We start from the raw sequence: 57,671 nt of genomic DNA, 5'->3' as shown, positions 1-57,671 counted from the left end.
CAATGATCACGATCGTATTGCCGTGATCGCGCAGCTTGTAGATGACTTTGAGTAGCAGCTCGATATCGTGGAAGTGCAGGCCAGTGGTCGGCTCATCCAGGATGTAGAGCGTGCGGCCTGTGTCGCGCTTCGATAGCTCCAGCGACAGCTTCACACGCTGCGCCTCGCCGCCCGACAGCGTGGTCGCCGATTGACCCAGGCGGATGTAGCCCAGGCCCACATCCAGCAGCGTTTGCAACTTGCGGCGCACCACCGGCACCGGCGCAAAGAACTCGTGCGCCTGCTCCACCGTCATCTCCAGCACTTCGGTGATGTTCTTGCCCTTGTAGAGCACTTCCAGCGTTTCACGGTTATAGCGCTTGCCGTGGCAGACGTCGCATGGCACGTACACGTCGGGCAGGAAGTGCATCTCGACCTTCAGCACGCCGTCGCCCTGGCATGCCTCGCAGCGGCCGCCCTTGACGTTGAACGAGAAGCGGCCAGGGTCATACCCGCGCTCCTTGGCCGACGGCACGCCGGCAAACAGCTCGCGGATCGGCGTGAACAGGCCCGTGTAGGTGGCCGGGTTCGAGCGCGGCGTGCGGCCAATCGGCGACTGGTCGACGTTGATGACCTTGTCGAAATGCTCCAGCCCATCGATGCGATCGTGCGCTGCGGGCTCCGGCGTCGAGCCGTACAGATGGCGTGCCACCGCGTGGTAAAGCGTGTCGTTGATCAGCGTCGACTTGCCCGAACCCGACACGCCCGTGATGCACGTCAGCAGCCCCACCGGAATGTCCGCCGACACATTCTTCAAGTTGTTGCCGCTGGCGTTGATGATGCGCAGCCAGCGCTCTTCATCGGGCGCCGTGCGCTGCTTGGGCACCTCGATGCGGCGCTTGCCCGACAAGTAGTCGCCCGTCAGCGACGCCGGCGATTGCTCGACTTGCTGGGGCGTGCCCTCCGCGATGATCTGCCCACCGTGCACCCCGGCACCGGGGCCGATGTCGACCACGTAGTCGGACGCGCGGATCATGTCTTCATCGTGCTCCACCACCAGCACCGAGTTGCCGAGATCGCGCAGGTGCTTGAGCGTGCCGATCAGCCGATCGTTGTCGCGCTGGTGCAGTCCGATGGACGGCTCGTCCAGCACGTACATCACGCCGGTCAGCCCCGAGCCGATCTGCGACGCCAGCCGGATGCGCTGCGCTTCGCCGCCCGAAAGCGTATCGGCACTGCGCTCCAGCGACAGGTAATCGAGCCCGACGTTGTTCAGGAAGTTCAGCCGCGCGGTGATCTCCTGGACGATCTTGTCGGCAATCTCGCGCTTGGCGCCGTGCATGTTCAGCGTCAGGAAATACGTGAGCGCATCGCGCAGCGGCCAGCCGTTGATCTCGTAAATGCCGCGTGCCTGGTCGGCCTCGCCAATCTTGACGAAGCGCGCTTCGCGGCGCAGGCGGGTGCCGTGGCACTCCGGGCACGGCTGGTTGTTCTGGTACTTGGCCAATTCCTCGCGCACGGCGATGGAGTCGGTCTCTTTGTAGCGCCGCTCCAGGTTGGGGATGATCCCCTCGAACGCGTGCTCGCGCACCGTGGTCTTGCCGCGCTCGTTGATGTACGTGAACGGAATCTGTTGCTTGCCCGAGCCGTGCAGCACGATCTGCTGGGTCTCGGGCGGCAGGTCTTCAAACGCGACGTCGATGTCGACGTCGTAGAACGCCGCCAGGCTCTGCAGCATCTGGAAGTAGAACTGGTTGCGGCGGTCCCAACCTTTGATCGCGCCAGACGCCAGCGACAGATTCGGAAAGGCCACCACGCGCTTCGGATCGAAGAACGTGATCTGGCCCAGGCCGTCGCAGTGTGGGCAAGCGCCCATCGGGTTGTTGAACGAGAACAGCCGCGGCTCCAGCTCCTGCAGCGAGTACGAGCAGATCGGGCAGGCGAACTTGGAGCTGAAGCCATGTTCCTTGCCCGTGTCCATTTCCAGCGCGATGGCGCGGCCGTCGGCCAGGCGCAGCGCGGTTTCGAACGACTCGGCCAAGCGCTGCTTGAGTTCCGGGTTCACTTTCACGCGGTCGACCACGACCTCGATCGAGTGCTTGTCGTTCTTCTTGAGCTTCGGCAGGTTGTCGACTTCGTAGACCTTGGCTTCAGCCTCGTGCGCGGTACCGCCGCCCGAGCGGATGCGAAAGCGCACGAAACCCTGCGCCTGCATCGCTTCAAACAGGTCGACGTGCTCGCCCTTGCGGTTGGCCACCACGGGCGCCAGGATCATCAGCTTGGTGTCGGCCGGCAGCGCCAGCACGGCATCCACCATCTGCGACACGTTTTGCGCTTCCAGCGGCTGACCGTGGTCTGGACAGTAGGGCGTGCCGGCGCGCGCATACAGCAGACGCAGGTAGTCGTGAATCTCGGTAACGGTGCCGACTGTGGAGCGTGGGTTGTGGCTAGTGGCCTTCTGCTCGATGGAAATGGCCGGTGACAGACCTTCGATCAGGTCAACGTCGGGTTTTTCCATCAGTTGCAGGAATTGCCGGGCATACGCCGACAGCGATTCCACATAGCGACGCTGCCCCTCCGCATACAGCGTGTCGAACGCGAGCGACGACTTGCCCGACCCCGAAAGCCCGGTGATCACGATCAACCGGTTACGCGGCAGATCGAGGTTGATGTTCTTCAGGTTGTGGGTACGGGCCCCACGAATCTTGATTTCGTCCATGTGCGGCTGAGTGCTGCTGAATGCGGCGTCGGAGTGCGGACCGCCTGCGGCAATCGGCGGGAGGGTGGAAAAGGGTAAGCCTGCTAATATACCGAACTTCGGTTTTGCTGGTATCTGCTCCCAGATGGGGCAATCCGTGAAACCGTTCAAGTGTCCTTGTCGCCGCTTTTTCTTTCTGGTTTTCGCGGCGGTTTCCGCACCATGTCCTCCGCCTCCCCATCCATGACTTCCGCTTCCGGCCGTATGAACGGTCTTGAGCTGCGCGCGGCCGCCTCGCTGGCCGGCATCTTTGCGCTGCGCATGTTGGGTTTGTTCATGATCATGCCGGTCTTCGCGGTGTTCGCGAAAACGCTGCCCGACGGCAACAATACCCAACTCGTCGCCTTCGCCATCGGCGTGTATGGCCTCACGCAGGCGTTGCTGTATATCCCCTACGGCTGGCTATCGGATCGCTTCGGACGCAAGCCCGTCATCGTCACGGGCCTGGTGATCTTTGCGGTGGGAAGCCTAGTGGCGGCGTTTTCGCACAGCGTCGCGGGCATCGCCGTGGGGCGGGCTATCCAGGGCGCGGGGGCGATCTCGTCGGCGGTGATCGCCTTCGTGGCCGACCTCACGCGCGAGGAGCATCGCACCAAGGCCATGGCCATGATCGGCGGCAGCATCGGCCTGTCGTTTGCCGTGGCCATCGTGAGTGCTCCGGTCATCTTCCGCTGGGTCGGCATGCCAGGCATGTTCACGGCGATTGGTGTGCTGGCCATCGTCGCCATCGGCGTGGTGCTGTGGGTTGTGCCCAACCCGCCGCGTCCGCCCGAGCATGTGAAGGCGCCGTTCCGCGAAGTCCTGCGCAACCCCGAACTGCTGCGCCTGAACTTTGGCGTGTTCGCCCTGCATGCCACGCAGACGGCGTTGTTCGTCGTGCTGCCGCACATGCTGGAAGCCGCCGGCCTGCCTGTCGATTCGCACTGGAAGATCTACCTGCCGGTGATGGGCGTGTCGTTCGTGCTGATGGTGCCGGCCATCATTGCCGCCGAGAAGCGCGGCAAGATGAAGATCGTGCTGCTGTCGGCTGTGGCGCTGGTGATGGTGGCGCAACTGGCGCTGGGCGAGATCAATCCGACGCTCGCCGCGCTGGCGATTGCGCTGCTGGTCTACTTCCTCGGTTTCAATGTGCTGGAGGCGTCGCAGCCGTCGCTGGTATCGAAGTACGCGCCGGGCGTGCGCAAGGGCGCGGCCATGGGCGTGTACAACACGACGCAGGCGCTGGGCCTGTTTACGGGCGGGGCTGGCGGCGGTTGGATTCTGCTGCACGCGGGGCAGCATGCGGTATTCCTAAGCTGCGCTGCGCTGGTTTTTGCCTGGCTTATAATTGCGAGCCCCATGCAAATGCCGGCGCTGCGCCGACACTAATCCGGGCAACACGGCGGCATCACTTCATTTTTACCTTCGGAAACTCATCATGGCGTCCGTCAACAAAGTCATCATCGTCGGCAATCTCGGCGCCGATCCTGAAACGCGTTACATGCCCAGCGGCGACGCTGTCACCAACATTCGCGTGGCAACCACCGACCGCTACAAGGACAAGGCCAGCGGCGAAATGAAGGAAGCCACCGAGTGGCACCGCATCGCCTTCTTCGGCCGCCTGGCTGAAATCGCCGGCGAATACCTGAAGAAAGGCTCGTCGGTCTACATCGAAGGTCGCCTCAAGACCCGCCAATGGGAAAAGGACGGCCAGAAGCAATACAGCACCGAAATCGTCGCAGAACAAATGCAGATGCTCGGCGGCCGCGGTGGTGAGGGCGCCGGCAGCGGTGGCGGTGGTGCTGGCTACTCGCGCGGCGGTGAAGGCGGCGGTGGCGGTGGCTACGGCGGTGGCCGCAGCCAAGGTCAAAGCCAAGGCCAAGGCCAAGGCGGCGGCTACTCGCGCGGCGGCGAAGGTGGCGGTGGCCAGGGCGGTGGCGCACGTCGTCAGCCAGCCCCGTCGAATGGCTTTGAGGATATGGACGACGATATTCCGTTCTGACCGTTCTAAGTCCGTCTCACCAGACAACAAAAACCCGGCAGTCCGCCAAGGATGCCGGGTTTTTTGCTGCCTTCAGCGCGCAGACATGCGGCCGTTCTAGTCACTCTCACACGGCTTCTTGAAGACGTGTTTCACGCCGCATTTGGTTGCATGCGCCGCATTCTTAACGCCATGGCCAACCGCTCGTGCTGCGTTGGCCGTCGCATGCCCGGCTTCCTTCGCCGCATGGCCGGTCTTGCGCGCCGCTTCCTTCGTGTCCTGCTTGATGTTCTCCTTGGTCTCGGACAAGTCGGCATGGGCCAGGGGGCTGAGCAGCGCCAGCAGCAGCGCAGGGATCAAAAGTAGACGACCTTTCACGGTGGGAATCCTCACAAACAGGTTCATGCAACGGACGCGTCGAGCACCACAGCGGCGCGGCCGGTCAACAGGATGCGTGCGCCACTGCGCACGGTGAATCGGTACAGCACGTTGTTGCCGTCGCCGCCAATGCGTTCGGCTTCGATGTCGAGCGGCGAGTCGATGGTGTCGAGGCGCGGGACGTGCGCTTCAACGCTGCGCACGCTGGCGAGAAAACCGGCGCGCGGCCGGGCTTGCGCAGCATCGCACAGGGCGCCATGCACGGCCATCGCCTGAGCGGCGTACTCGATGCCGCAGACAGCAGCCAACTGGCCGTGCGAGCGCAACGGGTTGGCAGCGTCACGATGGCTCGTGGCGCTGCAATGGATGTGCGCGTCGTCCCATGCGACGACCGCGTCCAGCAGGCACATCGCGCCGCTGTGCGGAATGCGCGCCGCGATCCAGTTGCGGTCGAGTGGCGGAGATGGCTGCACGCTTGACGTCATGGCGTGCCGAAGGTGATGTCGACCTGCAGGCGGGTCTCGGGCAGATAGTCGATCACGACGTTGGATGCGCGCCGTGCCGCCAACGCTTCCAGCAGCGGCAGCGCGCGGGCTGCGGCGTTGCCGCGCCACAGCGTTTCGAGCCCGGGTTGTGTCAACGCCGTGGACGCCGTGTCGGTCAGCGCGACGTCAATACGCGCGAGCGTGCGCGGGCCGGCTTCGGGTGCAAGGACCATCGCCACCGCAAACGTATCGGGCACGGGCCGCACCGCGTTCAACGGTTCCGGGTACTCGCCGTCATACGCGATCAGCAGGGTGGGTGTGGCGTCAATCACAACCTGACAGAGGCTGTCCAGCAGGCCGGCGGCAAAGCTGCCGTCGTACGCGCACAGCACATTGGACGGCGCCATCGCGTGCGTGGCGATGCTCCAGTAGCCCGCCGGGGCGTTGTGCACGGAGTTGTGGAAGCGCGTGGGCGAGAGCTTGCGATCGTCGCCCGCCAGGGTTTCGCAGATGGCGTGGCAGTTTTGGCCATCGCCGCCGGACGAACTGAAGACGGTGGCCAGCGTCGCGGCATCGCGTCCACTGGCTGCGACGGCCTCGTGACCGACTGCCAGCGCCAGCTTGACTACGGGCCCCGTGCGGCGGCGCTCGACCGATGGCAGGCCGGCCGGCGGCGGCAACTCGGTCGGTGCGTGCGCGTACGGCGTGCGACCGGCGAGCACGTCAGCGGTGTGCGGCCAATCCCGCAGACCCGGGCCCAACACGCCGATGCTGTCGATGAAGGCGCGCAGTCGGGTCATGACGAAAGCCTCACGTGGTCTGCGCGGCCGAAGACCAGGCTGCAATTCGTGCCGCCAAATCCGAAGGCGTTGCTGAGCGCGGTGCGAACAGGGGCGTGGTGGCTCGACGTCAGGTAGTTGACGGCCAAGGTCGGGTCCGGCTGCGTGGTGTTGATGCCGGCAGGCAGCAATTGATGGCGCAGCGCCAGCGCTGTGATCACCGCTTCCAATGCACCCGCCGCGCCCAGTGTGTGGCCGGTCGCACCCTTGGTCGAGCTGCACGCCGTGCCGTCGAACATCGCATGGATGGCGCGCGCCTCCGCGGCGTCATTGCTGGGCGTGCCGGTGCCGTGCAGATTGATGTAATCGATGTCTGTTGCTGCCAGCCCGCTTGTGGCCAGCGCTTGCGCCATGGCAGCGCGTGCGCCCAGCCCTTCCGGATGCGGCGAGGACATGTGATGCGCATCGCTCGATTCGCCAATGCCGAGCAGCAGGATTGCATCGTCGTCCAGCGCGCCCTTCGCCTCGGGGGCGCGCTCCAGCAGCGCAAAGGCTGCGGCCTCGCCGATGGAGATGCCGTCGCGCGCCGCATCATACGGCCGGCACGGTTGCCGCGACAGCAGCTCCAGCGAGTTGAACCCGTACAGCGCGGTCAGGCACAGCGAATCGACACCGCCCACGACCGCCGCATCGATCAGGCCCGCGGCCAGCATGCGCCGCGCCGAGGCAAACACCTTGGCCCCCGACGAACACGCCGACGAGATCACCATGGCCGGTCCGCCCAACCCAAAGTACGCCCGCACAAACGCGGCGGGCGAATAGATGTTGTGCGTCTGTGCGTAGTGAAAGTTTGCCGGCAGCGCCCCCGTTTGCGGGTCGCGCTGCTGGTAGGCACGTTCGGTTTCGAGAATGCCCGACGTGCTGGTGCCAATGAACACGCCGACGCGTCCAGCGCCATGGCGCGCCTTGGCGGTTTCGACAGCTTCGGCAAAGCCGTCCTGCGTGAGGCTGATCTGGGCGAGCCGGTTGTTGCGGCAGTCGAAATCGGCCAGGTCTGCACGCACGGGCGTGACATCAGTACCAAGCACTTCGCCGATCCACGTGTCGAGTTCGGCGCGTGGGAAGTGACACGGCGTGAGCCCGCCCCGTTGCCCGCGCAACGCGTCGAGCGTGGCGTCTAGGCCACGTCCGAGGCAGCTTGTGGCGGTGAAATGCGTGAGCAGGACGGGCTTCACTGGGGATGGTGTCGCGGCAATTGTTGGGTGAGATGACTCGGCAGACGGGGCGCCAATCGTTGACAAATTTTATCAAATGACCCGTTGCGGGCGGGTGGCCTGCGGGGGCTCCGGCGCAAGGGCCGCACGCAACGTCGTCCACTGCAATTGCGCGCGGGCGGCGGCTTCGAGCACCTTCGGCAATACGGCCAATATGATGGGCGTGCCGTGCGCATCGCGCGCCGCATGGCCATCGTGGAGCAGCAGGATGTCTTGTGGCGCCAGACCATGCAGCAGGCGCTGGGCGATAGCGTCGGCATTGCGCGAGCGGGTATCGAAGCCGCGGCGCGTCCAGCTCGCCAACTGCAGGCCAAGCTGACACAGCACCGGTTCGAGAAACGGATTGCGCAGTCCGGCCGGCGCTCGAAAGAACAGCGGGCGCATGCCGGTGATCTGCGCGAGCGTGTCCTGCGCGGCAGCAATCTCGCGCCGCAACGCGCCCGGCGCCTGCAGCGAGAACGTATGCCGATGGCGCTGGCTGTGGTTTTCCACCGCGTGCCCGCGCGCGACGATGGCCTCGACGCAGCGCGGGTGCCGCTGCGCCAATTCGCCGATGCAGAAGAAGGTGGCCTTGACACCGTACAGGTCAAGCACATCCAGCACGCGCGGTGTGACATCGGGGTCAGGGCCGTCGTCGATGGTCAACGCGATCTGCCGGCCGGCCGTGGCGGGCAGATGCGTCCAGTTCGGGCCGAGCCACGCGCTGCGCGGCCACAGTCCACCCGCCATCAGCACCAGATGCGAGGCGATGACGCTGCCGCCCGCCCATGGCCATGTCGATGGGGCGGTCGCAACGGCAACCGCCGCGCCGGCGTGAAGCGCGAGCGCGCCGCTGATCAGCGGTGTCGGCTTCCAGCGGCGGGCGTTGCCAGGCGGTGTGGTGATCGATGAGTTCATGCGGCTGGGTGCTGATCGTGATTGGCGCGTGGCGCGAGGATGGCGGCAAACACCAGCGCAAGCATGGCGCCCGGCCCGACGGTCAGCCCGAATGTTTCCAACATCGGCACCCGCGAGAATGCCAGCAGGCCGAAGCCGGCCACCGTCGCCAAATTCGCCACCAGCAGTGACACCAGCGTCTGCGGCGCAATGGCCTGCGTGCGTTGATTGAAGAACAGCGCGTAGTTCGATCCCACCGCCACGATCAGCAGCATGCCCACCAGATGCAGGATGGTCAGCGGCACGCGTGCCAGCGCAAAGCCGGCCGTCACCACCAGCACCGCCGCCACCAGGGGCGCCAACGCGCGGAGGGTCCGCTGCGGAGAGCGCAGCGCCACGAGCAGCAGCAACGCGATCGCCCCAAAACCGGCCAGCGACAGGCGAAGGTCTTCCCGCACGTAGTTCACATACAGCCGATCAGCCTCGGCCTTCATGTCGACGAAGAGCGCGCCGGGTACGCTCGCATGCTCGACGGCGGCGCGAATCGGGGCGGCATCCAGGCTGGGCGGATTGGATGTATTTGTGGCGGTGGCCGGCGCGCCTGACGGTGCGCGCAATGGCAGCATGGCGCTCCATTGGCCGGCGTGTTCCGTCAGCAGTGCCGCCACCGCCAATGCCATCGATGTGCCTTTCAGGTCTGCGCGCCGCAAGAGGGGCTGCGCGCGTGCTGCATCCACATCGGCGATGAACGGGGCGAAGAGATCAGGCTTCACGCGGATCGGCTGATCTTCAACGGCGCCGCGCATGCGTGCAGCCAGTGCATCAGGGGCGGGCAGGCTTGCCAGGCGAGCGCGCTGCGTGGCATCGCTCGGCAGATAGCGCGCGGGGTTCTCGAAGCCAGCGAGCACGCCGTTGTCCACCAGCGGTTGCAGTTGCGCGGCGACCTTCTCGGCGCCTTCAAGCGCGGCCTGTTCGGTTGCGGCCGGAACCACCACCAGATAGCGCACGTCGGGCGCCCCCACGTCTGCACGCAGGCTGGCGTCGAGTGCTTGGCTCTTCGCGGGTACGGGGCTCAGCGCAGCGAGTTCGCGGCTCCACAGGCCATCGCGATGCAGCACCAGCGCCGCACATGCACCGACGAGCACCACCGCCAACACCCAGCGCAGGCGCGGTGCAGCATGTGTGGCCTGTGCGAGCCACGTCCCCACGCGCGATACGTCCCGCGTCGCCACGTCTGCACCACGCAGATGCGGCAACACGTAGCGCGTGACAAGTGCCGCTGTCACCAACCCCACAATCGAATACAGCCCCAACTGCACGAGCCCCGGAAAGCCCGAGAACAGCATCGACGCAAAGCCGCATACCGAGGTCAGCACACCCAGGCGGATGGTCGGCCAGTACGTGTTGATCCATGCTCGCAGGCTGTCGTTGGGGGTGGCGCCACGCAGGCGGGCAGATTGCACGAAGAGGTAGATCGAATAGTCGACCGCCTCGCCGATGAGCGTGGTGCCGAACCCGAGCGTGAGCCCGTGCACGGCCCCAAACGTGAGGCTGACCGCTGCCACGCCGGCCGCCACGCCGGACAGCACCGGCAGCAACCCCAGCGCCACCGTGCGCGGCGAGCGGTACACCGTCAGCAGCAGCGCCACCACGAGCACGAGGCTGACGGTGGAAAGCCGCTCGACGTCGTGCTTGATGGTGTCGCGCGACTCGACGGAGAACACGCCCGGGCCGGTCAGCAGGATGCGCGCCGATGCGCCGTTCGGCACCGTGCGTGCAACCGCATCGAACGCGCGGTGCACGGTATCGATGGCACGCGCCTGAGCGTCGGTGTCAGAGCCGGCGGCCGTTGTCTGCACGACCAGCACGGCACGCTGGCCATCGCGCGACGCCCACACGCCATGCATGGACGACGGCAGCGCGGTGTTGTCGAACTGGCTGACGAGTGCCGCCACCTCGCCGGTCGGGTCGCGCGGCAGCATGTTCTTGGCAAACAGCCCGGCTGACGAACTGAGCAGGTCCAGGCTCTCGCCTAGCGCCGCGTGCAGACCTTCTGCGGAAAAGCGCTGCGGCGTGACAGCGGGGCTGAGCACGTAGCGGTGGTCGAAGACGAACTGCCGGTCGCGCGCTTCGCTCACGGGCTCGCCGTTGTTGACGGCGCTGAACTGCGGGTCGGCGCGCAGCGTGGCGGCGAGCTGCTTCGACAGCGTGGCGCGGGTGGCTGCGTCACTCCCCTCGATCCCGACGAGGATGAGCCGTGACACCAGCCCCTCGCGCAACTGGTCGACCAGCACGCGTTGCTCGGCACTCGGCGAGCGCGGAAGAAACGCCGACAGGTCCGCTGTAAAGCTTGTGCGCCCGATCACGATCGCGCACAGCAGCAGGCCGGTCAACCAAACCAGCAGAGCGGGCCGTCGCAGGGCGTGCAAGCGGTTCATGTGCGCGGCGTCCTTAGTTGCCCGGCACGCGTTGAAGGCGCATCAGCGAATGATCGCCATCGACCTGGCGGATGGCGACGCTGCGCAGCACATCGCGCGTGCCCTCCAGCGTGATGGTGCGAACCACCTGCTGCATGCGCGTGTCGATGGGCGAAAGGGTGAGCGTCCAGTCATCGCCGTGGCCAGCGATGGCGACCTTGTAAATCGCTTCGAGCGCGTAGCGGTTACCGGCCAGCGTGGCGCGGATGCTTTCGATGAAGGCGCCCAGCTCCGGGTATTGCGACAGCGGCATCGTGAACTTGCGCTGGTTGCGCTCCACGGTCAGCTTGTCGCCGTCAATCACGAGGTGTTCTGGCTTGGGAGCCAGCGTGTGCTTTTCCAGATGATCGGGCGCCACGAACACCAACTCGCCGGACGATTCGATCGGCTGTGCCGCAATCGACAGCGTCTTCGTTTCCGTGAATGTCGCGCGCCCCGACTTGTTGCGTGCAAGCGTGGACATCAGGCGGTCGAGCGTCCAGACGGTATCCGCGGCGTGGGCGGTCGCGGCCAACATGCTGGCTGCGAGCAGGGCCAGAAGGGCGCGTAGGAAGGGGCGCGTTGCAGTCATGGCGTTTGGGTGGTCTGGCGCTCGGCAGGGGTGTGATTCTGCGCGCCGGCCGCGTCGGCATCCTGCCAGAAGTCGAAGTAATTGAACCAGTTGTACGGCGCGGTGCGGCAGTAATGTTCGACGCGTTCCACATAGCGGCCGAGCGCGGCTTGCACGGCGGCGGCGCGATCTTCGCGGCGCACATCGGTGAAGTCCGCCAACGGATCGAAATGCACGGCGTAGCGATTGCCGCCCAGGTGCAGCCCCGTCATGAAGAGCACGGGGCGCTTCAGCATGGCGGCCATGTGCAGCGGCCCGAGCGGAAACGCTGCCGGGCTGCCGAGAAAATCCCTGCGCTGGATTGATGGCCCCGCATCGCGCAACAGCGTGCGATCGGCCAGCATGCCGACGAGCCGGTTGTCGTCCAGCGCCTCGCGCACGTGCAGCATTGCGTCTACGCGCCCCAGCGGAATGACCTCCGGCGCCGCCGCCGGGTTGATGGCGGCAACCGCGGCGTTGATGTTGCGGGCGTTCTCTTCATACATGGCGACGGCCACGCGCAGGTTGGGCACCGTACGGCCGAGCGCGCGCACCACCTCGAAGCTGCCCAGGTGCGCGCCCAGCAGGAATGCACCGCGCCCCTGCGCCAGCACGTCGTGTATGTGCTGCTGGCCCTGCAACTCGACGTCGAACAGATCGAAGCGCCCGCTGATCAGATAAATGCGGTCATGGATGGTCGTGCCGAAGGTGAACATGTGGCGGAACACGTCGCGCAGCGTGGCTGGCCGGCCGAGCGCGCGGCGCAGATAGTCACGCGAAGCACGCCGCGCCGCCGGAGAGGCCGCCACGAAGTACACCGCAATCAGCCACAGCAGAACCCGGCCGAACGGCCGCCCAAGCCGCAGCGAGAGCCACGTCATCACGCGCAGCAGCGCGAGGTTGCTGCGCTCCGGATGCTCGGCCCAGTCGGTGCGTTTCATGCAGCAACGCCCTCCGGCGCTGAAGCGGACAGCACGCCGCTGGCCACGTCGCGTTCGCCCGCGCGGATCGTGAAGCGGACGGCGTTGCTCGCCGTCGTCTCGAACGCGAGGTCGAGCAACTCCCCGGGTGCCGCAGGGCTGAGAAACTTGGCCGAGCTGATCTTGCAAGCATCAAGCGAGCGGCCCAGCGCCGCACCGATCGTGTGGAGCGCGTGGTCAAGCAGCACCACACCCGGCACGATCGGGTGGCCGGAAAAGTGCCCCGGCAGCGCCGGGTGATCAGCGGGAATGGTGAAGCGCATGTCGGGCTTGTGTGCGTTACGGTGCGAATGTTGTGCGACCAGCGCGGCCAGCACATCGCGCGCCAGTTTGCCGGTTTCGTTGCGCGGCAGCGCGTCTACCAGCAGCAGCGGGCGTGGCAGGAACGCTGCATCGATGCGCTCATGCAGGGCGCGCAGTACGTCCGCCGCGCTAAGGCTCGGCGCCACAACGAGTGCCACCAGGCGCGTGACTGCGGCGCTGCCGTGCGTATGCGGGGCGGCGGGCGCATCGTCCGGCATGTAGAACACGCCGTCTTCCACACCCGCAATCGCGTTGAGCTGATGATTCAGATACGCCAGCGAAGACCGCTTGCCGGCAATGTTGATCAGATCGGCCTTGCGGCCGTGCAGCAGAAAATGTGCCTCGTCTATCAGCTCAATCGCATCGCCCATCGGCACCGCGGTTTCGACGTGCCCGCCCTGGACCCACACCGTTGGGCCGTCGTCTTCCGGCGTGCCGGAGCGCGATTCCATGCGGACATCGGGGTACAGAAGCCACGCGGTTTCCTGTGCGGTACGGCGCGTCGCGACCTGGCCGGTTTCGGTGCTGCCGTAGATTTCCAGGAGCGGAGCGGACAGGCGCGTCTCGGCCGCCTGCGCCAGTGTTTGCGACAGCGGCGCAGTGGCCGACAGAACGAGCGATGCGCTTGGCAACGCGGGTTCCGATGCCAGCAGCGCCCGCAGATGCACCGGCGAGGTCACCAGCACGCGCGGCTGCGGCACGGCCAGCAACGCTTCGCGAATGTCCGCCGGATAGAACGGCAACTGGTTGCTGAAGGCCAGACCGCCCTGCAGCGCGAGCAGTACCGTCACCTCAAAGCCGTACATGTGCTGCGGTGGTACGGTGCCGACCAGCGTGAAGGCGCGCCCGCCGTCCAGGCCAAGGTGCGCGACTGCCGTGCGCATGCAGCGCACCAGTGCGCCCCACGTTTTGCGATGCGGCACCGGCGTGCCGGTTGATCCAGACGTGAACAACACCGCCATGACTTGCGACGCGTCGATCTGCGGCACGTCGATGAGCGTTGTGTCGGCTGTCAACGCATCGGGATAACGGAAGCCCGGCAGGTCGACGGGGCAGGCGGCCGCATCGTGCAGGCAGAACACATCGGGCGCAAACACCGAAAGCTGACGCACCATCTGCGGCGTCTGCATGGGCGGCAGCAGGCTGACTTTGCCGGCCACCAGCGTCGCACACAGCGCGACGGCAAAGCGGTAACGGTCTGAACAGGCGTTGAACACGTGATCGCCCGGCGGCAGCATCGTGGTCAGCGCCATCACATCGGCCAGGAACGCACGTACGGAGACGGGCGCGCCGTCACGCCAGGCCAGCGTGTGGTCGAGTGTTGGATGGGAGACCAGCGGGTAAGTCGGCATGAAGCAAATCGTGAGAGCGTGTGGGTTCAGCGGGAGCGCTCTGTGGCGACGGGTATGGAGTGCCCTGATTGTTCCGATTGTCGATATGCGCGTACCGCATCGAACAGGCTGGAGTGCGGCTCGCCGCGCAGCACGACGCGCCGGCAGAGGTATTCCGCCACGAACATCACGCCCACCAGCGGCAGCGACAGGTAGTTCGCAAACGTCGACCACGTTACGGTCGATGCCGTGGCAAACAGCAGGGTGGATACGATGGCGGTTGCCAGGAAAAACAGCGTCCATGCCAGCGTGACCTGCCGTGAATAACGCGCAATGCGCGGCGTGAGCGTGCCGTGCACCATGTGGGCAAAGCGCGTGCACAGCGGCTCTCGCCCCGCTACCAGCGTGCGGCCGAACACGTAGGCCATCATCAGGTTGAAGCTTGCATGTTCGAGGTACAGGCCCCAGTCAAAATTCGCGGCCAGCGGTGCGCGCGCCATCCACAGCACTCCACAGACGAGCAGCCACAGCGGCAGCAGCCATGCACGATGCGTGGAACGTGTGGCCGCGGCCAGCGCGACGGCCAACGGCGGCACCAGAGCCATCGCCAAGCCCATGCCATGCGCGCCCGGTGTTGCCGCTGCGTAATGCGCACCGATCTGATACGCCACGACCGCACCCACGCCGGCTGCGCCCCGCGCAAAGCTGGTCAGTCGCTGCATGGCAGGGCAGGGTGGGAGGAGCGGCACTGCATGGTTATCGTCGGTGAGGCGGGCAGTTTCATCGTAGGGCGGAGCACATTCTAGGGCCCCGAGCCTGTCTCGCCCGATCCGGCAGCGGCGTGTTTGTAACCGGATGTACGGCGCCCGGCCGGCGCTGCTACGGCGCCCATTGCCGCTTTGCGGCGCCACACAAGCCGTTGAATCGTTTGCGTCACTTTGGGTAGACGCCGAGACATGCGGTCTTTGTCACGGTTTCGCGCTATACGGGGTGTAACCCTTCGTCTAGAATCCGCGTAGCTTAAACGACCCCCTTCACAGGCTGGGCTGGACAAGGCAGGGGCTTCGGGCAAGGAGAACGTTGTTGGCTCTGGCCGCAATCCCCGCTGCACGCCGCCTGTGGTTGCAAGACCGATGAACGACCTGGAAAAAGAGCTCGCCGCGCTCATGATCGGCGAACTGAATCTCGAAGACATTCAACTCGATGCCCTGACCGCCGACACACCGCTGTATGGCGAAGGGTTCGGGCTCGATTCCATCGATATCCTCGAAGTTGCGCTGCTGATCTCCAAGAAATACGGCTTCGAGCTGCGCTCGGGCGATCCCGATAACCAGAAGATCTTCGCCTCGCTGGGCTCGCTCGCAGCCTACGTGGCAGAACACCGCACGCGATAGGCTCGCGCCAGCGCCCGCGCATTCCGCTTTCAACGTTTGGCCGGACCGACGCCATGCCGATGACCGGCGCTTCCACTTCGCACCTCGTTCTGATTCCAAGCTACAACCCTGGCCCCAAGGTTGACGACACCGTGCGCAGTGCGCGCGCGCAGTGGAACCCGGTCTGGGTGGTGGCCGACGGCAGCACCGACGGCAGCACCGAACGCCTGCAGGCCATGGCCGCGCAAGACCCGGGGCTGCGCGTGATCGTGCTGCCGCGCAATCGCGGCAAGGGCGTGGCTGTGCTGGCCGGGCTGGAAGCTGCTGCCGCGGCGGGCTTCACCTACGTGCTGACCATGGACGCCGATGGGCAGCATCCTGCCAACCTAATCCCCGAATTCATGGCGGCCTCGCAGGCTGCGCCCGACGCGATGATCCTCGGCCAGCCGGTGTTCGACGCAACGGCGCCGCAGATGCGCGTGCACGGTCGGCGCCTGTCCAATGGCTGCGCGGATATCGAAACGCTGTGGGCCGGTATTGGCGATACGTTGTTCGGTTTTCGCGTCTATCCGATTGCGCCGCTGGCCGAGATCATGCGCCGGCAGACTTGGATGCGCGGTTTCGATTTCGACCCGGAAGCGGCCGTGCGCCTGTGCTGGGCCGGTGTGCGTCCGATCCGGCTGGCGGCGCCGGTGCGCTACTTCCGCGCGCACGAGGGCGGCGTGTCGCATTTCCGGTATCTGCGCGACAACATCCTGCTGGTCGGGATGCATCTACGCCTGGCGGCTGAGGGCATGCTGCGCTTGCCCTCGATGATTGCGCGGCGGGTGCAGCGCGGCTGGTAGCTTGCGGCGGCAGGGTTCAGGCAGCTTCGGTGGCGGCCCTGGCCTGGTTCAGAAGGGTTTCTGCAGCGTGCCAGGCCTGTGACGCGGCGGACGGATCGCCCATCGTGCGCGCATCGGCCGTGGCACCCGATAGCAGCATCACGTACACGCCCGCAAGCTGCCGCGCCGTACCGGCGGGCACCACATCCCTGAGCAGCGTTTCCATCATTGCGAGCAGATCGTCGCGGTAGCGTACCGCCACGTCGGTCACCTTGGGGCAGGTGGCGCCAAACTCCGCAAGCGCGCGCTCGAACAGGCAGCCCGCAAATTCGGGAGTGCGGAACCACGTGCCGTACCACTCGAAGATGCCCTTGAGGCGGGCGGTGGCGTCGGGCAGGGGGCTGAGCTTCTCTGCAATGCTGCCCATGACGTAGGTATAGCGCTGCTCCAGCACTTCCTTGATCAGATCTTCCTTGCCGGTAAAGTGCCGGTACAGCGTCATGCGGGCGACGCCGGACTCGTCGATGATCCAATCGACGCCCACGGGGTGAAAGCCGTGCTTGGAAAACAGCTCACTGGCCTTGTCCACCACCTGTTGGCGCTTGCTTGCGCGCATTGCTACCTCTCCTCATTGCTGGGCCGCATCTTAGCATCGGCCCCTTGTTGCGACCTTGGGGGACTCGCCCTGAGCAAACTCAGTCGCACGGTGTCGTTGCCACGTCAGCTTTACGCTTTGATAACACAACGGCACACGCTTCAAGCTAAAGTAGACCGATCTATATCATGTGCCCGCAAATCCTGCGGGGGCGCGGAAGAGAAAGCGTTGTGCAGCCGATCTGGCGGCGCCGGTCTTGCGAACGGGATCGCAAAAACGACCGGCACCGACCTGGCTGTCAGCGGAGTTTCTCTCGATCAACAGCAACAATAAAAGAAAGGGTCAGGCGAATGCGGAATCGTTTGCTGATGTTGGGAGTCGTGTCACTGCTGGCAGCGTGTGCCCAGCCGCAGCCACCCAGCGATGTGGTGCGGGTATGTGACGACCGCGGCTGTGCCGATCGGCCGAAAGCCCAGGTGGCGTTTGACCAGGCGAATATCCCTGACGAAGATCCGCGCATTACCGCCCTCAAGGAAGTTGCCAAGCGAGAGCCCAAGGCCGCCTACGACCTGGGTCTGCGCTATTTCCGCGGCGACGGCGTCCGCCAGGACAGCTACCAGGCACTGAACTGGATGCGCGAGGCAGCCGAGCACGGCAACCTGCAGGCGCAAAAGGCGCTGGGCGCGTTCTACCTGTTCGGGCTGGAAGAGATGGGCTCCGACCCGCGCGAAGCCGAAAAATGGCTCTCGATTGCCGTGAGCCGTGGCGACAAGGAATCGAAGAAGCTGCTTGAGCAAGCACGCGCCGCCAAGAAATCCGATGAAGACGACTACAAGTGGCGCGCGCAATGGCGCACCACTTACTACGGCTATTGGTATTCGGGTTATCCGTACCTCGGCGTCTGGCGCCAGACGAGCTGGTACTGGTACTGAGAGAGGCGCCGCAGTCATCCGTTTCAAAGCGTTTCAAGGCAGTTCGGGGAGGGGGGAAACCTGTTGCACACCTCGCACGCCTGATCAAGGGGGGCTTATTGAGTCGCAGGACGCATAAGCCGAACATCGACTCAATGTGAGCCACACAACAATATGAAAACCAATCTTCTCAGCCGCACTGCCAGGGCCGCAGGCGTAGCACTGATCATCTCTTCCCTGGCTGCGTGCGCAGGCGGCGGCATGGTGACGCCGGGCGGCCAGAACGCCGGCGTGAGCGGTGCGGCGGCCGGCGGCTCCAGCGTGGGTGCAGACCCGACGCTCGAGCGCTGTGCCTCGCCGCTGGGCACCATCGCGATGGATGATGGCCGCAACGCAGACTGGTACGGCCAGTTCGGCAGCGCCACCAAGGTGACGACCATCGATCCGCTGCTGCGCATGGCTGTGCAGCAATCGAACTGCTTCGTGATCACGTCGATCGGCAACCAGAAGACCGACGCACGCCTGTCGCGCATCACCGATCTGCAGCGCAACTCCGGTGAATACCGTGCCGGCTCGAAGCAGCAGAAGGGTCAGCGCGTGGCGGCTGACTACTACATGGAGCCGCAGATCATCATCAACGACTCGCCGATCGGCGGTGTGGCGGGTGCCGTGGGCGGCCTGCTGGGCAACAGCGCCATCGCCGCGTTGGCCGGCAGCGTGAAGTCGAAGGCTTCGGTTGTGACGCTGACCCTGTTCGACGTGCGCTCGGCCGTGCAGATCGCAGCCGCCGAAGGCAGCTCAACCGCGACGAACTACGGTGCGGTGCTGGCCGGCTTTGGCGGTGGCGTGGGCGGCGGTCTGGCAGGTTTCTCCAGCACGCCGGAAGGCAAGGCCACGGTGGTCGCCTTTATCGACGCGTGGAACAAGATGGTTGTTGCACTGCGTAGCTACAAGGCGCAGGACGTCAAGGGCGGCCTGGGTCGTGGCGGTCAGCTCAAGGTCAACTGATCGGGCTGAACCGGACCAGCACTGAAAGGGCATTCAGCGCCCCGAGGTGCGAGAGCAAAAAAGCCTGCGGCGGTTGCGTCGCAGGCTTTTTGCTTTTGAGGCAGGCGGCGCTCAGCGCGCGTCTTTCGGCTTGTCGCCCTTGGGCCAGTCCTTGGCGCGCGCGGCATAGTCGGGGCGCGGCTGCTGGGTAAAGAAGGCGGCCACGTCCACTGCCTCTTGCGCGGTCAACGTGCCGCCCTGGCCCAGGGGCATGTTGTGCTTCACAAAGGCAGCGGCGGTGTACATGCGAGCCATGCCCGCACCCACGTTGAACGAATCCTTGCCCCACAACGGGGGCATCAGGTAACCACCTTGCGGGTTGGGCAGCCCCTGGCCTTCGGCGCCATGGCAGGCTGCGCAGCGCTGGGCGTAGACGGCCTTGCCGTTCTCGCGGTTAGGCGCGAGCGACGTGTCGATCTTTTCGAAACCGCGTCCTGTCACGTTGGTGCCCACGGGTACGCCGCTGGAGAGCCATTTCATGTAGGCGAGGATGGCGTTCATGTCTTCGCCATCGAAGGCGATGGGCTTGCCGTTCATCGACCGCTGGAAGCAATCATTCACGCGCTGTTGCAGCGAGATGACCGCACCGCTGCGCGATCGGTACTCCGGAAACGCAGTTGCGCCCGTCCCTCGGCTGCGACGCGCGAGACGCCTGACGTGGCTTGACGTTACGTCCTGAGAGACGGCGTTGTCGTATGGGCACACTCGCGTTCCCGCAGGGTGTGAACCGATTGTCTGGGCAGCGCTTCCTCGCTAAGCTGGGACTTTGCAGCGGAGGGTTGCGCGATGAGCTGGCAGAACTGGGTCGTCTCGAGGATGGTGCGCAACGAGGTCAAGAAGCCGACCGAGCGGGAGCCCTTCGATCCCATCGCCACGCGCCTGCATGCCGAGAAGCGCAAGATGCCTTCGCCGGTGGAACTGCCGCCGGATTGGCGCATCGTGCCGGCCAAGGGTATCAACGGCGACGGCCTCACCGGCGAATGGATCGAACCCGCTGATCCGGACCTGCATGACGACGCGCCCGTCGTCCTTTATCTGCATGGCGGCGGCTACTTCTTCTGCAGCCCGCGCACACATCGCCCGATCACCATTGGCCTCGCCACGCATGCGCGGGCGCGCGTGTGCGTCCCGGACTACCGGCTCGCACCCGAACATCCGTTTCCAGCGCCGGTGGAAGATGCGCTCTTCACGTATCGCACGCTGCTGGCGCAGGGCGTGGCGCCATCGCGCATTGTGGTGGCCGGCGATTCCGCGGGGGGCGGGCTGGCGTTGGCGCTGCTGGTGGCCCTGCGTGATGCGGCTGATCCGCTGCCGGCCGGCGCGGTGCTGTATTCGCCGTGGACGGACTTGGCAGCCACCGGCCAGAGCCTGATCGATAACGATGAATCCGACGTGATGTTTCGCGGCGCGTGGATGGCGCACGGTGCGGCGTTGTACCTGGGCGATTCGGGCGCGCCGACGGACCATCCGCTCGCCTCGCCGTTATATGCCGATTTCACGGGCCTGCCCCCGCTGCACTGCTATGTCAGCACCAGCGAGGTGCTACGCGACGATACCCTCCGAATGGCCGAGCGCGCGCGGGCGGCCGGGGTATCCGTTTCGGTAGAAATGGGGCGGCGGCTTCCGCACGTGTGGCCGATCTTCTATCCTTTCCTTCCAGAGGCGCGCGTAGCGCTCAAACGATCGGGCGAGCAGATCAGACGACTCGTTGCCGCCCAATATGAGAACCGAGAACCGGTGGCACTGACACCGGCATGACCCGACCTGTGGCGCCCATGCGTAGCCCGGTCGGGATGCGCAAACGGGGAGCCCAGCATGCGTCGGGTGGTGGTATTGGGGTTGGTGCTGGCTGTGGCGGCCGGCGCCTGGCATTGGAGTCGGCTGCATCGGCTGAGGCTGGCGAATGTGCGTTTTGCACCGATCGAAACCGTCGCCGCCGCGACCGGCGCTGCGGGCGGCCCCGCCTTCAATGCCAACAAATCGCACTGGCTCAAGGCGTGCGACCAGGCGCTTGGCCCGATGCGCGTGGAGGTGCGTGCCATCGAAACGCCGCTGTCTTTCTCCAACGACCGCTCAGTCAGTCAACTCACCGCCGAGGCACCGCCGTACGATCGCTCAGCCCGCGTGCTGGGCAAGACGTACGCGACGCTGCTGGCGCGCTTCGACGTCAACAGTCGCTACATGGCCATCGCCACGCAGCCGGCTACGACCTGCCTGCGGCCGTCCATCTCGGTGGAGCTGGTGCTGAATAACTTTCGGGTGACGGTGGCGCGCGAATTTGCGCCGGGCACTTGCGCGTACAACGCCATCCGCGAGCATGAGTTGCGGCATGTGGCTGTCAACCGTGCGGTGCTGCCGCATGCCGCCGAGGTGATCCGCAAGGAGATCGAGAGCGAATACGGCGGCCGGCTCTACTTTGGAGACCCAGACCGCATTGCCGCTGATTTGCAGGCAGCGCTCACGCGCCATTGGCTGCCGCGTGCGCAATCGCTGATCGAACTTGGGCTGCAGGCGCACGAGCAGATCGACACGCCGCGTGAGCAGGAGCGCATGAGTCGCGTGTGCAATGGCGAGGTGCAGGCCGTATTGCAACAACTCACGCGCAGCTAGCGCGCGAACACGTGCGAGTTCAGGCGGCCGGGCGGTGCGCGGCGCGTGCCTGCAGTTGCGTGATGGCCTCGTCGACGATGGCTTTGGGCGGCAGCGCGATGTCGACGATGACGGCGTCGGTCGGCTCTTCCAGCGCCTCAAACTGGCTGCGCAGCAGGTTCGGGTTGAAGAAGTGGTCTTTCCGTGCGGCGAGGCGGCCTTGCAGCAGATCGAAGTCGCCCTTCAGGTAGACGAATTCCGTGTTGCCGGCGGGGCCGCGCAGCACGTCGCGGTAGCGCTGCTTGAGAGCGGAGCAGGCCACCACCAGCGATTGCCCGCTGCTCGTTTTTTCGTCCATGTAGGCGCGGATGGATTCGAGCCAGGGTTTGCGGTCGTCGTCGTTCAGGGGGATGCCGGCGTGCATCTTGGCGCGGTTGGCCTCGGAGTGGAACTCGTCGCCATCACGGAAAGCGCAGCCCAGCCGCTCGGCAATCTTCTGGCCCACCGTGGATTTGCCGCAACCCGAAACACCCATCACTACTACGATCATCGTCATTCCCTACGTGCAAGAAAGCGCAAAACATCAGGGCGGCATGTTAGCGCGTTGAAGGCCGCGCCCGCCGATTTTTGCTGCTGCAGCGCAGCAATTGTTCCGCGTCATTGTTCGTCCGGCAACGGATTGCCAAATACGTCAAGCTGCGTCAAATTGCGGTGGAAGCATTGGTTACAAATCATTCAGAACAAGGCCCCAAAAAGGTCAACGTTGATTGGAGGAGACATCCATGGCTGGTGAGGTTTTCGACGCGCGACCGCGCAACGGTGCGTCGTATGTGGTGGGCGACACGGCGGTGCCGCTGGCACACGTGACGGTTTCGGCGTTGCTGGCGGAAACGGTGCGTCGCTGTCCTGACGACGAGGCTGTCGTGTTCCGCGAACAGAACGTGCGCTGGACGTGGCGCGCCTTTGCCGAACAGGTCGATGCGCTGGCCGCCGGCCTGCACGCGCTGGGACTGGAGCGGGGCGACCGCATCGGCATCTGGTCGCCCAACCGCGTCGAATGGGTGCTCACGCAGTTCGCGACGGCGCGCCTGGGCCTTATCCTCGTCAACATCAATCCGGCGTATCGGCTGTCGGAACTGGAATACGCGCTCAACAAGGTCGGTTGCAAGGCCATCGTGGCGGCCGAGGCCTTCAAGACCTCGCGCTATCTGGAAATGCTGCAGACGCTCGCGCCGGAACTGGCGACTGCGCAGCCCGGCGCGTTGAACGCCGCCAAGCTGCCGGCGCTGCGCTGGGTCATCCGCATGGGCGACGCCAATACGCCTGGCATGCTCAACTTTGCTGACGTCATTGCGCGTGGAAAAAGCGTACCCGTTGATGCGCTGGATGCCATCACGGCCACGCTGTCGCCCGACGACGCCATCAACATTCAGTTCACTAGCGGCACGACCGGAGCGCCCAAGGGGGCGACGCTCACGCATGTGAACGTCGTCAATAACGCGCGCTTCGTTGCCATGGCGATGAATCTGCAAGAGGGCGATCGGCTGTGCATTCCCGTGCCGCTGTATCACTGCTTCGGCATGGTCATGTCGGTGCTCACCTGCACGGCCACCGGAGCGTGCATGGTGTTCCCGGGCGAGGCGTTCGATCCGCTGGCCACGCTGCGCACGGTGGCGGAAGAACGCTGCACCCAACTGCACGGCGTGCCGACGATGTTCATCGCGCAGCTCGATCATCCGGACTTCAAGAGCTTTGACGTATCGACGCTGCGCGGCGGCATCATGGCCGGATCGCCGTGTCCCATCGAGGTGATGAAGCGCGTGGTGTCGGAGCTGAACCTGCGCGAAGTCACCATCGCCTACGGCATGACCGAGACGAGCCCCGTGTCCTTCCAGAGCGCCGTAACGGACCCGCTCGACAAGCGCGTGACCACCGTCGGCCGCATCCAGCCGCATTTGCAGGTCAAGCTGGTCGATGGCGCGGGAGAGGTGGTGCCTGTGGGCGAGAAGGGCGAGCTGTGCACCAAGGGCTATTCGGTCATGCTCGGCTACTGGGACGACGAGGCCAAGACCGCCGAATCGATCCACGACGGCTGGATGCGCACGGGCGATCTGGCAACGTTCGATGCCGAGGGCTACTGCAACATCGTCGGCCGCGTGAAGGACATGCTCATTCGCGGTGGCGAGAATGTCTACCCGCGCGAGATCGAAGAATTCCTCTTCCGGCATCCGAAGGTGCAGGCCGTCAACGTATTTGGCGTGCCCGACCCGAAGTACGGCGAAGAGGTCTGCGCGTGGATCGTCCTCAAGCCCGGCCAGCAGGCTACGGAAGATGAGATCCGTACGTTCTGCCAGGGCCAGATCGCGCACTACAAGATCCCGCGCTACATCCGCTTTGTCACCGAGATGCCGATGACGGTGACGGGCAAGGTGCAGAAGTTCGTCATGCGCGACCGCATGATCGAAGAACTCAAGTTGACGGTGGCCGCTACGGCCTGAACCTGAGCTTGCGGTTTCGCCGCTGAAATGCCAACCAGTTGCGCGCGGCTTTTCGTTGCCATGACGATGCTTGCCGCGCGCGGCTTTTTTTCGCCTGCCTGGGCAACGCCTGACGCAGAAATCGAGACACGTCTCCCGCATGCGTCTTGCCGATAGGGGGCACTCGCAATCGAGCAGCCACGCGCGGCTGCGTGCTGACGGTGCGTACGCCATCGAGGCATGCAAACCGCTGCGAGGTGCGCGGCGGGATGCTCACTCGCCGCGACCAACCGCTCACGCAATGTGAGCGACGATGCGCCGACGTATCACGCCTGAAACACCCAGCCAATCGCTCGTCTCAAACACCCACACCGAGCGTATGCGTGCGCGTGGTTTGCGTCTTGGCGCGAAAGCCGTTCATGCCGTGGCTGCCATGCGTGACACGACGGTGTATCGGCGCCGCAACCGAAAAGGCGCCAACGGGCCGCCAAAAGTTGCATGTGTCGACACAATTGCGCTTCACGGCTCGCGCCCATGTACGCGCATGCGAGTGAAACTTTTGCGTTTTCAAACGCTTAGAACACCCGTGTGAGGCGGGCCCGGAAGTTGGCACTGATTATGCAAACGAGCCGCCCCGGGGTGGGTCATGTTTTTTCCCACAGGCAGAGCGCGCCGGCCTTACTGGCTGCGTTTCCAGCCGTCCCTCTCACCTTTATGGAGTGCGTTATGAAGAAGACCTTACTGGCCACCGCGATCGCCATGGGATTGGGGGTCTCTGGCGTTGCATTGGCCGACATCGGGAATACGGCGTCCGGCGCGGGTGACAAGACCCAAACCAACACGTCGACTATCACCAGAACCAACACCAGCACAGACACGACGACGAACACCGCAACGACCACAACCACGACGGCAACCGATAACTCGAATCAGCACAACAACCAAAGCCAGGGCAGCAACCGCGACAACAGCGGCTGGGCCAACGCTGACGGCTATGGCACCGCCGCCGCCAACAACGGCGGTATGGCAACGGCAACATTCACCAACTCCTTCAACACAAGCAAGGCAATTGCAGTCTCGAAGCTGGACGGCACCGTCACCAACATCAGCGTGTCGGGCATCGGCAACGTCGCCACCAACAATGGCGGCTCGGCCAATGGCGGCGCGGGCGGGCGTGGCGGATACGGCTACGGCGGCGCTGGCGCTGGCGGCAACGGTGGCGCTGGCGGCGCAGGTGGCAGTGGTGGCGCGGGCGGCAGCTCGGGCAGCGTCACGCATGGCAGCGCGACCAACGGCGGCGCAGTGGCCGGCAACGGTGGCAATGGCGGAGACGCCGGCGGCAGTGCGGGCAGCGGCGGTAACGGCGGCAGCTCCGGCACGCTCTCGGCCAGCCTGGGCGCGGGCCTTGGCGGCGCAGCGGGCAGCACGAGCGCAGCCGGCGGCGGTGGCGGCGGGGCAGGCGGCACGTCCAGCGCTAGCGGTGGCGATGCGAACCGCCATCACGGCAGCGGCGCGGCCACGGGCGGCGGCAGTGCCTCGGCAGGCGGGGCAGGCGGCGCTGGCGGCTCCACCACCAGCGGCACGTCCACGGCATCGGCAGGTGCGGGCACAGGCTCGAGCAGTGCCACCGGCACCAGCACGGGTGGCGGGGCAGGCGCGGGCGGTGCAGCTACCAACGTGGCAGGCAATGGCGGCGCAGGCGGCAGCGCGACCAACGGCAGCGCAACCAACGGCGCAGCATCGTCCACGGCGGGCAATGGCGCTGTGGGTGCAGTCGGTGCGGCCGGCGGCGCAGGCGGCGTGGGCAATGGCGGTGTCGGCAATGGTGCGGTGGGCGGCACGGGCGGTGCAGGCGGCACGGTCATGGTGGACGCAGGTACGTTCAACATGTCCAACGCCATGACCAGCGTCGGCCAGTCTGCAGCAGGCGTGATGGTGGCGAACCAGAACAGCGGCTTCGCTTCCCTCATCCAGCAAAGCATCAACGTGCAGGCCAACCTGAATGTCGGCAAGTAGCCCGGTATCAGGCGTGAGCGGGGAAGTGCCGTTGTGCGTGCGGTGACATTGCGCGCATGGCGGTGGACAGGGCCGGACTGCATGCGTGGTCCGGCCCGCAGTTGGAGCGTATAGGAGATGTTCGATGCGATCCGACAGAAGAACCACAGCAGGATGGGCGGCATGGTGTTTGGCATGCGGCCTGGCAGTGTGGCCAGTGGCAGCGGCGATGGCAGCGGACGATGCGTCAATCGCAGACGGTGCTCAGACAGCCAATACGGAAGCGGTGCGTCCCCCGGTCGCCGCGGCCGTGTCGGTGCCTGGGTTCGGTCATGCGGTGGGAGCAGATCGGCTCGACAGCTATCGCGGCGGCACGCAGGATCTCTACCAGACCGTCAATGACGCGCGCCTGTCGGGCACCGTGAGCGACAACGCCGCCGTGAATGTGGCGACGGGGTCGAACATCGTGCGCGACGGCTCGTTTGCCAATGCCAGCGGGATCCCCACGGTCATCCAGAACAGCGGAGCGAACGTGCTGATCCAGAACGCCACCATCGTCAACGTGCAGTTCCGGCCTTGAGCTTGTGAAGGACGGAATGATGCGCAAGACGTGCGGCGCAGTGCTGATGGCACTGATGTGCGGGCCCGCGTTGGCGGGCGCGATCGACATGCTCGGCACGGGCGGCGGCACGTATGCGGTGCCGGTGACGAGCATGAAGGCCGCGCGCTATCTGCGAACCGTGCATCAGCGTTTCGACTTCAGTTGCGGGTCGGCCGCGGTAGCGACGCTGCTCACGTATCAGTACGGCTATCCGGTGAGCGAGCAGACCGTGTTCCAGGCCATGTATGAGCATGGCAACCAGGAGAAGATCCGGCGAGAAGGTTTTTCGCTGCTCGACATCAAACGCTATCTGGCGTCGGTAGGCTTTGAGGCCGATGGTTTCGAGCAGCCGCTGGATGCATTGAAGGACGCGCACTTGCCGGCCATCGTGCTGTTGACCGAGAACGGCTATCACCACTTCGTGGTGGTCAAGGGTGTGCAAGAAGGGCGTGTGCTGGTGGGCGATCCGGCCATGGGCACGCGTGCGATTCCGCGTGCTAGTTTCGAGAGCATGTGGGACAACCATTTACTGTTCGTCGTCCACAACCGCGAGTCGGGGGCGACGTTCAACGCCGCATCGGATTGGCGCGTGGCACCGCGTGCGCCGCTGGAGGAAGGCATGGACCGCAGCGGCCTGGGAAACATCGTTGTTCCCAAGCACGGTCCGTCCGATTTCTGAGCGTCGTCTGCATGGCAGTCAGGTAGTCCGGCAGGAGGGCATCATGAAGCGGTTTGGCAAGATGGCGTGGGCCGGCTGGTTCGCGCTGGCTGCGGCCGGGCATGCGTTTGCTGCCGGCATGGATAGCATGGATAACAATCCCGTCCATGTCTGGCACGCCGTGTCCGAAGACAAGCTCGACGACATGCGCGGCGGGTTTGATGTGCCCTCGCTTGCGGGGCTGCATATCTCGTTCGGCATCGACCGGGCGGTCTACGTCAACGGCGATCTGGTGGCGAGCGCATCGGTCAACATCCCCGATGTGGCACGCATGACGGCCAACCAGGCGCAGCAATTGGCCTCGGTGGTCAACACGGTGAACCTCGTGCAGAACGGCCCCAACAATGTCGCACCGCCCGATGTGGCCGCGGGTGCGACAGCGGCGGCCACGGTCATCCAGAACAGCTTGAACAACCAGACGCTGCAGGCGGTGACGACCATCAATGCGGCGGTCAACAGCCTGCCGCAGTTCCGTCAGATGAATCTCGCCAACGTGCTACAAGGCGCGTTGGCCAACGTCGTCACCATGCAGCACTGAGCTAGAACTGGATCGGCAGGCGAAGCGTGACGGTAAGATCTGGCGTGTCGCGCGTCAGGCCTGCCCCCACCGACAGGTTTAGCGACATCTTGGGCGATAGCCGGTACGAATAGCCGACCAGCAACGTACCGAGAATCGTCCGCACCGAGCCCGGCACGCGCTGGCCGTTCTGCTTGGTCGGCGCGATGATGCTCTGGTCGTAGCCGATGGAGAACGATGCCTTTTCGTTCAGCGCCAGCCCCATGCCGAAGTTCAGGCCGATGATGTCGCCGGCTTTCACGTTGCCGAGGAACTGCTTCGAACCGTCCACCAGGTTCAGACTCACGTCCTTGCGCTCGAAGTTGTGCAGGTAGCTGATGCTGCCGAAGAACACTGCCGGATCCGTCGGGAACAGCCACGTCAGCCCCGGCTGAACCGCGAAGAAGCCAGAACCCGTTGGCTGTTGCAGAGGCAGGCCGGTGCCCGTGGTATTGCTCACGCAGCGCGTCACGCAATCGGTGGTGACGTCAAACGGATCCTTGCCGGTGCGCGTCTTGAAGCGCAGCCAGCCGATGTAGAACGGCTTGTCGACGCCGCCCGCATTGATCTGATAGCGCGCGGTCAGTTCCACATCGCCGATGCCGCGCCCGTGCGAGCTGAAGGCGTTGTCTGTCGCCGTGCCGGTGAACAGTTCGCGGCTGACCGTGTCGCTCGCGCTGTAGACATAGGGCACGCGCGCTTCCAGTTCCCAACGGCGCGCCAGGCCGTAACGCAATGCCACCGTGCCGGTGAGCGTGGTGGTCTTGACCTGCCGTACGTCGATCAACCCGATCAACAGCGCGGGGATGATGGTGTAGCCCACCAGTGCCACGCGGTCGGACGATGAATACGCCATCTGCAATGACGGCTCGACGACCACCTTGCCCGGCGGTGTAAGCGCGCTGGGCTCGTCGAAGATCTGCGCGATGCGGGGTGGCCGGTCAGGTGGCTCCGGCGGTTTGCCGACGGGCGTGGCGCCGGGCTGGTCGTTCTGCGCGATTTCCGATGCGTCGCCTGCCGCGCCAGGAGCGCCGGCACCGCGCACGGTGTCGAGTCGGCCCTCGCTCATGCCGAGCGCGCGCCGCATGCGCCGCAGATGCGTTTCCTGTTGCTGGATCGAGCGCTTGAGTTCCTGCAGGCGCGCCTGCGTATCGGCAAGCTCGCGCTGCAGCGCTTCCAGACTGGGTGGCTTGTCGTCCACCGGCTCGTTGGTCTGCGCAAGGACCGACCCGCTGCACAACAGCAGGCATGCGCACGTAACCGCTTGGGTTGTCTCACCTTGCGGCCACCATGGCGTCTTCGTCACGGCAATGTCCCCCGTCGAGAGTGTCCTTACCGCTGGCAGCGGACGGACGCTTCACGATTCCCCCGGGTGGTGTACTGCGGATACCACTATAGGCGAGCGGGCGTGAAACGATAGGGCGGTGGCGTCCACAAAACGGACGAGGCCGAAATGCCCGTTTGGTGGATCGCTCAGGCAAGAAAAAAGGCGCCCGAAGGCGCCTTGCGTGGCTTACGCAGTGTCAGCGCTTACTGACGCGCGTTTCTCAGGTTATCCGGCCAGGGCGTGTTGTAGTTTGTGCGGAACGGGTTGATGTCCAGCCCGCCGCGCCGCGTGTAGCGCGCATACACGGCCAGCTTGACCGGCCGGCACTGGCGCAGGATGTCGGTAAAGATCCGCTCCACGCATTGTTCGTGAAACTCGTTGTGCTCACGGAACGAGATCAGATACTTCAGCAGCCCTTCCTGATTGATCGGCGCACCCACATAGCGGATCTGCACGCTGCCCCAGTCCGGCTGACCCGTCACAAGGCAATTGGACTTCAGCAGGTGCGACACCAGCGTTTCTTCCACCGGGCTTTCTTCCTCATCGGCATGCAGCAGCTCGGGCGTGGGCTGATAGACGTCGGTTTCGATGTCCAGGCGATCGAGCAGCAGGCCATCGAGTTCGCCCATTTTCTGCCGGGAAAATTCCTCCGGGGGGACGATACGCACCTGCACCGGTGCACCGCAGGCTTCCGACAGATCGTGATGAATCAACTGCTGCAGCGCTTCGTGCGACGCCACCTTCGTCTGGTTGAACGAATTCAGATACAGCTTGAACGACTTCGATTCAACGATGTTGGGCGAATCCGCCGGCACGATCACGGTGCCGAGCGCCACCTGCGGCTTGCCGCGCAGGTTTAGCCACGACAGCTCGTACAGGTTCCAGAGGTCGACGCCGAAGAAGGGCAGGGGCGTGCCGGCGGCGAGGCCGATCTCGTCGCGCTTGCCCTGGCGCGGAATCGGAAACAGCAGGCTCGGGTCGTACTCCGTCTTGTACGCGGAGGTCTTACCCAGGGGCGAATGTTCGGGTTGGTTGCTCATCACAAAAACAGGCTGTAGACGGGGTTCTCGCTTTCGTCCCAGTAGGTATAGCCCAGCGTGGCGAGGAACGCCTTGAACTCGCGCTTCTCGTTCTTCGGTACCTGGATGCCGACGAGGATGTTGCTCGAATCCGCGCCCTGATTGCGGTAGTGGAACAGGCTGATGTTCCAGTTCGGGCTCATGCTCGAGAGGAACTTCATCAGCGCGCCGGGCCGCTCGGGAAACTCGAAACGATAGAGATGCTCGTTTTCCGCCAGCGGCGAACGCCCGCCCACCATGTAGCGGATGTGCTGCTTGGCGAGTTCGTCGTTGGACAGGTCCAGCGTCGGGAAACCGTGCTTGCGGAAGTTCTCGGCAATCTTGTCGCCCTCTGCGCGCGATGCAATTTGCACGCCCACGAAGATATGCGCCGCGTCCTTGCTGGCAATGCGGTAGTTGAACTCCGTCACGTTGCGCGACCAGCCGACCAGTTCGCAGAAGCGCTTGAAGCTGCCGCGCTCTTCCGGGATCGTCACGGCAAACACGGCTTCACGCGCCTCGCCCACTTCGGCGCGCTCGGCCACGAAGCGCAGGCGGTCGAAGTTCATGTTCGCGCCACTGGCCACCGCCACCAGCGATTCGTTCTTCAGCTTGTGGGTCTCGGCATACTGCTTCAGGCCGGCCAGCGCCAGCGCGCCCGACGGCTCCAGCAGGCTGCGGGTGTCCTGGAACACATCTTTCAGCGCCGCGCAGATGGCATCCGTATCCACGGTGATGATTTCGTCGACCAGCTCGCGCGTAATGCGGAAGGTTTCCTTGCCCACCAGCTTCACCGCGGTGCCGTCGGCAAACAGGCCCACTTCCTTCAGTTCGACGCGCTTGCCAGCGGCGACCGAACGCGCCATGGCGTCGGAATCCACGCTCTGCACGCCGATGACCTTGACGTCCGGCCGCACGGCCTTCACGTAGGCCGCAACGCCCGAGATCAACCCGCCGCCGCCGATCGAGCAGAAGATGGCATGCAGGGGCTGCGGATGCTGACGCAGGATTTCCATGGCGATGGTGCCCTGGCCGGCAATCACGTCGGGATCGTCGAACGGGTGCACGAAGGTGTAGCCGTGCTTTTCCTGCAGCTTGGCAGCGTGGTTGTACGCGTCGGAATAGCTCTCGCCCTGCAGCACGACATCGACCCATTCGCCGCCGCGGGAGCGCACGCCGTCGATCTTCAACTGCGGCGTCGTCACCGGCATGCAGATCACCGCCTTGCACTCCATGCGGGCCGCGCTGAAGGCCACGCCCTGCGCGTGGTTGCCCGCCGATGCCGTAATCACCCCGCGCTTGCGCTCGGCCGCCGTGAGCGAGGCCATCTTGTTGTAGGCGCCGCGCAGCTTGAACGAGAACACCGGCTGGTCATCCTCGCGCTTGAGGTAGACGCGGTTGCCGGTGCGCGCCGACAGGTTTGGCGCGAACTTCAGCTCGGTTTCCACCGCGACGTCATAGACCTTCGCGGTCAGGATTTTCTTGAGGTAATCGATGGCCATGGTGCGGACCGGGTTGGACGTGAACAGAGCCCGTAAGCCTATCACGCGGCGCCTTGCCCGCCTTGCCGGACCTGCGTGCCGGTCGGTACACTGCCCCGGCCGTGCCCGGGCGGGCGCAGCGCATCATCGGCGAGAGGCCTCCATGAACACCCCGTCGTCTTCCTCCGAGCGTGCCGGACGTGCGCGCCGGGGCCGCAAAGTCTGGTCCGGCACGCAGCACGTCGTTGCTTACGGCATGCCTCCGCTGGGCTGGCGTGACCTCTATCACCACGCGCTTGAAGTCAACTGGCCCACCTTCTTCGCGCTGCTGGCCACGCTGTTCCTGGCGCTCAACGCGGTATTCGCGGGGCTGTATTCGTTGGGTGACGGCGCGATCGCGAACCAGTCGCCGCCGGGTTTCGTGGGGGCATTCTTCTTCAGCGTCGAGACCCTGGCCACCGTCGGTTATGGCGACATGCACCCGCAAACGCTCTACGCCCACGTCATCGCCACGCTGGAGATCTTCATCGGCATGTCGGGCATTGCCATGGCGACCGGGCTGGTATTTGCGCGGTTCTCGCGCCCGCGCGCCAAGATCATGTTTGCGCGCAACGTTGTCGTGCGGCCGCTCAACGGTAAGTCCACGTTGATGCTGCGGGCGGCCAATGCGCGCCAGAACGTCATCGCAGAGGCCACCGCCCGGCTGCGCCTGATGCAGGATGAGGTCTCGCCCGAGGGCTACTCGATCTACAAGATCCACGACCTGAAGCTTGAGCGCAGCGAGCACCCGATCTTCCTGCTGGGCTGGGTGATGATGCACGTGATCGACGAAACCAGCCCGCTGCATGGCGCCACCGCAGAATCGCTCGCCGCCGGTGACGCCTTGCTGCTGCTCACGATCGAAGGCGCCGACGAGACCGCGGCGCAAACCGTGCAGGCGCGTCATTCCTGGCGGCACGACGACATCCGCTGGAACTATCGCTATGCCGACCTTATCCGCGACGAGGGCGGCGTCACGTCGGTCGACTACGACAATTTCCACCTGATCCATCCGATCGAGACGCCGCCGCAGGCACAATGACCGGCTTGTCCGATACCAACGCGCAACCTCCGTGGCCCTGAACCTCGTCTGGCTCGCCTTCTTCCTCGTTGCCTTCGTTACCGCATGCGTCCAGGTGGTGCAGGGCGACATGGAGGTCTTTTCCCGCATGCTGACCGGCATGTTCGATGCCGCGCGCACCGGTTTCGAAATTGCGATCGGCCTGACCGGCATGATGGCGCTGTGGCTGGGCATCATGCGCGTGGGCGAGCGCGCCGGCGTGGTCGATCTGTTCGCGCGGCTCGTGAACCCGCTGATGCGGCACCTGTTTCCTTCCGTGCCCGCCGGCCACCCCGCCAACGGCGCGATGATGATGAACGTCTCGGCCAACGTGCTCGGGCTGGACAACGCCGCTACGCCGCTCGGCCTACAGGCCATGCGCGAGTTGCAGCAGATCAACCCGCAGCCGCAGCGCGCCAGCGACGCGCAGTTGATGTTCGTGGTGCTCAACACGGCGGGGGTGACGCTGGTGCCGACGTCCGTCATCGCCATCCGCCAGGCCATGGCAGTCAAGCAGGGCCTGGTCGGTTTCAACGCGGCAGACATCTTCCTGCCGACCTTGCTGTCCACGTTCATCGGCTTCTGCGCGGGCATCGCGGCGGTGGCGTGGTATCAGCGCATCAACCTCTTCAAGCCTGCGCTGCTGGCGTATTTCGGGGGCTTCGTCGCGCTGATGGGGCTGCTGTTTGCCTGGCTGCGCCAGTTTCCGTCGCAGCAGATGGCGGCCTGGATCGGCCTGATCGGCGCGGGCGCCATCCTCACCATCGTCGTGGCGTTCCTGGTATGCGGGGCACTTCGCCGCATCAACGTGTACGAAACCTTCGTCGATGGCGCCAAGGATGGCTTCCAGGTGGCGATCGGCATCGTCCCGTATCTGGTGGCGGTGCTGGTGGGCATTGCCGTGTTTCGCGCGGCGGGTTGCATGGATTTCCTGATGCAGGGGCTTTCCGCGCTGTTCGCGCACCTGGGCATCGACACGCGTTTTGTGCCGGCTCTGCCCGTTGGGCTGATGAAGACGTTGTCCGGCGCCGGTGCGCGCGGCCTGATGGTTGATGTGATGACCACTTACGGCGTGGATTCCTTCCAGGGCAAGCTGGCGGCCATCATCCAGGGTTCGACCGAGACCACGTTCTACGTGCTGGCCGTGTACTTCGGCAGCGTTGGCATCAAGGACACGCGTTACGCGCTGGCATGTGGGCTGTGGGCCGACCTGATCGGGCTGATCGGCGCCGTGCTTGTCGCTTACCTGTTCTTCGCCTGACCGGCTAGGGCGGCCCCCAAGCGACGCCGCAGCCGCCCGCCCTCTACAATCGACTGCATGGAACAGTGGATCGACACGCTTTTTGCCACGCTCGCCCTGCCAAAGGTTGGGCTGCCTGCCATCTTCGTCGTCAGTTTCATTTCGGCGACCCTCTTGCCGCTGGGCTCCGAGCCGGCGGTTTTTGCGTACATCAAGCTCAATCCGGACATGTTCTGGCCGGCCATCATCGTGGCCACGCTCGGCAACACACTGGGCGGCGTGGTCGATTGGTGGATGGGCTATGCGGCCAAGCTGGCGCTGGTGCGCTACCACCTTGCGCGCCGCCGCCGTCAGCACAACACCGAGCATGCCCAGCACGTGCCGCATCCCAAGCGCCACCGTGAGCCCCCGCTCGACAAAAAATACTTCCGCTGGATGCGCCGCATCGGGCCGGTGTCGCTGCTGGTGTCGTGGCTGCCGGGCATTGGCGACCCACTCTGCACGCTGGCCGGCTGGCTGCGCCTGAAGTTCTGGCCCAGCGCCATGTACATGGCTATCGGCAAATTTTTACGCTATCTGGCCATGACTGCGGCCCTGATGACCCTGCCCGACGGCTTCTGGCATGGCATCCTGGGTTGGATCAAGGGCGTGATGATGTGACGTTTGCGTGGCGTATGCGGCACTTTAGCGGTCGTGCGCTTTCCGCAAGCCATTGAAAACGCGACGGTTTTGCCGCCCATATCACTGGCAGGGATACCGTTGCTGCAACGCATCAACGCTGCGCGTTGCAGTACAATCGCCCTTTAAAGACCGCGCGGCTTGAGCCCTCTTTGCCGCGCCTCCCTCCCCAGCGGCACGCCATGAATGCCCCACTTCTGATCGACGCCAAACTCACGGCGCAGGACGCTGCGCCCCGGCTGCGCGAGATTCCCTACAACTACACCTCGTTCTCGGATCGGGAAATCGTCATCCGTCTGCTGGGCGAGTCTGCGTGGCAGATCCTGGACGAACTGCGCGCCGAGCGCCGCACCGGCCGATCGGCACGCATGCTGTACGAAGTGTTGGGCGACGTCTGGGTGGTGCGCCGCAACCCCTATCTTCAGGACGACCTGCTCGACAACCCGAAGCGCCGTCAGATGTTGATCGACGCACTCAATCACCGCCTGGCGGAGATCGAGAAGCGCCGCGTGGCCGACCACGATTCGCACCACGATCCGGTGGGCGACGAGCGTGCCAGCAAGGTCGAGCAACTGGTCGTGCATGCCCGCCGTGCCGTCAAGGCGTTCCAGGAAGAATTCGCCCAGGTGTACGACCTGCGCCGTCGCGCCCAGAAGGTGCTCGGCCGCGTCACCGCGAAGGACAACATCAAGTTCGACGGCCTGTCGCGGGTGTCGCACGTGACCGACGCCACCGACTGGCGCGTTGAATATCCGTTCGTTGTGCTCACGCCCGATACGGAAGAAGAGATCGCCGGGATCGTCAAGGGCTGCTTCGAGCTGGGTCTGACCATCATCCCGCGCGGAGGCGGTACCGGCTATACCGGCGGCGCCGTGCCACTCACGCCGTTCTCGGCCGTCATCAATACGGAAAAGCTGGAGCGTCTGGATGCGGTCGAGATGACCGACCTGCCTGGCGTTGACCATCCCGTGGCGACCATCTACTCGGGCGCCGGCGTGGTCACGCGTCGCGTGGCGGATGCGGCGGAGAAGGCCGGCCTCGTCTTTGCCGTGGACCCGACCTCGATCGACGCGTCGTGCATTGGCGGCAACGTCGCCATGAACGCCGGCGGCAAGAAGGCTGTGCTGTGGGGCACCGCGCTGGATAACCTCGCCTGGTGGCGCATGGTTGATCCGGACGGCAACTGGCTGGAAGTCCAGCGCCTCAATCACAACCTCGGCAAGATCCACGACGCGCCGGTCGTCATGTTCGAGCTGAAGTGGTTCGACGGCACCGCGCCGGTCGGAGCCAAGCTGCTGCGCACCGAGACGCTGACCATCGAAGGCCGCAAGTTCCGCAAGGAAGGGCTGGGCAAGGACGTCACCGACAAGTTCCTGGCCGGCTTGCCCGGCGTGCAGAAGGAAGGCTGCGACGGCATCATCACCAGCGCACGCTGGATTTTGCATCGGATGCCCAAGTCGATCCGCACCGTGTGCCTGGAGTTCTTCGGCCAGGCGCGCGACGCGATCCCGAGCATCGTCGAGATCAAGGATTACCTCGACGCCGAGACGAAGAAGCCCGGCGGCGCGATCCTCGCGGGTCTGGAGCATCTGGATGAGCGCTACCTGCGCGCGGTCGGCTATGCCACCAAGAGCAAGCGCAACGCGTTTCCGAAGATGGTGCTGATCGGTGACATCGTTGGTGACGACGATGATGCCGTGGCGCGCGCCACGTCGGAGGTGATCCGTCTGGCCAACGGCAAGAGCGGCGAAGGTTTCGTGGCCGTGAGCCCCGAGGCACGCAAGAAATTCTGGCTGGACCGCTCACGCACGGCAGCGATTGCGAAGCACACCAACGCCTTCAAGATCAACGAAGACGTGGTGATCCCGCTCAATCGCATGGGCGAGTACACCGACGGCATCGAGCGCATCAACATCGAGCTGTCGATCAAGAGCAAGCTCAAGCTGACCGACGCGCTGCTCGATTTCTTCGCCGGCAGCAACCTGCCGCTCGGTCGCACCGACGACGCCAACGAGATCCCCAGCGCCGAACTGCTGGAAGACCGCGTGCAACAGGCGCAGCAACTGCTGCGTGCCACGCGTGCACGTTGGCAATACCTGCTGGACCATCTCGATACGCCCGTTACGGCTGCGCGCGCCAGCCTCATTGGCCTCGGCCTGGGCTACCTGGCGCAGACCATCGATGACCGTCTGGTGAATCAGCCCGACGCGAACCTGTTCCACCTGCTGCAGGATCGTACGATTCGCGTGTCGTGGAAGTCGGAGATTCGCGCCGAGCTGCGCAAGATCTTCAACGGTGGCGAGTTCAAGCCGATCCTCGACGAGGCCCAGGCGATCCACAAGAAAGTGCTGCGCGGCCGCGTGTTCGTGGCGCTGCACATGCACGCCGGCGACGGCAACGTGCACACCAACATCCCTGTCAACTCGGATGACTACGACATGCTGCAGGACGCCCACAAGGCGGTGGCCCGCATCATGACGCTCGCCCGTTCGCTGGACGGTGTGATCTCGGGCGAGCACGGCATCGGCATCACCAAGTTGGAATTCCTGACCGACGAAGAGATCGCCGACTTTGCTGCCTACAAGCGCCGCGTCGATCCGAACGGCCGCTTCAACAAGGGCAAGCTGCTGCGCGACATCAACGACCCGCAAGGTCTGGCTGCTGATCTGCGCAACGCCTATACGCCGTCGTTCGGCCTGATGGGGCACGAGTCGATCATCATGCAGCAGAGCGACATCGGCGCCATCTCGGAGTCGATCAAGGATTGTCTGCGCTGCGGCAAGTGCAAGCCGGTGTGCGCCACGCACGTGCCGCGCGCCAACCTTCTGTACAGCCCGCGCAACAAGATTCTTGCCACTTCGCTGCTCATCGAGGCCTTCCTGTACGAAGAGCAGACGCGTCGCGGCGTGTCGGTCAAACACTGGGAAGAATTTGCCGATGTGGGCGACCACTGCACGGTCTGCCACAAGTGCGTGACGCCGTGCCCGGTCAAGATCGACTTCGGCGATGTGTCAATGAACATGCGCAACCTGCTGCGCAAGATGGGGCAGAAGAAATTCAACCCCGGCACCGCAGCGGCGATGTTCTACCTGAACGCGACCAACCCCGAGACCATCAACCTCACGCGCAAGGTGATGTTCGACTGGGGCTACAAGGCGCAGCGTCTGGGCAACGACATCCTGAAGAAGTTCGCCAAGAAGCAGACCGCCCGTCCGCCCGCCACGGTGGGCAAGCCGCCGGTGCGCGAGCAGGTGATTCACTTCATCAACAAGAAGATGCCGGGCAACCTGCCCAAGAAGACCGCGCGCGCGTTGCTGGATATCGAAGACAACGAGATCGTCCCGATCATCCGCAACCCGAAGGCGACCACGCCCGACAGCGAGGCGGTCTTCTACTTCCCGGGTTGCGGTTCGGAGCGCCTGTTCTCGCAGGTGGGTCTGGCCACGCAGGCAATGCTGTGGCACGCCGGCGTGCAAACGGTGCTCCCGCCGGGCTATCTGTGCTGCGGTTATCCGCAGCGCGGCACGGGCCAGTTCGACAAGGCCGAGAAGATCGTCACCGACAACCGCGTGCTGTTCCACCGCGTGGCCAACACGCTCAACTACCTCGACATCAAGACGGTGGTGGTGAGCTGCGGCACCTGCTACGACCAGCTTGCCGGATATGAATTCGACAAGATCTTCCCGGGCTGCCGGATCATCGACATTCACGAATACCTGCTGGAGAAGGGCGTGAAGATCGATGGTGTGCAGGGCACGCGGTACATGTACCACGACCCCTGTCACACCCCGATCAAGACCATGGACCCGACCAAGCTGGTCAACCAGCTGATGGGCGGCAACATCGGCGCCGACGGCCAGACCCGCGCAATCGAGAAGAACGATCGCTGTTGCGGTGAGTCGGGCACGCTGGCGATCTCGCGGCCGGACATCTCCACGCAGGTCCGCTTCCGCAAGGAAGAGGAGATGCAGAAGGGCGCCGACAAGCTGCGCAGCCTTGGCCAGACCAACGGCCAGGGCGAGGCGTTCAACGGCGATGTGAAGATCCTCACAAGCTGCCCGGCGTGTCTGCAGGGTCTGTCGCGCTACACCGAAGATGTCTCGGTGCAGGCCGACTACATCGTGGTCGAGATGGCGCGTCATGTGCTCGGCGAGACCTGGCTGCAGGACTACGTTGCGCAGGCCAACGCCGGCGGCATCGAGCGCGTGCTGGTGTGACGACGATCGAGCGGACGCCAGGCTGCGCGCTGTGCGAGGCGGATGGCGGCGAGCCTGTCTGGCGTAATGCCAAGGCGCGCGTGGTGCTGGTCGAGCACGCGCGCTTTCCGGGCTTCTGCCGCGTCATCTGGAACGACCACGTGGCCGAGCAGACCGACTTGTCTGACGCCGATCGCCACTGGCTGATGGAAGTTGTCACCCGCGTTGAGCGTGTGCTGCGCGCCGAACTGGTCCCGGACAAGATCAACCTCGCCAGCTTCGGCAATTTCGTGCCGCATCTGCATTGGCACGTCATTCCGCGCTATCGGTGGGATACGCATTTTCCAGAAGCCGTGTGGGGCCCCGAGCAGCGCGCGGCTGATGCCGCTCGCATGGCCGAGATCACGGCCAAGTTGCCGGCGTTGTCGTACGCGCTCCAAGCGGCGCTCGCCGACGCTTGAGCCCAGTGGGCGGTAGCGCTGGGTAACGCCTGGTAACGCATCGCCACGTCGTGCGCGGAACCCCTGTGGCGCACACGACGTCTGATTCTCTTTCTGTTGCGCCAACGCCCTCGCCATGACGACACCGCGCACCGCCGCCACACCCGATTCCCACAAGGATTCCATCTCCGAGCTGACCGTCCACCATGGGCGGTTGAATCTCTCGGAGACATGGCAACTGATTCGCCCGTACTGGTTTTCGGAAGATCGCCACAAGGCCTGGGGGCTGCTTGCCCTGGTGATCGGCCTGAACCTGTTCTTGGTGTTCATGAACGTGCTGTTCACCGATTGGAACCGGCTTTTCTACAACGCGCTCGAGCAGAAGAACTACGGCGAGTTCTGGGCGCAGTTGCTGCGTTTCTCATGGATTGCCGCGCTGCTGATCATTGGCTCGATCATGCGGCTGTACTACTCGATGATGCTGCAGATGCGCTGGCGGACGTGGATTACCGGCAGCTTCCTCGACGACTGGCTTGGCAAGCAGGCGTTCTACCGCCTGGAACAGACGCGCAGCGCCGACAACCCCGACCAGCGGATTGCCGACGATCTGCGCACCTTCACCGATGCGACGCTTACCTTGGCGCTGGGGTTCCTGAATTCGGCTGTGACGCTGGTATCGTTCTTCGGCATCCTGTGGGCGGTGTCGGGGCCGCTGGCGTTCAGCCTGGGCGGCCACGACTTCGTGATTCCGGGCTACATGGTGTGGTTTGCGCTGCTGTACTCGATCGTGGGCTCGGTCATCATCCACTTTGTGGGGCGGCCGCTGATCGGGCTGTCGTTCCAGCAGGAACGTTACGAGGCGTACTTCCGTTTTCTGCTCATGCGTGTGCGCGAAAACAGCGAGAGCATCGCCCTGTACCGCGGCGAGCCCACCGAGAAAGCCATCCTGCGCGGCCGTTTCGAACGCATCCGCACCAACTGGAATCAGTTGATGGACTACACGCGGCGCCTGACTTTCGCCAGTTCCGGCTATGCGCAGTTCGCCATCATCTTTCCGTTTCTGGTGTCGGCGCCGCGCTATTTTGGTGGCACGCTTACGCTGGGCGGGATGATGCAGGTCGCCACGGCGTTCGGACAGGTGCAGGACGCGATGTCGTGGTTTGTCACGAACTACCGCACGCTGGTCACCTGGAAAGCTTCCACCAACCGGTTGATCGAATTCCAGCGCGCCATCCGCGCCGCCGAGCGTGAAGAAGAGCACCGCGCCGGCGTGCGCGACGTCGAGGTCGAAATCGCAGCCGTACCCGCCATCGAAGCCCGCGCTCTTGCGCTGAACCTCCCAAACCGCAAGCCCGAGGATTTGCTGGTCGAGCCATTCGACATGACGCTCGCACGCGGTGAGCGCGTGCTCGTCAACGGCCCGTCGGGCTGCGGCAAAAGCACGCTGGTGCGCGCCGTGGCCGGCATCTGGCCGTATGGCAGCGGCCGCATCGAGGTGCCGGACGATGCCCGCGTGCTGTTCCTGCCGCAGCGCAGCTATCTGCCGTCGGGCACGCTGGCCGATGCGCTGTCGTATCCGGATCTGGCTACCCAGTACACCGCTGAGCGTCTGACCCAGGTGCTGAACGCGTGCCGGTTGCCGGCACTGACCGACTTGTTGGACGAGGTGAGCAACTGGAGCCTGCGCCTGTCCCCCGGCGAGCAGCAGCGCCTGGCTTTTGCGCGGGCTTTGCTGCAGCGCCCCGATTACCTCTTCCTCGACGAGGCCACCAGCGCACTCGACGAAGACACCGAGGCATTCATGTACAGCCTGATGGTCGAATCGATGCCTGACGTGACCATCGTCAGCGTGGCACATCGCAGCACCGTGGCACGATTCCACCATCGCCGCCTGCGCTACATCCCCGAGGGCGATCCGTTGACTGCGGTAAGCTATCGGGTGGTGGAAGAGCCTGCGCACATGGCGCTGGCGGCTTCCTGAAACACAGTTTTTAGACCGAACGAGACGTTTTTCATGGCCGGACTTTCCGCCGACACCCCGCACCCGACCGGCATCACCGTGCACACGCAATCGCGCGTGCTGGAGATCGCCTTTGCTGATGGCAAGCAGTTCAGCCTGCCGTTCGAATACTTGCGCGTGCTCTCGCCGTCGGCCGAAGTGCAGGGGCATGGGCCCGGTCAGGAAGTGCTGCAGACCGGCAAGCGCGAGGTGGGCATCATCGGCGTCGAGCCGGTGGGCAATTACGCGATCCGGCCGTTGTTCTCCGACGGCCACGATTCCGGCATCTTCGATTGGGCCTACCTGTACCGCCTCGGCATTGAGCACGACGCGCTGTGGCAGGCGTATCTCGATCGCCTGACCGCTGCGGGCGTCGACCGTGACGCCCCAATGGCAGAAAACGCTGGCCACGCCTGCGGCCACAGCCACTGATTCCCGATTCACTTCGCGGCGCCTGCACGCCGCATCCGCATCCTTTTCTGTCATGAGCCAAACCCACTTCGGATTCCAGCAGGTCGATGAGCAGGAGAAAGCCGGCAAGGTTGCCGGCGTGTTCCATTCCGTCGCTAGCAAGTACGACGTGATGAACGACCTGATGTCCGGTGGCCTGCATCGCGTGTGGAAGATGTTCACTATCGCCCAGGCAGCGGTGCGCCCGGGCTATAAGGTGCTCGATATTGCTGGCGGCACGGGTGATCTTGCCAAGGCCTTTGCGCGCCAGGCCGGCCCCACCGGCGAGGTGTGGCTGACAGACATCAACGAGTCCATGCTGCGCGTCGGCCGTGACCGCCTGCTCGATGCCGGTGTGCTCACCCCCACCGCGCTGTGCGACGCCGAGCACATTCCCTTTCCGAATGCTTACTTCGATGTGGTGACAGTGGCATTCGGCTTGCGCAACATGACGCACAAGGATCGCGCGCTCGCTGAAATGCGCCGCGTAGTGAAGCCAGGGGGCAAGGTCATGGTGTTGGAGTTCTCCAAAGTGTGGCAGCCGTTGGAGAAGGCCTACGACGTGTACTCATTCAAGGTGCTGCCGTGGCTGGGTAGCAAAGTGGCGGGCGACCCCGAGAGCTACCGCTATCTGGCCGAGTCCATCCGCATGCACCCGGATCAGGAAACGCTCAAGCAGATGATGGAACAGGCCGGATTGGACTCGGTCGAATACTTCAATCTGACAGCGGGTGTCGTGGCTCTGCACGTTGGCCGTCGCCTCTAAGTGTTTTCGTCGTTCCACCAGATGGGCGATGTAGTGCGCTGCGGCGATATGCCACGATCCTTCACATTGAATTTCCGCATTGACGTCTTCATCTAATGGGCGTCACTGCCATTGGAGAGAAGACAGCGATGAGTTTGCATTGGGGTGGAAAATTGATGGCGGGCGCGCTGGTCGCGACGCTCGCACTGGGCACGGCGATTGACGCCAACGCCAAACGCATGGGCGGCAGCCGCAGCGTCGGCAAGCAGTCGTCCACCGTGACGCAACGCCAACAGACGCCGCCGGCCACAACGCCGTCGCCGACACAGCAGGCCGCACCGGCTGCGCAACCCTCGCCCGCTGCACCGGCTCCGGCTGCGCCGGCGGCAAAGCCTGGACGTAACTGGGGCGGCATGCTGGGTGGCTTGGCAGCCGGTCTGGGTATCGGTTATCTGCTGTCGAAGTTCGGTCTGGGCGCGGGCCTCGCCTCTTTGCTGTCGAACCTGATCCTGATCGCGCTTGTCGCCTTCGTGGTGATGTGGATCATCCGCAAGGTGCGCGGCAGCCGTCCGCAAGGTCCGGCCTATGCTACGGGTGGCCCGTCGCTTGGTGGCGACCGTGAGCCGTACGTGCCGCAACCTGCCGCCCCGGCAGCCGCATCGCTGAATACCGGCAACACGTCTGGCCTGGGCGCTGGCGCGGCAACCGCTGCACAGTCGTGGAATCTGGGTGGTCCGGCCGCTTCCGGCGCGCAGGCCGTCAACGCACAACCTGCCGCAGCCGCACCGCAGCAGCCATGGGGCGTGCCGGCGGATTTCGACACGCAAGCCTTCCTGCGCAACGCCAAGGTGTACTTCATCCGCCTGCAGGCCGCTTGGGATGCCGGCAATCTCAACGACATCCGCGAGTTCACCACGCCGGAGATGTTTGCCGAGATCAAAATGGATCTGGCTGACCGCGGCACGTCGCCCAACAAGACCGACGTGGTTTCGGTCGAAGCCGAAATGCTGGGGATCGAAACGCAGGCCTCCGAGTACCTCGCGAGCGTGCGCTTCTCGGGCATGATCCGCGAAGAAGCCAACGCGCCCGCACAGCCGTTTGCCGAGGTGTGGAACCTGACCAAGCCGACGCAGGGTGCGGGTGGCTGGGTGCTGGCGGGTATTCAGCAGTTGCAGTGACGCTGTAACAACTTGAAGCGCCGCAAAACGGCCGTTTCAACATTCCCCGTAAAATAGGGCCCGACCGTCTGGTTCGGGCCCTTTTTGCTGCCCGCCGCTAGCCCGCTTTTTGCTGCTTCCTTGCTGTTTTTGCGCACCATCACCGCATGTCCTCGACAGCCACTTCGTCTCCGTCTTCGTTTCCGCTTGTGCTGATGCAGCCGCTGCTGCTCGCGCTCAACCATCTGCTACGCCAGGAGCCCTGGGCGCAGGAGACGCTGCGGCCGTTCGCGGGCCGCGTCGCACGCTTTGATCTGGCGCCCATGTCGATGTCGTTGCAGGTGGACGCGGCCGGCTTGGTGACGGCCCCCCAGCCTGACGTTGAACCAGCCGTGACTGTTGTCGTGCCGCTCGCGGCTGCAGCAGGCGACTACGCCACGGGCGGGCAGGCCGCCGTGCTCAAGCACGTGCGCATCGAGGGCGAGGCCGAGTTCGCCAACGTGCTGTCGACGTTGCTGCGCAATCTGCGCTGGGATGCGGCGGAAGATCTGTCGCGCGTGTTTGGTGATGTGATCGCGCAGCGTATGGTGAGCGGCGCGCAGGCCGCCCGCACCGAGGCCACGCGCGTCAGCCGTTCGCTGGCGGAATCGGTGGCGTCGTACCTGACCGATGAGCAACCGACGCTCGTGCGCCATGCGCGCCTCGCCCAGTTCGCCGCCGATGTGGTGGCACTACGTGATGCCGAGGCGCGTCTGGCCAAGCGGCTGGAGCGGCTCGAAAAATTTCCACGACCGGCCACCCAGGCCGTACGCCAGGGTGAATCGGCATGACGCGCCTCTTCCGGCTGGGCAAGATCGTTTTCGTAATCCTCTATTACGGGCTGGATCAGCTCGCGTTGTCGGGCTTCAAGAGCCGCCGCATTCGCGCGCTCGTCTGGCTGCTGACGCTGGGTCGCAAGCCCAAGCTCCCGCGCGGCGAGCGCCTGCGCCTGGCGCTCGAGCAGCTCGGGCCGATCTTCGTGAAGTTCGGGCAGGTGCTGTCGACGCGGCGAGATCTACTCCCCCCCGATGTGGCCGACGAACTGGCCAAGCTGCAGGATCGCGTGCCGCCGTTTGACCCGAAGGTGGCGGCGGCCATCGTCGAGAAATCGCTCGGCAAGCCGCTGTCGGCGCTGTTCCATCGTTTCGATCATCATCCGGTGGCGAGTGCGTCGATTGCGCAGGTGCATTTCGCCACGCTGCGCGGCGGCCCGGACGACGGCCGCGAAGTGGCAGTCAAGGTCCTGCGTCCGGGCATGCTGCCCGTGATCGACAGCGACCTCGCGCTCATGCGAGACCTCGCCACCTGGATGGAAAAGCTGTGGGCCGACGCCAAGCGGCTGAAACCGCGCGAGGTGGTCGCCGAGTTTGACAAGTACCTGCACGACGAGCTTGACCTGATGCGCGAGGCGGCCAACGCTAGCCAGTTGCGCCGCAATTTTGCCAAGTCCGACCTGCTGCTGGTGCCCGAGGTTTTCTGGGATTGGTGCACGTCTGAGGTGTTCGTGATGGAGCGCATGCACGGCATGCGGATCTCGCACACCGAAGAGCTGCGCGCCGCCGGCGTCGACATGCACAAGCTCGCGCGCGACGGCGTGGAGATTTTCTTCACGCAGGTCTTCCGCGACGGGTTTTTCCATGCCGACATGCACCCCGGCAACATCCTCGTGAGCGTGGCACCCGAGACGCTGGGCCGCTATATTGCGCTGGATTTCGGCATCGTCGGGGCGCTCTCGGAGTTCGACAAGAACTACCTCGCGCAGAATTTCCTGGCGTTCTTCCAGCGCGACTACCACCGCGTGGCGGTGCTGCACATCGAGTCCGGCTGGGCGCCGGAAGCGACGCGCGTGGAAGAGCTGGAAGGCGCCATCCGCGCGTGCTGCGAGCCGTATTTTGATCGGCCGCTGGGTGAAATTTCGCTGGGCCTGGTGCTGATGCGGCTGTTCCAGACCTCGCGCCGCTTCAACGTGGAAGTGCAGCCGCAGCTTGTGCTGCTGCAGAAGACGCTGCTGAACGTGGAGGGCCTTGGCCGCCAGCTCGATCCGGATCTGGACCTGTGGAAGACGGCCAAGCCGTTCCTCGAACGCTGGATGCACGAGCAGATCGGCTGGCGCGGTTTTGTGGAGCGCCTGAAGGTCGAGGCGCCCCAGTGGGCCAACAAGTTGCCGGACTTCCCGCGCCTGGTGTACCAGATTCTGGATCGCCGCTCCCGCGAGGACGGTAATGCGCAGACCGCTGCGCTCACCGCGCTGCTTGCCGAGCAAAAGCGCACGAACCGGCTGTTGTCCGCCGCGCTGCTGTTCGTCGGTGGCTTCGCGGTCGGCATCGTCGCCACGCATGTGCTGGCCTGGATGTCCCGTTACTGATCCGTCTTCACTTTCTCAGCGCCATGGCCCAGCCGCCCGTCTTCCAATCCCGTGACGCCGCCGATCCCGCCTTCTGGGACGAGCGGTTCAGCCGCGAGCACACCCCCTGGGATGCCGCCGGTGTACCCCGCGCGTTCCGGCAATTCTGTGAAGCGCAGCCTGCGCCGCTTTCCACGCTGATTCCCGGTTGCGGCAACGCCTATGAGGCCGGCTGGCTGGCGGACCGCGGTTGGCCGGTTACGGCCATCGACTTTGCGCCAAGTGCCGTGGCATCGGCCAAGACCCTGCTGGGCCCGCATGCCGGCGTCGTGGAGTTGGCGGATTTCTTCCGTTTCTCGCCGCCGCGCCCGGTGCAATGGATCTACGAACGCGCATTTCTGTGTGCGATGCCGCGTCGTCTGTGGCCGGACTACGCCGTACAGGTGGCGAAACTGCTCCCGCCCGGCGGGTTGCTGGCCGGCTTCTTTGCTGTGGTGGAAGGCCGAGAGGCGGCGCCCAAGGGGCCGCCGTTCGAGACCACGCAACCCGAGCTGGATGGGCTGCTGTCGCACGCGTTCGAGCGCATCAGCGATATACCCATCGCCGAAGCCGATTCGATTCCGGTGTTCGCCGGGCGCGAGCGCTGGCAAGTCTGGCGCCGTCGCGCCGATTGATCCGTTTTCCCGGCCACTGTTGGTGCAAAGCAACATGGGCCGTGGTCAACAAAAAGCCTGCCGTCGCCCGTTGCGGGCCGTCGCCCAAAAATCTGGCAAACGGGGCGGCCTTCGTGGTCGCACCGATGCCCCGGCGCGCGGTCCCATCGCTATAATCCGGCCACTTTGCCCGGCACCCCTGGGCCCAAAACCGGGCTGCCATGGGGTTTTCCAGCTTCTATCCGCGCTGCCATGCTGATCTGGTTTGTCATTGTTTACTGGGTGATTTCGGTCGGGATCGGCCTGTGGGCTGCACTGCGGGTGCGCAGTACCGCCGATTTCGCCGTGGCTGGACGCAGCCTTCCGTTCTATGTCGTGACCGCCACGGTGTTCGCCACCTGGTTCGGCTCCGAGGCGGTGCTCGGGATTCCTGCAGAATTTCTCAAGGATGGCCTGCACGGTGTGGTGGCCGATCCGTTCGGTTCGTCGCTGTGCCTGATCTTGGTGGGTCTGTTCTTCGCCAAGCCGCTGTACAGGATGAACCTGCTCACCATTGGGGACTTCTATCGCAACCGTTTTGGCCGCGCAGCCGAGACGCTGACCACCCTGTGCATCGTCGTGTCGTACCTGGGGTGGGTGGCGGCGCAGATCAAGGCGCTGGGCCTGGTGTTCTACACCGTGTCTGACGGCGCGGTTTCGCAAGACCTCGGGATGATGATCGGCGCGGGCAGCGTGCTCGTCTACACGCTGTTCGGCGGCATGTGGTCGGTGGCGGTGACGGACTTCATCCAGATGATCATCATCGTGATCGGCATGTTGTACATCGGCTGGGAGGTGTCGGGCCAGGCCGGTGGCGTGGGCACGGTGGTGGCGCACGCGGCGGCTTCGGGCAAGTTCTCGTTCTGGCCGGCGTTCAACCCGATCGAGGTGATCGGCTTTGTGACAGCGTGGATCACCATGATGCTCGGCTCGATCCCGCAGCAGGACGTGTTCCAGCGGGTAACGTCATCGCGCACCGAGCGCATTGCCGGTACGGCTTCGGTGCTGGGCGGCGTGTTGTACTTCATGTTTGCGTTCGTCCCGATGTTTCTGGCGTATTCCGCCACGCTTATCGACCCGGAGATGGTCGCGAAGTACATCGATACCGACTCGCAGATGATTTTGCCGAACCTGGTGCTGCAGCATGCGCCGATCTTCGCGCAGGTCATGTTCTTTGGCGCGCTGCTGTCGGCCATCAAGAGCTGCGCGAGCGCGACACTGCTGGCGCCGTCCGTAACGTTTGCCGAAAACGTGCTGCGCCCGCTGTTGCCCAACATGGACGACAAGCGCTTCCTGCGCGTGATGCAGGCGGTGGTGCTGACATTCACGGTGCTGGTGACGCTGTTCGCGCTGAACTCGCACCTATCCATCTTCCACATGGTCGAAAGTGCCTACAAGGTAACGCTGGTGGCCGCCTTCGTGCCGCTGGCCTTCGGTCTGTTCTGGAAGCGCGCGACGAAGCAGGGTGGTCTGCTGGCCATCATCCTGGGCCTCGCGGCATGGATCTGGTGCGAAGTGGTCCTGCCAGATGCGATGCTTCCGCCACAATTGGTTGGCCTCTTGGCCAGCTTCGGCGCGATGGTCCTCGGCTCGCTCGGACCGCAGTGGATCGCAAACCGCGCGCCGACTACCAAGGCGGCCACACAAGCCTGAGCGTCCCGGCGCACGCGTGCGCGGTGTGCCACTTTGTCGCGCATCGCCATCGCCCGCGCCGAATCTGCGGTCGGGAATTCCCTTAAAAGGGTTTATAATTCAAGGCTTTGCGCGCCAGCACTTGTATGGCGCACAGCTGCCCCGATCTTGCGTGAGCCCGTGTGCATTATTTCCCGCACCGTGTTCGCGGGATGCGCGGGCAATCCAATCGCTTTCTTGTCATTTGTTTGTTCCAGGGTGAGGACACCATGCCGATCTATGCTTATCGATGCGACGCCTGCGGCCACGCCAAAGATGTGCTGCAGAAGATGAGCGACGCGCCGCTGACGGATTGCCCCGCATGCGGCGCGCCGGCGTTCAAGAAGCAGCTAACCGCTGCCGGCTTCCAGCTCAAGGGTTCGGGCTGGTACGTGACGGACTTCCGCGGTGGCTCGGGCGGCGCATCGGCTGCGGCTCCGGCAACCGGTTCGGCGGCCAAGACGGAGGCCGCTGCGCCTGCGGCGGCTGCCGCGTCGTCGGACAGCGCGTCGTCCAGTGCCAGCACGCCGGCCGCGTCCGGTGGTTGCGGCACGTCGTGCGCTTGCCACTGATCGCATCGCTCACCTTTCGGTCCATCGCCCCATGAAACAGAAAACCAGCGCACTCAAGACATGGTTCCTAACCGGTCTTCTGGTGCTTGTCCCGCTTGCGATCACGCTGTGGGTGCTGTCGCTCATCATCGGCACGATGGACCAGAGCCTGGCGCTGCTGCCGTCGGCATGGCAGCCAGATCAGCTGTTTGGCCGGCGCATTCCCGGCGTGGGCGCGATTCTCACGCTGGCGTTCATCCTGATCGTCGGCGTGCTGGCGCACAACTTCATCGGTCAGAAGCTGGTGCTGTGGTGGGAAGCGCTCGTGGGCCGCATTCCTGTGGTCGGCCCGATCTATTCGAGCGTGAAGCAGGTGTCGGACACACTGCTGTCGTCCAACGGCAATGCGTTCCGCAAGGCGCTGCTGGTGCAGTACCCGCGCGAAGGCTCATGGACGATCGCCTTCCTGACCGGCCGCCCCGGCGGTGATGTCGAGAATCATCTGCAGGGCGAGTACGTCAGCGTGTACGTGCCGACCACGCCCAACCCGACGTCGGGCTTCTTCCTGATGATGCCCAAGGCCGACACCATCGAGCTGGATATGACGGTGGATGCAGCGCTCAAGTACATCGTGTCGATGGGGGTGGTGGCGCCCGAAGCGCTGCCGCGCCGCATGGACCCGCCCGATGCCTCGCCAAAGACGGAGGACCGGTCGCCGGCTCAAGAGCCGCGCGACCCTTCGAATCCGACCGCGCTGCCTGCAGAGGGCGGCGCCATCGCGGCACCCTGAGCCGGCGATACGAACGAAGTCGAATCGACCCCGGCCCCCCAATCAACTTTCATGCGCGACGTTTTCTTGGCGGCGCGCTTCGCGGAAAACCACAACATGCAAATGCGTACTCAATACTGCGGTCAGGTCACCGAACAACTGCTCGGCCAGAGCGTCACGCTGTCGGGCTGGGCCCATCGTCGTCGTGACCACGGTGGCGTGATCTTCATCGATTTGCGCGACCGTGAAGGCCTGGTGCAGGTCGTGTGCGACCCGGACCGCCCGGAGATGTTCAAGGTGGCTGAAGGTGTGCGCAACGAGTTCTGCCTGCAGGTGAAGGGCGTCGTGCGTGCCCGCCCGGAAGGCACCACCAACGCCAACCTGACCAGCGGCAAGGTCGAAGTGCTGTGTCACGAGCTGACGGTGCTCAACGCTTCCGTCACGCCGCCGTTCCAGCTGGACGACGACAACCTGTCGGAAACCACGCGCCTCACGCACCGCGTGCTGGACCTGCGCCGCCCGCAGATGCAGTACAACCTGCGCCTGCGCTACAAGGTTGCGATGGAAGTGCGCAAGTACCTGGACGACAAGGGCTTCATCGACATCGAAACGCCGATGCTGACCAAGAGCACGCCGGAAGGCGCGCGCGACTACCTGGTGCCGTCGCGCGTGAACGCCGGCCAGTTCTTCGCGCTGCCGCAATCGCCGCAGCTCTTCAAGCAGATGCTGATGGTGTCGGGCTTTGACCGCTACTACCAGATCACCAAGTGCTTCCGCGATGAAGACCTGCGTGCTGACCGCCAGCCCGAATTCACCCAGATCGACTGCGAAACGTCATTCCTGACCGAGCAGGAAATCCGCGACCTCTTTGAAGAGATGATCCGCACGGTGTTCAAGAACACCATGTCGGTTGAGCTGGATGCCAAGTTCCCGGTGATGGAGTTCCGCGAGGCGATGGCCCGCTTCGGTTCGGACAAGCCGGACCTGCGCGTCAAGCTCGAATTTACCGAACTGACCGACGCCATGAAGGACGTCGACTTCAAGGTGTTCTCGAGCCCGGCCAACGCAGAAGGCGGCCGCGTCGTAGCACTGCGCGTGCCGGGCGGTGCTTCCCTGTCGCGCGGCGATATCGACGCATACACCAAGTTCGTCGAAATCTACGGCGCCAAGGGCCTGGCCTGGATCAAGGTCAACGAAGTGGCCAAGGGCCGTGACGGCCTGCAATCGCCGATCGTGAAGAACCTGCACGATGCGGCCATCGCCGAGATCCTCAAGCGCAGCGGCGCACAAGATGGCGACATCCTGTTCTTCGGCGCTGACCGCGCGAAGGTGGTCAACGACGCGATGGGTGCGCTGCGCCTGAAGGTCGGTCATTCGGACTTCGCCAAGAGCAACGGGCTGTTCGAAGACGCCTGGAAGCCGCTGTGGGTGATCGACTTCCCGATGTTCGAGTACGACGAGGAAGACGCGCGCTGGGTGGCCATGCACCACCCGTTCACGAGCCCGAAGGACGAACACCTGGAATACCTGGAAACTGATCCGGGCAAGTGCATCGCCAAGGCTTACGATATGGTGCTCAACGGCTGGGAAATCGGCGGCGGCTCGGTGCGGATCTACCGCGAAGAAGTACAGAGCAAGGTGTTCCGCGCGCTGAAGATCAACGATGAGGAAGCGCGTGCCAAGTTCGGCTTCCTGCTCGACGCACTGCAGTACGGTGCGCCTCCGCACGGCGGTATCGCGTTCGGTCTGGACCGCGTTGTCACGATGATGGCCGGTGCGGATTCGATCCGCGACGTGATCGCCTTCCCGAAGACGCAGCGTGCGCAGGATCTGCTCACGCAGGCACCGAGCCCGGTCGACGAGAAGCAATTGCGCGAGCTGCACATCCGCTTGCGTGCTGCCGAGGCCAAAGTGGCCGCGCCGACGGCTGCAACGACTGCCTAAGCGCCCGCGCTGACGCTTCACAAAGAACCGCGCCGCCTGACAAGGGCGGCGCGGTTTGTTTTTGGGCGGCCGCCGGGCAAGGTGCAGCAATCGGGAACATTGCGTGCTAAACCGACTCTTTCGTTTCTGTCACGTTGGGTGACAACGAAGGAGGAGTGTTTAGATGGACTACATCGACTTTGCGCGCACATGGATCGCCGCACATGCCGAGTTCTTGTTGACTTGGTTGATCGCCGCGCTGGTGGTGATGACGCTGGCGTGGTTCGAAATTCGCCGTGCCACCCGGCGTGCCGCCCTGGCCATGACCGAGGCAGTGGCCACCACGGTTGCGGCTTGCGTGCCCGACATTGCGGCAGCGGCGCAGAGCGCACATCCACCAGTACCCGCATCGGCGTCGTCTCCGGGTTTGATCGAGGCGATGCGCGCGCTGGGTCACCTTGCCGCGGAGCGGATGCGTTGGTTGTACGCGGTCGCTAACCTGCGTTTGCCCGAGACGGCGTTGCCGCCAGCCGCACCGGGCATGCCGGTGCATCCGCTTGTCTACGACACACCGCGCGCCCTGGCCGAAGCTCATTTGGCGGCAGAACTCCGCTTTGCCGACCACGCACGTGTTTTGCAGGCCGAACGCCGCGCCCTGCAAGCGCTGGAGACCGCTGAGCGTGAGGGCACCAGCGAGCTGCATCGCATCGAGCGCGAGACCTCGGCCATCGTTGAACGCTTCGACCAAGCCAATGCGCAATCGGAGCAGACCGATGTACAGCGCTTTCTCATCCAGAAATTCAACACGCTAGGCAATCGCGAACGCGAATTGACCGCACAGCTCGCTGCGCTGCGCCAACAAATCGGCGAGCGTACAGAAGCGTTGTGGGCGCAATCGCAGCGCGCGGCCGATGACTATGCTGCGATGCTCGATCCGCTGCTTGCTGTGGCTCGCCGCGAGCTTGGTCACGAAACGGCGACGGATGAGACGGCGCTGTGGCTCGCCCGCACGCGTACTGGCCAAGGGCCGCTGCGGGCTGCCTGATTGTTGCCACGGCATGGCAGCACGCTGAACGTCACGGTGGCACGCTTCTGGCTGCGGTAAGCTATTGCCTTGCAGCGCGATCGCGCCGCCCATCGAAGCACGCAGCAACCGCACCCATGTCGCACAAGATTCCCGTCTCCGTTCTCGTCGTCATTCACACACTCGATTTGCACGTGTTGGTGATGGAGCGGGCAGACCATCCGGGCTTCTGGCAATCCGTGACGGGCAGTTGCGATGCGCTCGACGAGCCCCTGGCCGACACGGCCCGCCGCGAAGCGCTCGAAGAAACCGGCATCGACGCGGCCCAGCATCATCTGATCGACTGGGGCCACCACATCGAATACGAGATCTACCCCCACTGGCGGCACCGCTACGCGCCGGGCGTTACGCGCAACACCGAGCATTGGTTTGGCTTGCTGGTGAGCGGCAAGGTGCCGGTGCGGATGTCACCGCGCGAGCATGTGCAGGCCGAATGGCTGCCGTACCAAGAGGCTGCCGCGCGGTGCTTCTCGCGCAGCAACGCCGAGGCCATTTTGCAGTTGCCCGAACGCCTTGCTGCCTATCATGCGCGTCAGGCCGCGCTGACGAAGGACCAAGCCTGACATGCTGCGTTTGCGCGTCGCCACCTACAACATCCACAAGGGCGTGACGGGCATTGCGCGGCGCGTGCGCGTGCATGACGTGCGGCAGGGCCTGCATACCATGGACGCCGACATCGTCTTCCTGCAGGAAGTGCAGGACCGCAACGACCGCCTCGTCGCCGCCGAGTTGTTCGACCCGAACTACACGCAACTGCGCTACCTCGCGACCGACGTCTATCCGCACACGGTCTATGGCCGCAACGCCGTGTACGAGCACGGGCATCACGGCAATGCCATCTTGTCGCGCTATCCGATTCTGCTGTCGGAAAACCTCGATATTTCTGACCACCGTTTCGAGCAGCGCGGCCTGCTGCACGCCGTGACCGATCTCGGCTTTGGCGAGGTGCATCTGCTGTGCGCGCACTTCGGCCTGTTTGCACGCAGCCGGCAGCGGCAGGCGGAGGCGCTGCTTGATCGCGTGCGTTCAGTCGTGCCGCCGGATGCACCGCTCGTGGTAGCGGGTGATTTCAATGATTGGAGCAACCGGCTCGATCGCATGATCTGCCAGGCGCTGGGGGCGACCGAAGTGGCCGACAAGGCCGCCGACGCGCGCCCCGTGCGCACCTTCCCAAGCCACATGCCGTGGCTTCGGCTGGACCGCATCTACGTGCGCGGTTTCGAGATCGAACGTGCGCATGCGCTGACCGGCCGCGAATGGGCGCAGCGCTCCGATCACGTGCCCCTGCTGGCGGAACTGGCCCATCCATGAGGGTGGTGCGCGATGCGGGCCCGCTGCGCTCCGAGTGGCGGCGGGGCAAGCCCCTGCCGGGCAACGACGTCGATTTGCTTTGCGGCGGCGCCGAGTTCTTCCCGGCCTTGATCGAGGCCATCGATGCTGCGCAACGCCGTGTCGCGCTTGAAACCTACATCTACACCGATGACGCCACCGCCCACAGCGTGACTGAAGCGCTCGCCCGCGCGGCACGCCGTGGCGTGGATGTCCACCTGACCATCGACGGCTTCGGCACCGGCCTGCTGCCCGCCGCCGCGATGCTCGAGGCGGCGGGCGTGACCTTGCGCATCTATCGTCCGGTGCGCGGTTTTCGCCTGCAACGCCGCTACTTGCGACGGCTGCATCGGAAGATCGTTGTCATCGATGACAACGTCGCGTTCGTGGGCGGCATCAACATCATTGATGACCTGAACCACGCGCCATTTCACGATGCTGCGCTGGGACCGCGTTACGACTTTGCCGTGCGGGTACGCGGGCCGCTGGTCGCGCAGATTGCGCTGACCGTCGACCGGCTCTGGTGGCAGATGGGCGTGCGCGCAGGCATGCGGGAAGTGGGCGTCACGGGCGTCGCCGCCGACTTTCCGGTGATGACCGATACGCCGCGACCACGGCATCGCGGCGCGTCCGGACGAGAAAGCGAGCGCGCACCGGGCACCGTGTTGGCTTCGCTGGTGCTGCGTGACAACGTCCGCAACCGGCGCGCGATCGAACGAGAATATCTGCGCGCGCTAGGGGCGGCGCGGCACGAGGTGATCATCGCCAACGCGTACTTCTTGCCGGGCGTGCGTTTCATGCGCGCGCTGGCGGCATGCCGCCAGCGCGGTGTGCGCGTTCGCCTGTTGCTGCAGGGACAGGTCGAATACCGGTTGCAGCACTACGCGACGCGTTCGCTGTATCACATGCTGCTGCGGGACAACGTCGAGATCCACGAATACACGGCCAGCTTCCTGCACGCCAAGGTGGCCGTGGTGGACGACCGCTGGGCTACCGTCGGCTCCAGCAACATCGACCCGTTCAGCCTGTTGCTGGCACGCGAAGCCAACGTCGTTGCGTGGGATGCGATCGTGGCCAACGAACTGCGTGCTGCCCTCGAAGACGCCATCGCCCATCACGCACGCCGCATCCTGGCTGATGAGCACGCCGCGCGCCGCTGGTGGTGGCGCCTGGCAGATTGGTGCGCCTACCGGCTCGTGCGCCTTGGCGTCGTCATCAGCGGGCGCGCAGCACAGTATTAGTGGTGCAGACACCGATAAAACACAACAAGACGGAGGAGACATGCAAGTCATCACAGCCGATGAAGCGGCGCGGTTGGTACAGCCGGAGTGGACGGTTGCGTGCGCAGGGTTTGTCGGCGCGGGTCATGCAGAGGCCGTCACGCATGCGCTCGAACGCCGCTTTCTGGCCACCGGCGAGCCGCGTAATCTCACGCTGGTCTATTCCGCCGGCCAGGGCGATCGCGCCACGCGCGGCGTCAACCACTTCGGCAACCCCGGGATGACGCGCTGTGTGGTCGGCGGGCATTGGCGCTCGGCCACGCGACTGGCGGACTTGGCGCTTGCGGAGCGGTGCGATGCTTTCAACCTGCCGCAGGGCGTGCTCACGCATCTGTACCGCGCCATCGCGGGCGGCAAGCCCGGCGTGCTGACCAAGATGGGCCTGCACACCTTCGTCGACCCACGCACGGAGCTTGACGCGCGTTACCACGGCGGTGCCATCAACGCCCGCGCCAAGGCGGCACGGGCTGCAGGCACGGCCTCGTGGGTCGAGTACGAACGCTTTCGCGGCGAAGACTATCTCTTCTACCCCAGCTTTCCGCTGCACTGTGTCTTCCTGCGCGGCACGGCTGCCGACCCGCGCGGCAACATCAGCACGCACGAAGAAGCCTTCCACCACGAACTGCTGGCCATGGCGCAGGCCGCGCGCAACTCGGGTGGCATCGTCATCGCGCAAGTGCGTCGGCTCGTCGATCGGCATGACAACCTGCAGGCGATCCACGTGCCGGGCATCCTCGTCGATTACGTAGTCGTGGCTGACGATGAAACCGAACACCAGATGACCTTCGGCGAGGCGTTCAACCCGACCTATATCCGCCCCTGGCAAGGCGAAGCGATCCAGCTCAAGGAGGACGCCGTCGAAGCGAGCGAGGCGCTGGAGACCAGCCAGCACGGCGCGCTCGATGCGCGCACGCTGGTGCAGCGCCGTGCCGTGCTGGAACTGATGGCACAGCAGCCGCGCGTTGTGAACCTGGGCGTGGGCATGCCCGCAGCTGTTGGCGCCCTGGCAGAACAGGAGGGTGCGCGTGGCTTTACGCTCACCGTGGAGGCCGGCCCCATCGGCGGCACGCCGGCAGATGGCCTCAGCTTCGGCGCCTCGGCCTATCCTGAAGCCGTGGTGGACCAGCCAGCGCAGTTCGACTTCTACGAAGGTGGCGGCATCGATCTCGCCATCCTCGGCCTGGCAGAACTGGACGGCGCCGGCAACGTCAACGTCAGCCTGTTTGGCGAGGGCGGCGACACCGTCGTCGCGGGCGTCGGCGGCTTCATCAACATCACGCAGAGCGCACGCTCGGTCGTGTTCATGGGTACGCTCACCGCTGGCGGCCTCCAGGTCGAGGCCGAAGACGGCAAGCTGCGCATCGTGCGCGAAGGACGGCTCAAGAAGATCGTGCCAGCCGTGTCCCACCTGACCTTCAACGGTGAGTATGCGGCGCGATCGGGCATTCCCGTGCGCTACGTGACCGAGCGCGCTGTCTTCGAAATGCGTGACGATGGCCACGGCGGCCGGCGCCTCACGCTGACCGAAATCGCTCCCGGCATCGACCTGCAGCGTGACGTGTTAGACCAGTGTGCGGCAGAGGTTGCCGTGGCAGCCGAGCTGCGCGAAATGGACGCCCGCATCTTCCGCCGTGGCGCCATGTGCACGGGCATCAAGCCGGTCTGATTTTTAGGCTGTTTATTTACTGATGGGTAGCACTAGAAAATCCGTCAGATATGCTGCGCCGCACGCGTTTTATGGGTGCGGTGCACACCCTGCAAAGCCTTTCATCTAAAGGATTTGCGGGATTCGCGCTGCACCGCGGAAGGTGGCGATTCCGGGTCGCCATTTAGATGCCGCTTTCTAATAAAACACTTGCCGCTCAAAGGGCCCCTGTAAATAATTGAACGACCGTTCGATTTTGGGCTAGAGTGTTCGCGCAGGCTGGTTTACAGTCCTGCCCGGCACGCGAAAGGCGCCCTGCAAGACGCCAATTTTCTCGCGTGTCACGCCCCAGAAAAGAACGGAGAGAAATCATCATGCGTCACCCGACCGCTCGTCTCGAATCGAATCACGCAGCAGCCACGCCGATGCGCAAGGGCGAGTTGACGCGTGCAGCGATTCTCGATGCCGCGCTGGAATTGGCTTCGCGCGACGGACTGGAAGGATTGACGATCGGTGTGCTCGCGGAGCGCATGCAGATGAGCAAGAGCGGGGTGTTCGCGCACTTCGGCTCGCGTGAGGATCTGCAGGTGGAAGTAGTTCGCGAGTATCACAAACGGTT

Annotated in this window: 52 protein-coding genes (2 of these 52 only partly in view); 35 read left to right on the top strand and 17 right to left on the bottom strand. The window is 64.7% G+C overall.

The features are described from left to right. Nucleotides 1-2,698: the 5' portion of an excinuclease ABC subunit UvrA gene (gene uvrA / locus M1D44_RS12505; RefSeq protein ID WP_112185933.1), read on the bottom strand. 167 nt of this gene lie to the left of the window's left edge; 2,698 of the gene's 2,865 nt are visible here — the first part of the coding sequence; it begins with the start codon at nt 2,696-2,698; its stop codon lies beyond the left edge, outside the window. A gap of 243 nt (nt 2,699-2,941) precedes the next feature. On the opposite strand from uvrA, the gene M1D44_RS12500 reads away from it, so the two are divergent. Beyond that, a complete protein-coding gene (locus tag M1D44_RS12500; RefSeq protein WP_316853024.1) occupies nt 2,942-4,105 on the top strand; it encodes an MFS transporter in 1,164 nt (387 codons plus the stop codon). Between the two features lie 49 nt (nt 4,106-4,154). Further along, complete coding sequence (locus tag M1D44_RS12495) at nt 4,155-4,718, top strand: single-stranded DNA-binding protein (RefSeq protein WP_024976700.1); 564 nt, start codon at nt 4,155-4,157, stop codon at nt 4,716-4,718. Between the two features lie 96 nt (nt 4,719-4,814). Here M1D44_RS12495 and M1D44_RS12490 read toward each other — a convergent pair whose 3' ends face one another. The 10 genes from M1D44_RS12490 to M1D44_RS12445 form a co-directional block, all read right to left on the bottom strand. Next, nucleotides 4,815-5,075, bottom strand: a complete 261-nt coding sequence (locus M1D44_RS12490) for a hypothetical protein (protein ID WP_024976699.1) — start codon at nt 5,073-5,075, stop codon at nt 4,815-4,817. 23 nt (nt 5,076-5,098) lie between these two features. Next, nucleotides 5,099-5,560 (bottom strand): hotdog family protein, encoded by a 462-nt coding sequence (locus tag M1D44_RS12485; protein WP_112185920.1) that lies wholly within the window; start codon nt 5,558-5,560, stop codon nt 5,099-5,101. Then, nucleotides 5,557-6,360, bottom strand: coding sequence for a beta-ketoacyl synthase chain length factor (locus tag M1D44_RS12480; RefSeq protein WP_316852772.1), 804 nt, complete (start codon nt 6,358-6,360; stop codon nt 5,557-5,559). Before M1D44_RS12480 ends, M1D44_RS12485 begins: the two co-directional genes overlap by 4 nt. Further along, nucleotides 6,357-7,574: a beta-ketoacyl-[acyl-carrier-protein] synthase family protein gene (locus tag M1D44_RS12475; protein ID WP_316852771.1), complete on the bottom strand. Its 1,218-nt coding sequence runs from the start codon at nt 7,572-7,574 to the stop codon at nt 6,357-6,359. Before M1D44_RS12475 ends, M1D44_RS12480 begins: the two co-directional genes overlap by 4 nt. A gap of 72 nt (nt 7,575-7,646) precedes the next feature. After that, the gene (locus M1D44_RS12470) at nt 7,647-8,510 is read right to left on the bottom strand and encodes a polysaccharide deacetylase family protein (protein WP_112185914.1); all 864 of its coding nucleotides are present in this window, start codon (nt 8,508-8,510) and stop codon (nt 7,647-7,649) included. Then, nucleotides 8,507-10,927, bottom strand: a complete 2,421-nt coding sequence (locus M1D44_RS12465; RefSeq protein ID WP_316852770.1) for an MMPL family transporter — start codon at nt 10,925-10,927, stop codon at nt 8,507-8,509. Before M1D44_RS12465 ends, M1D44_RS12470 begins: the two co-directional genes overlap by 4 nt. Nucleotides 10,928-10,940: 13 nt before the next feature. Next, nucleotides 10,941-11,537 carry a LolA-related protein gene (locus tag M1D44_RS12460; RefSeq protein ID WP_316852769.1) on the bottom strand — a complete coding sequence of 199 codons (597 nt, stop codon included), beginning with the start codon at nt 11,535-11,537 and terminating at the stop codon, nt 10,941-10,943. Beyond that, on the bottom strand, nt 11,534-12,496 hold the full coding sequence (locus M1D44_RS12455; RefSeq protein WP_112185910.1) for an LpxL/LpxP family acyltransferase: 963 nt from the start codon (nt 12,494-12,496) through the stop codon (nt 11,534-11,536). Before M1D44_RS12455 ends, M1D44_RS12460 begins: the two co-directional genes overlap by 4 nt. Further along, a complete protein-coding gene (locus tag M1D44_RS12450; protein ID WP_316852768.1) occupies nt 12,493-14,190 on the bottom strand; it encodes an AMP-binding protein in 1,698 nt (565 codons plus the stop codon). The genes M1D44_RS12455 and M1D44_RS12450 overlap by 4 nt, the downstream gene beginning before the upstream one ends. A 26-nt stretch (nt 14,191-14,216) precedes the next feature. Continuing rightward, on the bottom strand, nt 14,217-14,891 hold the full coding sequence (locus M1D44_RS12445; RefSeq protein ID WP_316852767.1) for a COG4648 family protein: 675 nt from the start codon (nt 14,889-14,891) through the stop codon (nt 14,217-14,219). A gap of 411 nt (nt 14,892-15,302) precedes the next feature. Between M1D44_RS12445 and M1D44_RS12440 the strand changes: the two genes are divergently transcribed. Then, the gene (locus M1D44_RS12440; protein WP_004633317.1) at nt 15,303-15,563 is read left to right on the top strand and encodes a phosphopantetheine-binding protein; all 261 of its coding nucleotides are present in this window, start codon (nt 15,303-15,305) and stop codon (nt 15,561-15,563) included. A 53-nt stretch (nt 15,564-15,616) separates the two neighbouring features. Beyond that, nucleotides 15,617-16,387 (top strand): glycosyltransferase family 2 protein, encoded by a 771-nt coding sequence (locus M1D44_RS12435; protein ID WP_316852766.1) that lies wholly within the window; start codon nt 15,617-15,619, stop codon nt 16,385-16,387. Between the two features lie 16 nt (nt 16,388-16,403). Here M1D44_RS12435 and M1D44_RS12430 read toward each other — a convergent pair whose 3' ends face one another. Beyond that, a complete protein-coding gene (locus M1D44_RS12430) occupies nt 16,404-16,982 on the bottom strand; it encodes a TetR/AcrR family transcriptional regulator (protein ID WP_024976688.1) in 579 nt (192 codons plus the stop codon). 329 nt (nt 16,983-17,311) lie between these two features. On the opposite strand from M1D44_RS12430, the gene M1D44_RS12425 reads away from it, so the two are divergent. Next, complete coding sequence (locus M1D44_RS12425; protein ID WP_024976687.1) at nt 17,312-17,893, top strand: tetratricopeptide repeat protein; 582 nt, start codon at nt 17,312-17,314, stop codon at nt 17,891-17,893. A gap of 153 nt (nt 17,894-18,046) precedes the next feature. Further along, the gene (locus M1D44_RS12420; RefSeq protein WP_024976686.1) at nt 18,047-18,880 is read left to right on the top strand and encodes a hypothetical protein; all 834 of its coding nucleotides are present in this window, start codon (nt 18,047-18,049) and stop codon (nt 18,878-18,880) included. Nucleotides 18,881-18,991: 111 nt separating this feature from the next. On the opposite strand, the gene M1D44_RS12415 is transcribed toward M1D44_RS12420, so the two are convergent. Continuing rightward, nucleotides 18,992-19,624 (bottom strand): c-type cytochrome, encoded by a 633-nt coding sequence (locus M1D44_RS12415; RefSeq protein ID WP_024976685.1) that lies wholly within the window; start codon nt 19,622-19,624, stop codon nt 18,992-18,994. An 81-nt stretch (nt 19,625-19,705) separates the two neighbouring features. Here M1D44_RS12415 and M1D44_RS12410 point away from each other — a divergent pair, with 81 nt between their 5' ends. After that, nucleotides 19,706-20,677, top strand: a complete 972-nt coding sequence (locus M1D44_RS12410; protein WP_316852765.1) for an alpha/beta hydrolase — start codon at nt 19,706-19,708, stop codon at nt 20,675-20,677. 57 nt (nt 20,678-20,734) lie between these two features. Beyond that, nucleotides 20,735-21,529 (top strand): hypothetical protein, encoded by a 795-nt coding sequence (locus M1D44_RS12405; protein ID WP_112185904.1) that lies wholly within the window; start codon nt 20,735-20,737, stop codon nt 21,527-21,529. 19 nt (nt 21,530-21,548) lie between these two features. Here M1D44_RS12405 and M1D44_RS12400 read toward each other — a convergent pair whose 3' ends face one another. Next, entirely contained in the window at nt 21,549-22,058 is a 510-nt protein-coding gene (locus M1D44_RS12400) for a gluconokinase (protein WP_024976682.1), read from the bottom strand. A gap of 232 nt (nt 22,059-22,290) precedes the next feature. Between M1D44_RS12400 and M1D44_RS12395 the strand changes: the two genes are divergently transcribed. From M1D44_RS12395 to M1D44_RS12375, 5 genes are all read left to right on the top strand, one after another. Beyond that, nucleotides 22,291-24,006 (top strand): AMP-binding protein, encoded by a 1,716-nt coding sequence (locus M1D44_RS12395; protein WP_316683756.1) that lies wholly within the window; start codon nt 22,291-22,293, stop codon nt 24,004-24,006. Between the two features lie 705 nt (nt 24,007-24,711). After that, entirely contained in the window at nt 24,712-26,001 is a 1,290-nt protein-coding gene (locus M1D44_RS12390) for a hypothetical protein (protein ID WP_024976680.1), read from the top strand. A 124-nt stretch (nt 26,002-26,125) separates the two neighbouring features. Next, nucleotides 26,126-26,560 (top strand): hypothetical protein, encoded by a 435-nt coding sequence (locus tag M1D44_RS12385; protein ID WP_024976679.1) that lies wholly within the window; start codon nt 26,126-26,128, stop codon nt 26,558-26,560. A gap of 16 nt (nt 26,561-26,576) precedes the next feature. Further along, complete coding sequence (locus M1D44_RS12380; RefSeq protein WP_024976678.1) at nt 26,577-27,260, top strand: C39 family peptidase; 684 nt, start codon at nt 26,577-26,579, stop codon at nt 27,258-27,260. 43 nt (nt 27,261-27,303) lie between these two features. Continuing rightward, nucleotides 27,304-27,837, top strand: a complete 534-nt coding sequence (locus M1D44_RS12375) for a hypothetical protein (RefSeq protein WP_112185899.1) — start codon at nt 27,304-27,306, stop codon at nt 27,835-27,837. A gap of 1 nt (nt 27,838) precedes the next feature. Here the strand turns inward: M1D44_RS12375 and M1D44_RS12370 are convergent, their stop codons facing one another. From M1D44_RS12370 to ilvA, 3 genes are all read right to left on the bottom strand, one after another. After that, nucleotides 27,839-29,161: a transporter gene (locus tag M1D44_RS12370; protein ID WP_024976676.1), complete on the bottom strand. Its 1,323-nt coding sequence runs from the start codon at nt 29,159-29,161 to the stop codon at nt 27,839-27,841. Nucleotides 29,162-29,385: 224 nt separating this feature from the next. Beyond that, complete coding sequence (gene queF, locus M1D44_RS12365) at nt 29,386-30,222, bottom strand: NADPH-dependent 7-cyano-7-deazaguanine reductase QueF (protein WP_024976675.1); 837 nt, start codon at nt 30,220-30,222, stop codon at nt 29,386-29,388. Then, the gene (gene ilvA / locus M1D44_RS12360; protein ID WP_024976674.1) at nt 30,222-31,742 is read right to left on the bottom strand and encodes a threonine ammonia-lyase, biosynthetic; all 1,521 of its coding nucleotides are present in this window, start codon (nt 31,740-31,742) and stop codon (nt 30,222-30,224) included. Before ilvA ends, queF begins: the two co-directional genes overlap by 1 nt. Nucleotides 31,743-31,884: 142 nt before the next feature. On the opposite strand from ilvA, the gene M1D44_RS12355 reads away from it, so the two are divergent. From M1D44_RS12355 to M1D44_RS12250, 22 genes are all read left to right on the top strand, one after another. Further along, nucleotides 31,885-32,802: an ion channel gene (locus M1D44_RS12355; protein WP_024976673.1), complete on the top strand. Its 918-nt coding sequence runs from the start codon at nt 31,885-31,887 to the stop codon at nt 32,800-32,802. Between the two features lie 31 nt (nt 32,803-32,833). After that, nucleotides 32,834-34,081, top strand: a complete 1,248-nt coding sequence (locus tag M1D44_RS12350) for a nucleoside recognition domain-containing protein (RefSeq protein WP_316852764.1) — start codon at nt 32,834-32,836, stop codon at nt 34,079-34,081. A 57-nt stretch (nt 34,082-34,138) separates the two neighbouring features. After that, nucleotides 34,139-34,720, top strand: a complete 582-nt coding sequence (locus M1D44_RS12345; RefSeq protein WP_316852763.1) for a YqaA family protein — start codon at nt 34,139-34,141, stop codon at nt 34,718-34,720. A 200-nt stretch (nt 34,721-34,920) separates the two neighbouring features. Next, complete coding sequence (locus M1D44_RS12340) at nt 34,921-38,955, top strand: DUF3683 domain-containing protein (protein ID WP_112185889.1); 4,035 nt, start codon at nt 34,921-34,923, stop codon at nt 38,953-38,955. After that, a complete protein-coding gene (locus M1D44_RS12335) occupies nt 38,952-39,395 on the top strand; it encodes an HIT family protein (protein ID WP_316852762.1) in 444 nt (147 codons plus the stop codon). The genes M1D44_RS12340 and M1D44_RS12335 overlap by 4 nt, the downstream gene beginning before the upstream one ends. A 115-nt stretch (nt 39,396-39,510) precedes the next feature. Next, nucleotides 39,511-41,355, top strand: a complete 1,845-nt coding sequence (locus M1D44_RS12330) for an ABC transporter ATP-binding protein/permease (protein ID WP_024976668.1) — start codon at nt 39,511-39,513, stop codon at nt 41,353-41,355. Between the two features lie 33 nt (nt 41,356-41,388). Next, entirely contained in the window at nt 41,389-41,805 is a 417-nt protein-coding gene (locus M1D44_RS12325; protein WP_024976667.1) for a gamma-butyrobetaine hydroxylase family protein, read from the top strand. Between the two features lie 52 nt (nt 41,806-41,857). Next, complete coding sequence (gene ubiE, locus M1D44_RS12320) at nt 41,858-42,589, top strand: bifunctional demethylmenaquinone methyltransferase/2-methoxy-6-polyprenyl-1,4-benzoquinol methylase UbiE (RefSeq protein WP_004633265.1); 732 nt, start codon at nt 41,858-41,860, stop codon at nt 42,587-42,589. 128 nt (nt 42,590-42,717) lie between these two features. After that, nucleotides 42,718-43,746, top strand: coding sequence for a Tim44 domain-containing protein (locus M1D44_RS12315; RefSeq protein ID WP_200869037.1), 1,029 nt, complete (start codon nt 42,718-42,720; stop codon nt 43,744-43,746). 146 nt (nt 43,747-43,892) lie between these two features. Beyond that, nucleotides 43,893-44,555 (top strand): ubiquinone biosynthesis accessory factor UbiJ, encoded by a 663-nt coding sequence (locus tag M1D44_RS12310; RefSeq protein ID WP_316852761.1) that lies wholly within the window; start codon nt 43,893-43,895, stop codon nt 44,553-44,555. Beyond that, nucleotides 44,552-46,129 carry a ubiquinone biosynthesis regulatory protein kinase UbiB gene (gene ubiB, locus M1D44_RS12305; protein ID WP_024976664.1) on the top strand — a complete coding sequence of 526 codons (1,578 nt, stop codon included), beginning with the start codon at nt 44,552-44,554 and terminating at the stop codon, nt 46,127-46,129. Before M1D44_RS12310 ends, ubiB begins: the two co-directional genes overlap by 4 nt. 23 nt (nt 46,130-46,152) lie before the next feature. Beyond that, the gene (locus M1D44_RS12300) at nt 46,153-46,782 is read left to right on the top strand and encodes a class I SAM-dependent methyltransferase (RefSeq protein WP_024976663.1); all 630 of its coding nucleotides are present in this window, start codon (nt 46,153-46,155) and stop codon (nt 46,780-46,782) included. A 231-nt stretch (nt 46,783-47,013) separates the two neighbouring features. Next, a complete protein-coding gene (locus M1D44_RS12295; RefSeq protein WP_024976662.1) occupies nt 47,014-48,453 on the top strand; it encodes a high affinity choline transporter 1 in 1,440 nt (479 codons plus the stop codon). Nucleotides 48,454-48,701: 248 nt separating this feature from the next. Continuing rightward, nucleotides 48,702-49,043, top strand: coding sequence for an FmdB family zinc ribbon protein (locus tag M1D44_RS12290; RefSeq protein WP_112186047.1), 342 nt, complete (start codon nt 48,702-48,704; stop codon nt 49,041-49,043). A gap of 31 nt (nt 49,044-49,074) precedes the next feature. Further along, a complete protein-coding gene (locus M1D44_RS12285) occupies nt 49,075-49,812 on the top strand; it encodes a DUF502 domain-containing protein (RefSeq protein WP_024976660.1) in 738 nt (245 codons plus the stop codon). 51 nt (nt 49,813-49,863) lie between these two features. Further along, the gene (gene aspS, locus M1D44_RS12280) at nt 49,864-51,735 is read left to right on the top strand and encodes an aspartate--tRNA ligase (RefSeq protein WP_024976659.1); all 1,872 of its coding nucleotides are present in this window, start codon (nt 49,864-49,866) and stop codon (nt 51,733-51,735) included. Between the two features lie 163 nt (nt 51,736-51,898). Continuing rightward, nucleotides 51,899-52,759 (top strand): hypothetical protein, encoded by an 861-nt coding sequence (locus M1D44_RS12275; protein ID WP_316852760.1) that lies wholly within the window; start codon nt 51,899-51,901, stop codon nt 52,757-52,759. A 116-nt stretch (nt 52,760-52,875) separates the two neighbouring features. Next, the gene (nudB, locus tag M1D44_RS12270; RefSeq protein ID WP_024976657.1) at nt 52,876-53,361 is read left to right on the top strand and encodes a dihydroneopterin triphosphate diphosphatase; all 486 of its coding nucleotides are present in this window, start codon (nt 52,876-52,878) and stop codon (nt 53,359-53,361) included. A gap of 1 nt (nt 53,362) precedes the next feature. Next, nucleotides 53,363-54,109, top strand: coding sequence for an endonuclease/exonuclease/phosphatase family protein (locus M1D44_RS12265; protein WP_024976656.1), 747 nt, complete (start codon nt 53,363-53,365; stop codon nt 54,107-54,109). Continuing rightward, the gene (gene clsB, locus M1D44_RS12260; RefSeq protein WP_316852759.1) at nt 54,106-55,368 is read left to right on the top strand and encodes a cardiolipin synthase ClsB; all 1,263 of its coding nucleotides are present in this window, start codon (nt 54,106-54,108) and stop codon (nt 55,366-55,368) included. The genes M1D44_RS12265 and clsB overlap by 4 nt, the downstream gene beginning before the upstream one ends. 40 nt (nt 55,369-55,408) lie before the next feature. Beyond that, complete coding sequence (locus tag M1D44_RS12255; protein WP_316852758.1) at nt 55,409-57,073, top strand: acyl CoA:acetate/3-ketoacid CoA transferase; 1,665 nt, start codon at nt 55,409-55,411, stop codon at nt 57,071-57,073. 404 nt (nt 57,074-57,477) lie between these two features. Beyond that, nucleotides 57,478-57,671: the start of a TetR/AcrR family transcriptional regulator gene (locus tag M1D44_RS12250; RefSeq protein WP_021196492.1), read on the top strand. 397 nt of this gene lie beyond the right edge of the window; only the first 194 of its 591 coding nucleotides appear in the window; the start codon lies at nt 57,478-57,480; its stop codon lies beyond the right edge, outside the window.

The organism is Ralstonia sp. SA306, from assembly GCF_054792405.1.
Note: the sequence above shows the minus strand (reverse complement) of the source record. Positions and strands in the feature narration are given on the sequence as shown.

Excerpts from the sequence above, each read along its gene's own strand:
- M1D44_RS12500 (WP_316853024.1), top strand. The coding sequence starts at position 2,942 with ATGAACGGTCTTGAGCTGCGCGCGGCCGCCTCGCTGGCCGGCATCTTT.
- M1D44_RS12495 (WP_024976700.1), top strand. The coding sequence starts at position 4,155 with ATGGCGTCCGTCAACAAAGTCATCATCGTCGGCAATCTCGGCGCCGAT.
- M1D44_RS12485 (WP_112185920.1), bottom strand. The coding sequence starts at position 5,560 with ATGACGTCAAGCGTGCAGCCATCTCCGCCACTCGACCGCAACTGGATC.
- M1D44_RS12480 (WP_316852772.1), bottom strand. The coding sequence starts at position 6,360 with ATGACCCGACTGCGCGCCTTCATCGACAGCATCGGCGTGTTGGGCCCG.
- M1D44_RS12470 (WP_112185914.1), bottom strand. The coding sequence starts at position 8,510 with ATGAACTCATCGATCACCACACCGCCTGGCAACGCCCGCCGCTGGAAG.
- M1D44_RS12465 (WP_316852770.1), bottom strand. The coding sequence starts at position 10,927 with ATGAACCGCTTGCACGCCCTGCGACGGCCCGCTCTGCTGGTTTGGTTG.
- M1D44_RS12460 (WP_316852769.1), bottom strand. The coding sequence starts at position 11,537 with ATGACTGCAACGCGCCCCTTCCTACGCGCCCTTCTGGCCCTGCTCGCA.
- M1D44_RS12455 (WP_112185910.1), bottom strand. The coding sequence starts at position 12,496 with ATGAAACGCACCGACTGGGCCGAGCATCCGGAGCGCAGCAACCTCGCG.
- M1D44_RS12450 (WP_316852768.1), bottom strand. The coding sequence starts at position 14,190 with ATGCCGACTTACCCGCTGGTCTCCCATCCAACACTCGACCACACGCTG.
- M1D44_RS12445 (WP_316852767.1), bottom strand. The coding sequence starts at position 14,891 with ATGCAGCGACTGACCAGCTTTGCGCGGGGCGCAGCCGGCGTGGGTGCG.
- M1D44_RS12440 (WP_004633317.1), top strand. The coding sequence starts at position 15,303 with ATGAACGACCTGGAAAAAGAGCTCGCCGCGCTCATGATCGGCGAACTG.
- M1D44_RS12435 (WP_316852766.1), top strand. The coding sequence starts at position 15,617 with ATGCCGATGACCGGCGCTTCCACTTCGCACCTCGTTCTGATTCCAAGC.
- M1D44_RS12430 (WP_024976688.1), bottom strand. The coding sequence starts at position 16,982 with ATGCGCGCAAGCAAGCGCCAACAGGTGGTGGACAAGGCCAGTGAGCTG.
- M1D44_RS12425 (WP_024976687.1), top strand. The coding sequence starts at position 17,312 with ATGCGGAATCGTTTGCTGATGTTGGGAGTCGTGTCACTGCTGGCAGCG.
- M1D44_RS12420 (WP_024976686.1), top strand. The coding sequence starts at position 18,047 with ATGAAAACCAATCTTCTCAGCCGCACTGCCAGGGCCGCAGGCGTAGCA.
- M1D44_RS12410 (WP_316852765.1), top strand. The coding sequence starts at position 19,706 with ATGAGCTGGCAGAACTGGGTCGTCTCGAGGATGGTGCGCAACGAGGTC.
- M1D44_RS12405 (WP_112185904.1), top strand. The coding sequence starts at position 20,735 with ATGCGTCGGGTGGTGGTATTGGGGTTGGTGCTGGCTGTGGCGGCCGGC.
- M1D44_RS12400 (WP_024976682.1), bottom strand. The coding sequence starts at position 22,058 with ATGATCGTAGTAGTGATGGGTGTTTCGGGTTGCGGCAAATCCACGGTG.
- M1D44_RS12395 (WP_316683756.1), top strand. The coding sequence starts at position 22,291 with ATGGCTGGTGAGGTTTTCGACGCGCGACCGCGCAACGGTGCGTCGTAT.
- M1D44_RS12390 (WP_024976680.1), top strand. The coding sequence starts at position 24,712 with ATGAAGAAGACCTTACTGGCCACCGCGATCGCCATGGGATTGGGGGTC.
- M1D44_RS12385 (WP_024976679.1), top strand. The coding sequence starts at position 26,126 with ATGCGATCCGACAGAAGAACCACAGCAGGATGGGCGGCATGGTGTTTG.
- M1D44_RS12380 (WP_024976678.1), top strand. The coding sequence starts at position 26,577 with ATGATGCGCAAGACGTGCGGCGCAGTGCTGATGGCACTGATGTGCGGG.
- M1D44_RS12375 (WP_112185899.1), top strand. The coding sequence starts at position 27,304 with ATGAAGCGGTTTGGCAAGATGGCGTGGGCCGGCTGGTTCGCGCTGGCT.
- queF (WP_024976675.1), bottom strand. The coding sequence starts at position 30,222 with ATGAGCAACCAACCCGAACATTCGCCCCTGGGTAAGACCTCCGCGTAC.
- ilvA (WP_024976674.1), bottom strand. The coding sequence starts at position 31,742 with ATGGCCATCGATTACCTCAAGAAAATCCTGACCGCGAAGGTCTATGAC.
- M1D44_RS12355 (WP_024976673.1), top strand. The coding sequence starts at position 31,885 with ATGAACACCCCGTCGTCTTCCTCCGAGCGTGCCGGACGTGCGCGCCGG.
- M1D44_RS12345 (WP_316852763.1), top strand. The coding sequence starts at position 34,139 with ATGGAACAGTGGATCGACACGCTTTTTGCCACGCTCGCCCTGCCAAAG.
- M1D44_RS12340 (WP_112185889.1), top strand. The coding sequence starts at position 34,921 with ATGAATGCCCCACTTCTGATCGACGCCAAACTCACGGCGCAGGACGCT.
- M1D44_RS12330 (WP_024976668.1), top strand. The coding sequence starts at position 39,511 with ATGACGACACCGCGCACCGCCGCCACACCCGATTCCCACAAGGATTCC.
- M1D44_RS12325 (WP_024976667.1), top strand. The coding sequence starts at position 41,389 with ATGGCCGGACTTTCCGCCGACACCCCGCACCCGACCGGCATCACCGTG.
- ubiE (WP_004633265.1), top strand. The coding sequence starts at position 41,858 with ATGAGCCAAACCCACTTCGGATTCCAGCAGGTCGATGAGCAGGAGAAA.
- M1D44_RS12315 (WP_200869037.1), top strand. The coding sequence starts at position 42,718 with ATGAGTTTGCATTGGGGTGGAAAATTGATGGCGGGCGCGCTGGTCGCG.
- M1D44_RS12310 (WP_316852761.1), top strand. The coding sequence starts at position 43,893 with ATGTCCTCGACAGCCACTTCGTCTCCGTCTTCGTTTCCGCTTGTGCTG.
- ubiB (WP_024976664.1), top strand. The coding sequence starts at position 44,552 with ATGACGCGCCTCTTCCGGCTGGGCAAGATCGTTTTCGTAATCCTCTAT.
- M1D44_RS12300 (WP_024976663.1), top strand. The coding sequence starts at position 46,153 with ATGGCCCAGCCGCCCGTCTTCCAATCCCGTGACGCCGCCGATCCCGCC.
- M1D44_RS12295 (WP_024976662.1), top strand. The coding sequence starts at position 47,014 with ATGCTGATCTGGTTTGTCATTGTTTACTGGGTGATTTCGGTCGGGATC.
- M1D44_RS12290 (WP_112186047.1), top strand. The coding sequence starts at position 48,702 with ATGCCGATCTATGCTTATCGATGCGACGCCTGCGGCCACGCCAAAGAT.
- M1D44_RS12285 (WP_024976660.1), top strand. The coding sequence starts at position 49,075 with ATGAAACAGAAAACCAGCGCACTCAAGACATGGTTCCTAACCGGTCTT.
- aspS (WP_024976659.1), top strand. The coding sequence starts at position 49,864 with ATGCGCGACGTTTTCTTGGCGGCGCGCTTCGCGGAAAACCACAACATG.
- M1D44_RS12275 (WP_316852760.1), top strand. The coding sequence starts at position 51,899 with ATGGACTACATCGACTTTGCGCGCACATGGATCGCCGCACATGCCGAG.
- nudB (WP_024976657.1), top strand. The coding sequence starts at position 52,876 with ATGTCGCACAAGATTCCCGTCTCCGTTCTCGTCGTCATTCACACACTC.
- M1D44_RS12265 (WP_024976656.1), top strand. The coding sequence starts at position 53,363 with ATGCTGCGTTTGCGCGTCGCCACCTACAACATCCACAAGGGCGTGACG.
- clsB (WP_316852759.1), top strand. The coding sequence starts at position 54,106 with ATGAGGGTGGTGCGCGATGCGGGCCCGCTGCGCTCCGAGTGGCGGCGG.
- M1D44_RS12255 (WP_316852758.1), top strand. The coding sequence starts at position 55,409 with ATGCAAGTCATCACAGCCGATGAAGCGGCGCGGTTGGTACAGCCGGAG.